Source organism: Bacteroidales bacterium, from assembly GCA_013314715.1.
Lineage (GTDB): Bacteria > Bacteroidota > Bacteroidia > Bacteroidales > GWA2-32-17 > Ch61.
Genome location: JABUFC010000021.1, coordinates 1 through 55,952 on the forward strand (window position 1 = coordinate 1; position 55,952 = coordinate 55,952).

General features: G+C 33.7%; 41 protein-coding genes, 1 pseudogene and 1 CRISPR repeat array. Of the genes and pseudogenes, 20 read left to right on the plus strand and 22 right to left on the minus strand.

Annotated elements, in window-relative coordinates; all coding sequences use genetic code 11:
• The 3 genes and pseudogenes from HPY79_06365 to HPY79_06375 form a co-directional block, all read right to left on the minus strand.
• Window positions 1-259 (minus strand): hypothetical protein (locus HPY79_06365; protein NSW45418.1); only part of this gene is annotated, 259 nt, incomplete at its 3' end.
• 3 nt (window positions 260-262) lie between these two features.
• A pseudogene (locus HPY79_06370) lies at window positions 263-1,477 on the minus strand (sigma-54-dependent Fis family transcriptional regulator).
• A 45-nt stretch (window positions 1,478-1,522) separates the two neighbouring features.
• Window positions 1,523-2,374: a sulfite exporter TauE/SafE family protein gene (locus HPY79_06375; GenBank protein NSW45419.1), complete on the minus strand. Its 852-nt coding sequence runs from the start codon at window positions 2,372-2,374 to the stop codon at window positions 1,523-1,525.
• Between the two features lie 188 nt (window positions 2,375-2,562).
• Here HPY79_06375 and HPY79_06380 point away from each other — a divergent pair, with 188 nt between their 5' ends.
• The 8 genes from HPY79_06380 to HPY79_06415 all read left to right on the plus strand — a co-directional run bounded on the left by HPY79_06380 (window position 2,563) and on the right by HPY79_06415 (window position 11,922).
• Window positions 2,563-4,935, plus strand: coding sequence for a TonB-dependent receptor (locus HPY79_06380; protein ID NSW45420.1), 2,373 nt, complete (start codon window positions 2,563-2,565; stop codon window positions 4,933-4,935).
• 142 nt (window positions 4,936-5,077) lie between these two features.
• On the plus strand, window positions 5,078-5,920 hold the full coding sequence (locus HPY79_06385) for a DUF4249 domain-containing protein (protein NSW45421.1): 843 nt from the start codon (window positions 5,078-5,080) through the stop codon (window positions 5,918-5,920).
• A 387-nt stretch (window positions 5,921-6,307) separates the two neighbouring features.
• Window positions 6,308-7,765 carry an NADP-dependent malic enzyme gene (locus tag HPY79_06390; protein NSW45422.1) on the plus strand — a complete coding sequence of 486 codons (1,458 nt, stop codon included), beginning with the start codon at window positions 6,308-6,310 and terminating at the stop codon, window positions 7,763-7,765.
• Window positions 7,762-8,202, plus strand: a complete 441-nt coding sequence (locus tag HPY79_06395; GenBank protein ID NSW45423.1) for a hypothetical protein — start codon at window positions 7,762-7,764, stop codon at window positions 8,200-8,202. Before HPY79_06390 ends, HPY79_06395 begins: the two co-directional genes overlap by 4 nt.
• Window positions 8,203-8,223: 21 nt before the next feature.
• Window positions 8,224-9,969: an agmatine deiminase family protein gene (locus HPY79_06400; GenBank protein NSW45424.1), complete on the plus strand. Its 1,746-nt coding sequence runs from the start codon at window positions 8,224-8,226 to the stop codon at window positions 9,967-9,969.
• 65 nt (window positions 9,970-10,034) lie between these two features.
• Window positions 10,035-10,580: a rhomboid family intramembrane serine protease gene (locus HPY79_06405; protein NSW45425.1), complete on the plus strand. Its 546-nt coding sequence runs from the start codon at window positions 10,035-10,037 to the stop codon at window positions 10,578-10,580.
• A complete protein-coding gene (locus HPY79_06410) occupies window positions 10,577-11,065 on the plus strand; it encodes an HAD family hydrolase (protein NSW45426.1) in 489 nt (162 codons plus the stop codon). The genes HPY79_06405 and HPY79_06410 overlap by 4 nt, the downstream gene beginning before the upstream one ends.
• Window positions 11,065-11,922, plus strand: a complete 858-nt coding sequence (locus HPY79_06415) for an aminotransferase class IV (GenBank protein NSW45427.1) — start codon at window positions 11,065-11,067, stop codon at window positions 11,920-11,922. The genes HPY79_06410 and HPY79_06415 overlap by 1 nt, the downstream gene beginning before the upstream one ends.
• A 15-nt stretch (window positions 11,923-11,937) precedes the next feature.
• Here the strand turns inward: HPY79_06415 and HPY79_06420 are convergent, their stop codons facing one another.
• The 3 genes from HPY79_06420 to HPY79_06430 all read right to left on the minus strand — a co-directional run bounded on the left by HPY79_06420 (window position 11,938) and on the right by HPY79_06430 (window position 16,755).
• Window positions 11,938-13,530: a PD40 domain-containing protein gene (locus tag HPY79_06420; protein NSW45428.1), complete on the minus strand. Its 1,593-nt coding sequence runs from the start codon at window positions 13,528-13,530 to the stop codon at window positions 11,938-11,940.
• A 42-nt stretch (window positions 13,531-13,572) separates the two neighbouring features.
• A complete protein-coding gene (locus HPY79_06425) occupies window positions 13,573-15,963 on the minus strand; it encodes a PD40 domain-containing protein (protein NSW45429.1) in 2,391 nt (796 codons plus the stop codon).
• 108 nt (window positions 15,964-16,071) lie between these two features.
• On the minus strand, window positions 16,072-16,755 hold the full coding sequence (locus tag HPY79_06430; protein NSW45430.1) for an OmpA family protein: 684 nt from the start codon (window positions 16,753-16,755) through the stop codon (window positions 16,072-16,074).
• A 51-nt stretch (window positions 16,756-16,806) separates the two neighbouring features.
• Between HPY79_06430 and HPY79_06435 the strand changes: the two genes are divergently transcribed.
• From HPY79_06435 to HPY79_06445, 3 genes are read left to right on the plus strand one after another with little or no spacing between them, the layout of a single operon-like run.
• Window positions 16,807-18,798, plus strand: coding sequence for a hypothetical protein (locus HPY79_06435; protein ID NSW45431.1), 1,992 nt, complete (start codon window positions 16,807-16,809; stop codon window positions 18,796-18,798).
• On the plus strand, window positions 18,799-19,839 hold the full coding sequence (mtnA, locus tag HPY79_06440; GenBank protein ID NSW45432.1) for an S-methyl-5-thioribose-1-phosphate isomerase: 1,041 nt from the start codon (window positions 18,799-18,801) through the stop codon (window positions 19,837-19,839).
• A complete protein-coding gene (locus HPY79_06445; protein ID NSW45433.1) occupies window positions 19,836-20,459 on the plus strand; it encodes a class II aldolase/adducin family protein in 624 nt (207 codons plus the stop codon). The genes mtnA and HPY79_06445 overlap by 4 nt, the downstream gene beginning before the upstream one ends.
• Window positions 20,460-20,637: 178 nt before the next feature.
• Window positions 20,638-22,148: a CRISPR direct-repeat array (repeat unit 47 nt; unit sequence GTTGTGATTTGCTTACATTTTTGTATCTTTGATAGGTTCTTTTCAGC).
• 1,057 nt (window positions 22,149-23,205) lie between these two features.
• On the opposite strand, the gene cas9 is transcribed toward HPY79_06445, so the two are convergent.
• The 3 genes from cas9 to cas1 all read right to left on the minus strand — a co-directional run bounded on the left by cas9 (window position 23,206) and on the right by cas1 (window position 28,432).
• Window positions 23,206-26,931, minus strand: a complete 3,726-nt coding sequence (cas9, locus tag HPY79_06450; GenBank protein ID NSW45434.1) for a type II CRISPR RNA-guided endonuclease Cas9 — start codon at window positions 26,929-26,931, stop codon at window positions 23,206-23,208.
• 206 nt (window positions 26,932-27,137) lie between these two features.
• Complete coding sequence (gene cas2, locus HPY79_06455; GenBank protein NSW45435.1) at window positions 27,138-27,473, minus strand: CRISPR-associated endonuclease Cas2; 336 nt, start codon at window positions 27,471-27,473, stop codon at window positions 27,138-27,140.
• A 20-nt stretch (window positions 27,474-27,493) separates the two neighbouring features.
• Window positions 27,494-28,432, minus strand: a complete 939-nt coding sequence (gene cas1, locus HPY79_06460) for a type II CRISPR-associated endonuclease Cas1 (GenBank protein NSW45436.1) — start codon at window positions 28,430-28,432, stop codon at window positions 27,494-27,496.
• Window positions 28,433-28,642: 210 nt separating this feature from the next.
• On the opposite strand from cas1, the gene HPY79_06465 reads away from it, so the two are divergent.
• Window positions 28,643-30,091 carry a sodium:solute symporter gene (locus HPY79_06465; protein ID NSW45437.1) on the plus strand — a complete coding sequence of 483 codons (1,449 nt, stop codon included), beginning with the start codon at window positions 28,643-28,645 and terminating at the stop codon, window positions 30,089-30,091.
• Between the two features lie 53 nt (window positions 30,092-30,144).
• On the opposite strand, the gene HPY79_06470 is transcribed toward HPY79_06465, so the two are convergent.
• Entirely contained in the window at window positions 30,145-31,338 is a 1,194-nt protein-coding gene (locus HPY79_06470) for a pyridoxal phosphate-dependent aminotransferase (GenBank protein ID NSW45438.1), read from the minus strand.
• 131 nt (window positions 31,339-31,469) lie between these two features.
• Between HPY79_06470 and HPY79_06475 the strand changes: the two genes are divergently transcribed.
• The 6 genes from HPY79_06475 (at window position 31,470) to pyk (ending at window position 38,445) form a co-directional block, all read left to right on the plus strand.
• Window positions 31,470-31,991 carry a hypothetical protein gene (locus HPY79_06475; GenBank protein ID NSW45439.1) on the plus strand — a complete coding sequence of 174 codons (522 nt, stop codon included), beginning with the start codon at window positions 31,470-31,472 and terminating at the stop codon, window positions 31,989-31,991.
• 100 nt (window positions 31,992-32,091) lie between these two features.
• Window positions 32,092-33,180 carry a hypothetical protein gene (locus HPY79_06480; GenBank protein NSW45440.1) on the plus strand — a complete coding sequence of 363 codons (1,089 nt, stop codon included), beginning with the start codon at window positions 32,092-32,094 and terminating at the stop codon, window positions 33,178-33,180.
• Between the two features lie 15 nt (window positions 33,181-33,195).
• Window positions 33,196-34,479 carry a hypothetical protein gene (locus HPY79_06485; GenBank protein NSW45441.1) on the plus strand — a complete coding sequence of 428 codons (1,284 nt, stop codon included), beginning with the start codon at window positions 33,196-33,198 and terminating at the stop codon, window positions 34,477-34,479.
• 6 nt (window positions 34,480-34,485) lie between these two features.
• The gene (locus HPY79_06490) at window positions 34,486-35,463 is read left to right on the plus strand and encodes a DUF4476 domain-containing protein (protein ID NSW45442.1); all 978 of its coding nucleotides are present in this window, start codon (window positions 34,486-34,488) and stop codon (window positions 35,461-35,463) included.
• Between the two features lie 97 nt (window positions 35,464-35,560).
• A complete protein-coding gene (locus tag HPY79_06495) occupies window positions 35,561-37,015 on the plus strand; it encodes a sodium/proline symporter (GenBank protein ID NSW45443.1) in 1,455 nt (484 codons plus the stop codon).
• Window positions 37,012-38,445: a pyruvate kinase gene (gene pyk, locus HPY79_06500; GenBank protein NSW45444.1), complete on the plus strand. Its 1,434-nt coding sequence runs from the start codon at window positions 37,012-37,014 to the stop codon at window positions 38,443-38,445. The genes HPY79_06495 and pyk overlap by 4 nt, the downstream gene beginning before the upstream one ends.
• Window positions 38,446-38,480: 35 nt before the next feature.
• Here pyk and HPY79_06505 read toward each other — a convergent pair whose 3' ends face one another.
• The 6 genes from HPY79_06505 to gatE form a co-directional block, all read right to left on the minus strand.
• Window positions 38,481-40,124: an Ig-like domain-containing protein gene (locus HPY79_06505; protein NSW45445.1), complete on the minus strand. Its 1,644-nt coding sequence runs from the start codon at window positions 40,122-40,124 to the stop codon at window positions 38,481-38,483.
• Window positions 40,125-40,204: 80 nt separating this feature from the next.
• Window positions 40,205-41,065, minus strand: a complete 861-nt coding sequence (locus HPY79_06510; GenBank protein NSW45446.1) for a hypothetical protein — start codon at window positions 41,063-41,065, stop codon at window positions 40,205-40,207.
• A gap of 139 nt (window positions 41,066-41,204) precedes the next feature.
• Entirely contained in the window at window positions 41,205-42,608 is a 1,404-nt protein-coding gene (gene rlmD, locus HPY79_06515) for a 23S rRNA (uracil(1939)-C(5))-methyltransferase RlmD (protein NSW45447.1), read from the minus strand.
• The gene (locus tag HPY79_06520) at window positions 42,574-43,233 is read right to left on the minus strand and encodes a CoA pyrophosphatase (GenBank protein NSW45448.1); all 660 of its coding nucleotides are present in this window, start codon (window positions 43,231-43,233) and stop codon (window positions 42,574-42,576) included. The genes rlmD and HPY79_06520 overlap by 35 nt, the downstream gene beginning before the upstream one ends.
• A complete protein-coding gene (gene gatD / locus HPY79_06525) occupies window positions 43,233-44,621 on the minus strand; it encodes a Glu-tRNA(Gln) amidotransferase subunit GatD (protein NSW45449.1) in 1,389 nt (462 codons plus the stop codon). Before gatD ends, HPY79_06520 begins: the two co-directional genes overlap by 1 nt.
• Before the next feature lie 4 nt (window positions 44,622-44,625).
• Window positions 44,626-46,587, minus strand: coding sequence for a Glu-tRNA(Gln) amidotransferase subunit GatE (gene gatE / locus HPY79_06530; GenBank protein NSW45450.1), 1,962 nt, complete (start codon window positions 46,585-46,587; stop codon window positions 44,626-44,628).
• Window positions 46,588-48,218: 1,631 nt separating this feature from the next.
• Between gatE and HPY79_06535 the strand changes: the two genes are divergently transcribed.
• Window positions 48,219-48,965 (plus strand): nitroreductase family protein, encoded by a 747-nt coding sequence (locus tag HPY79_06535; GenBank protein ID NSW45451.1) that lies wholly within the window; start codon window positions 48,219-48,221, stop codon window positions 48,963-48,965.
• Window positions 48,962-50,626 carry a hypothetical protein gene (locus HPY79_06540; protein ID NSW45452.1) on the plus strand — a complete coding sequence of 555 codons (1,665 nt, stop codon included), beginning with the start codon at window positions 48,962-48,964 and terminating at the stop codon, window positions 50,624-50,626. The genes HPY79_06535 and HPY79_06540 overlap by 4 nt, the downstream gene beginning before the upstream one ends.
• A gap of 27 nt (window positions 50,627-50,653) precedes the next feature.
• Here the strand turns inward: HPY79_06540 and HPY79_06545 are convergent, their stop codons facing one another.
• The 6 genes from HPY79_06545 to HPY79_06570 form a co-directional block, all read right to left on the minus strand.
• Window positions 50,654-51,553, minus strand: a complete 900-nt coding sequence (locus HPY79_06545; GenBank protein ID NSW45453.1) for a DUF2279 domain-containing protein — start codon at window positions 51,551-51,553, stop codon at window positions 50,654-50,656.
• Window positions 51,540-51,746: a hypothetical protein gene (locus tag HPY79_06550; GenBank protein NSW45454.1), complete on the minus strand. Its 207-nt coding sequence runs from the start codon at window positions 51,744-51,746 to the stop codon at window positions 51,540-51,542. Before HPY79_06550 ends, HPY79_06545 begins: the two co-directional genes overlap by 14 nt.
• An 11-nt stretch (window positions 51,747-51,757) precedes the next feature.
• Window positions 51,758-52,741: an ABC transporter ATP-binding protein gene (locus HPY79_06555; GenBank protein NSW45455.1), complete on the minus strand. Its 984-nt coding sequence runs from the start codon at window positions 52,739-52,741 to the stop codon at window positions 51,758-51,760.
• Window positions 52,732-53,757, minus strand: a complete 1,026-nt coding sequence (locus tag HPY79_06560) for an iron ABC transporter permease (protein NSW45456.1) — start codon at window positions 53,755-53,757, stop codon at window positions 52,732-52,734. Before HPY79_06560 ends, HPY79_06555 begins: the two co-directional genes overlap by 10 nt.
• Window positions 53,757-54,848, minus strand: a complete 1,092-nt coding sequence (locus HPY79_06565; GenBank protein NSW45457.1) for an ABC transporter substrate-binding protein — start codon at window positions 54,846-54,848, stop codon at window positions 53,757-53,759. The genes HPY79_06560 and HPY79_06565 overlap by 1 nt, the downstream gene beginning before the upstream one ends.
• A gap of 1 nt (window position 54,849) precedes the next feature.
• Window positions 54,850-55,952: hypothetical protein (locus tag HPY79_06570; protein ID NSW45458.1), on the minus strand; the 1,103-nt coding region annotated here is incomplete at its 5' end.

The following is a 55,952-nucleotide window of genomic DNA, read 5'->3' on the forward strand; positions in this document are numbered from 1 at the left end:
TAGCACCTTCGTATTGAATATCACCGTTTTGTTGAACTAATTTTAACTTAGTTTGAGCATTTATTTTGTCTTTTAGAGCTTCAGTAAATACATTACTTAACGAAGGATTGACAAGGGTTGCTTGATTCTGAAAAAAATCAACACTAAATGTTTGTGTATCAGCAGAATATGATGCACCTGAAAAAGTATAATTTATCTTACAAGAAGAGAATCCCACCAAACAAGCAATAATAAAAATCAAATATGTTTTAGTATTCATAAACTACAATTCGTATTCTTTAATTTTTCTGTAAAGTGTTCGTTCGCTAATGCCCAATTCTTGAGCGGCTAATTTTCGTTTTCCGTTATGCTTTTGGAGTGCCTTTTTAATCATTTCTTTTTCTTTTTCTTGTAGCGATAATGTTTCGTCTTCGAGAATTTCAGTATCTTGAATATTTTCGTCAATAGGTATTTTTGTTAAATCAGAATTGGTTATAACATTTACATTCTCTTTATAAATAGGCGCAATATGAGCATTGGCTGTGTGCCCTAATGCACTTTCGTGCATTAACTCGTGAACTTGCTTTTTTAACTCAGCCATATCTTTTCGCATATCGAACAAGATTTGGAATAAAATTTCGCGTTCGGTATTAAAAGTTTTTTGGTCAACAAAATCATTGCTAACAAGTGCGGGCAATTTCGAATTAAAAGCATCGGGTAAATATTTTTTTAAGGTGGACGCGTCTATTTCTCGTTCTTGTTCAATAATAGATATTTGTTCGACAATATTTTTCATTTGACGTACATTACCGGGCCACGAATAGTTGAGCAAAACTTGTTGCGCATCGGGTAAAAAACGCAAAGCCGGCATGCGATATTTTTCAGCAAAATCAGCAGCAAACTTACGAGCTAAGAGCAAAATATCGTCTCCACGTTCGCGTAATGGTGGAATTGTTATTGGAATAGTGCTCAAACGATAGAACAAATCTTCACGAAAACGACCTGTTTGAATAGCTCGATGTAAATCGACATTGGTGGCAGCAACAACTCTCACGTTTGTTTTCTGAGGTGTACTGCTTCCTACTTTAAAAAATTCACCTGTTTCGAGTACTCGCAACAAACGAGCTTGAGTTGCTAAAGGCATTTCGGCAACCTCATCTAAAAAAATCGTTCCTTTATCGGCGACTTCAAAATAACCTTTACGTTTATCGGTAGCACCTGTAAACGAACCTTTTTCGTGACCAAACAGTTCAGAATCGATGGTTCCTTCAGGTATTGCACCACAGTTTACCGCAATATATACATTGTGTTTACGAGGACTAAATTGATGTATAATTTGTGGAAATACTTCTTTACCGGTTCCACTTTCACCGGTTATTAATACACTCAACTCCGTTGAGGCGACTTGTACAGCAACTTCAATTGCCCTATTTAAAGCAGGCGCATTACCTATAATACCAAAACGGTTTTTTATGGTTTGTAATTCCATTCAATCTATTTTAAAACTGACAAAATTACAAATTATTGACAAAAAAGCATGTTTTTAAAGTAAAATTTTTAGCAAAGTCCGAATGCTTAATCCAATAATAATCACCCCCACTAAATACATTGCCCAACGACTATTTATTTTATGACAAAGAAAGGCAGCTAAAGGAGCAGCCAAAATTCCGCCTAAAAGCAAACCTAAAATAATAGTCCAATGCTTAATACCAATTATCATCGTAAAAATGCTTGATGATGCAATGGTAACTAAAAACTCAGCTGCATTCACCGTACCTATGGTAATTTTTGGATCTTTACCTGTTCCTACTAAGGTGGTGGTAACTACAGGTCCCCATCCCCCACCACCCGATGCATCAACAAAACCACCAATTAAACCTAAAATCGAATATTTTTTAAACTTTTTTGAGTCGATGTTAATCTTTTTATAAGCTTTGTATATTATTCTAACTCCCATTAAAAACAAGTAAATAGTAATGTATGGCTTTAACAAATTGCCATCGAAAGATGACAAAAAATACGCACCCAAAATAGCTCCTATTACACCCGGTAAAGCTAATTGCAGAAACAACTGTTTATCAACATTTTTAAACTTCCAATGCGATAAACCAGAAATACCCGAAGTAAAAATTTCGGCTGTATGAACGCTTGCACTTGATATTATTGGCGAGACTCCAGTTGAGATTAGAAAACTTGTAGAGCTTACACCATAAGCCATTCCTAATGTCCCATCAATAAGCTGTGCAAAAAAGCCAACCAAAATATAGAGGTAGATATGAGTAGAAAAATTTTGTGCTAAAAACATTTTAAAATCCACATAGCTTATCACACCAAACACATATATCAATAAAAAAACAGAGATCGCTAACAAAGCGAACAAAATACCGGTCAACATAGCATACCATTGCCATAATGATTTTAATGTAATATTTTTTTCGGTCATTTTTTTTTGCAAATATACACCATTTCTCTATATATTATATAGACTTTTAATAAAATTATTAAGGCATTTAGTAATGAATCATTTTTTCATTTGTAATAAAACTTTTACCTTTACCATTGAGAACTTTTATGTATCTATAAATGAAAACTATTGGTATTTTAACATTATTTCTTTTTACTACCATGCTTGCTGTATCACAACGCTACACTATTAGTGGTTACATTAGCGATGTAAAAACCGGCGAAAAACTTATAGCAGCTTCCGTTTATGATACCATTAGTAAAAAAGGAGCAATTACCAATAATTATGGTTTTTATAGCCTAACGCTTCCCGAAGGCAAGGTAGCACTTATTGTTTCGTATGTAGGCTATTCGCTAAAAACTGATGTATTTGAACTTAAGAGTAATATTGTAAAAAACATAATGCTCAATCCAACAATTGAATTAAAAGAGGTTGAAATAGTTGCCGAACGAGCAAAACATGTAGAATCGAGCCAAATGAGCATGACACAAATCCCTATTCAAACCATAAAATCGTTGCCTGTATTTTTCAGCGAAGCCGATATACTAAAAACCATTCAGCTATTGCCCGGTGTACAATCGGGAGGCGAAGGAACATCAGGGTTATACGTACGCGGAGGAGGACCTGACCAAAATTTAATCCTGCTCGATGGAGTGCCGGTTTATAATTGCGATCATCTTTTTGGCTTTTTCTCTGTATTTAATTCCGATGCTATTCAAAATGTTACCTTAATCAAGGGTGGATTCCCTGCCCGCTACGGAGGTCGTTTATCGTCAGTGCTCGATATTCGAATGAAAGAAGGTAACCTAAACGAATATCATGGCACATTCTCCATTGGCTTAATATCTTCTAAATTTATGATGGAAGGACCGTTGATCAAGAAAAAATCTTCGTTTGTAGTATCGGCACGCAGAACCTACATCGACATTTTGGCACAACCCATTATCCGTTCTGCCGGTGATGGAACTTCCGGAGGATATTACTTCTACGATGTTAATACTAAGCTCAACTATATTTTTAGCGACACCAACCGTTTATTTTTAAGTATATATTTAGGAAATGATAAAGCTTATTCAAAAATAAAAGACCAATACAACGATAATGGAATTAATTATGAAAACAAAGAAAAAGCTTCGTTGAGTTGGGGCAATATAATAACCGCTCTTCGTTGGAACCATTTGTTCACACCTAAGCTTTTTAGCAATGTTACTGCAACTTTTAGTCGCTATCGTTTTCAGGTAGGCATGGAAAGTAATACTCAACAAAACAACAATGGAAGCATTTCAAAATCGTCGTTTGCATATAAATATTTTTCGGGAATATATGATTTTGCTGGTAAGATAGACTTCGATTACCATCCATCGCCCAACCACAATATTATTTTTGGAGCATCGGAAATCTATCACACCTTTTCGCCCGGTGTAAATGTATTTAAAGGGGAAGAAAACAACGACCCCACTACAAAAATTGATACCAGCTTTGGCAATTCCAATATTTTTGCACACGAAATTGCCTTATTTATAGAAGATGATATCACCATTAACGCCCTTTTAAAGGCTAATATTGGAATTCATCAAAGCATGTTTTTGGTGCGCAATAAATTTTATTCTAACACCCAACCGCGTCTATCGCTCCGCTATTTGATGCACGAAAAATGGTCGCTCAAAGCTGCGTATTCGCAAATGAATCAATACATCAACCTGCTAAGCAATAGCGGCATTGGTTTGCCAACCGACTTATGGCTACCCTCTACCAACCGCATTAAACCTCAAGCCTCTCAGCAATGGGCATTAGGAATATTTAATGTCCCAGCCAAGGGATTTGAAGCTAGCATCGAAGGCTATTACAAAACAATGAAGAATCTTATAGAATACAAAGAGGGTGCAACCTTTTTCTCCGAAGGCGAATCGTGGGAAGATAAAATCGAAATGGGCAATGGTTGGGCATACGGAGCAGAGTTTTTTTTTAAAAAAAACAAAGGAAAAACAACAGGATGGATTGGCTACACCCTTGCATGGTCGTGGCGTAAATTCGAAAAACTTAATTTTGGCAAATCATTCCCCTACCGATACGACCGCAGACACGACATTAGTATAGCCATAACTCATTTCATTAACGAAAAAATCGACATCGGGGTTGTTTGGGTTTATGGCACGGGAAATGCCGTATCATTGCCCATTGAGCAATATCCAATGCTTGAATTTCCATCTATGCCACAAAATGGATATTATTATGAACCAAATATGGTCGAATATTATGATGGCAGAAACGGATTCAGAATGCCGCCTTATCATCGCCTCGACCTTAGCTTTAATATGCACAAAAAACTAAAAAGAGCCGAACGCACGTGGAGTATTGGCATTTACAACGTTTATAATCGCAAAAATCCCTATTATCTATACTTTAGTTACGACGAACAAGGCAATAAACGATTAACACAAATAAGCTTGTTCCCAATTATTCCATCATTTTCGTATAATTTAACATTTTAATATAAAAAGCCATGAGAACCAATGCTAACCAACCGAAAAAGACATTATCACTCACCAATAAGCCTTGCTCTTCATTCGAATGGCGTATTATATCTCTTCATAATGACATGAACCTTAATTTTAGAAATAAAAATAATTGCAGATGAAAACAACACTTATGAAAATTATAACATTATTGACCATTTTGCCATTTTTTATGGCATGCAAAAAATACCTCGATATGGATATTATCGATAAAGGCCGTAAACCGGTTGTAAATGCATTGTTTATAGTCGATTCAGTACCTTCAGCAACTGTATTTCAAAGTACTCATATTTTAGATCCGGCGGAAAGCAATAATATTACAAATGCAAAATTTATAGCTATATACAATCATCAAGTTTTTGATACATTATACTTTTCAAACACTTTAAATCAATATATAAGTTACAATCACATTATTCAAAGTAATGAAAAAATAAAAATACAGGTTGAAACAAATGTAGGAACCGTCGAATCAGAAATAACCACCCCTACCAAAATCCAATTTAATTCAGCTGACACCTTCCCTTATTATGGAAACTCAAGTACACGACAAGGTACCGAAATAAAATTAAGCTTTAACGATCCTTCGGCTACAAAAGATTATTACATTATTTATACTCTTATGGGCAATTATATTAACGCAACAGGGTATAATGGTAACGACCCTTCTATTGAAGAATTAAATAATCACCTTTTTATAGAAGACCTAACATTTAACGGCAAGCAAAAAAATATTTCGCTTATTTTTTACAACAATTTTGATGAATACATGTCAAATACACTTTGTATTTATTTGATGCATGTAGATGAACATTATTACAAATATGCATATTCGGCATATAAACAACAGAATACAGGAATTTCACCTTTTTCAGAACCTGTTATGGTTTATAATAATATAAAAAACGGATATGGAATTTTTGGAACAGCAGCCATTAGCGTCATAAACATTAATTTTTAAATTGGTACTTTCTATTTATCATTATAAGTCATTGATTGAATAAATTTATTTGATTATTGACGCCTTTAAAACTTTTCGATATGTGAGCTAACTAAATTTTATAAAGAACTCATTAAATATTAAAATTATCAAACAAATAGTGGACAAAAAAACGAGTACTGAACTCTTTTTTTTTTCATAAATAAATCATCGATATAAAACTTGAAAAAATAACAACTTCTCATATTCAATTCATTTATAAATCGTATGTTTTCGATATTAGTTTACAAACAAATATGAGCTTTAAAATAGAATCTTAAGCTTAACAATTGAATTAAAATTTACATAAAACTATTTTTAAATTTTCAAATTAAAACATACCTTTGCTATTATAAAAACAGAATAATTATGGGAAAAATAAATATGAATTTAGACAATCTTGATGCCGTTTTGTCTGAAAAATTAAACGAAGCTCAAAAAGCCAAAGCAAAAACCATATTTTTAAAAAAATTAGCAGAATTATCGCATAAATATTATAAAGGTAAAATAGTAACGATGCCAAAAGCCCCAGTTCCGGGTTTTAATTGGTTTAATGTTTGGTACACACCGGGCGTTTCAGTAGTGTCAACCAGCATTCGTGACAATAACGATGCTTCATTCGATTTAACTAACCGTGGCAATTTAGTTGCCGTAGTTAGCGATTCAACCCGCGTATTAGGCGATGGCGATTGTACACCCTCAGGCGGCTTAGGCGTTATGGAAGGCAAAGCTTTTTTAATGAAATATTTAGGCGGAGTGGATGGTATAGCCTTATGTATCAATAGCAAAGACGCCAATGGCAACCCCGATGCACAAAAAATCATAGATTTTGTTAAAATGCTTGAACCAAGCGTAGGAGCTGTTAATTTAGAAGATATATCGCAACCCAATTGTTTTAAGGTATTAGATGAATTACGCGAAGAATGCGAAATACCCGTTTGGCACGATGATGCTCAGGGAACTGCCAGCGTTACTCTAGCGGGTGTTATTAATGCACTAAAACTTACTAATCGCAATATAAACGACACTAAATTTGTTTTGTTTGGTGCAGGAGCATCAAATACAACAATAGCTCGTTTGTTGATAGCCGACGGTGCCGACCCCAACAAAATGATAATATTCGACTCCAAAGGTGGTTTGCATCGTAGTCGCAAAGATATTGAAGCCGATACCCGTTATTATCGCAAATGGGAACTTTGCCTACAAACCAATCCCCAGCAAATCGATAAAATTGAAGATGCCATGAAAGGGGCAGATGTGCTAATTTCACTCTCTACGCCAGGACCCGATACAGTAAAGCAAGATTGGATTCGTTCTATGAATTCAAAATCAATTGTTTTTACATGTGCTAACCCTATTCCCGAAATTTATCCCTATGCTGCAAAAGAAGCAGGAGCCTATATTGTTGCTACCGGTAGAGGCGACTTCCCCAATCAAGTCAATAATTCACTTGGTTTTCCCGGTATTTTAAAAGGTGCTTTATTGGTTCGTGCACGTAAGATTACCGATAATATGGCAATTGCAGCGGCTCACTCATTGGCTAATTATGCCGAAAAGAATGGCATGCACCCCGACAAAATAGTTCCTACTATGGACGAAGCAGATGTTTTTCCTGTAGAGGCTGCCGACGTTGCTATTCAAGCCATTAAAGATGGAGTTGCTCGCATTCAAATGACTTGGGACGAAGCTTACACGATAGCCAAAAACGATATTGCTCATGCACGTAAAACCATACATCATTTAAGCGAACAAGGTTTTATCGAAATGCCACCACAACATTTAATTGACGAAGCATTAGAATTCACTTTTAATTCATTTAAAAAATGAAAAATTTCAAACTGTTTAAAGTTAAAACCATCGAAAATTCATGGTTAATAGGAGTTAAAGGTAAACTATTCGATACTAAAGGCTTTTTTATCATCGATACCGGTGCACAGGTTAGTATGATAAATCGCTCGTATTGTAAAACCGAAAAAAACATAGATATTCAAGAGGTTGAAGTCATGGGAATATCGACTAATACTTTAGAAAACGTTGAACTTGCTAAACGTATTCCTATAAAATTAACCCAACATAACTATACATTAAAAAAAGCACTTATTATGGACATTAACCATGTAACCGAAAAGTTTAAAAGCAATTACACCATTCTGGGGTTAATTGGCAATGATTTTTTACACGAAAACATAGCAACACTCGATTATTATTACATGGAAATGAATCTTAGACTTGATGATGATAATAAAGTAGGCTATATTATTTAGAAATTGATTAAAAATATATTTATGAAGAAGATTATTAGTTTTATTTCCGCGTTTATTTTGGTAAATAGTTTATTGTTTAGCCAAGAAATGGGATTGCCTCATTATTTAAGCAACAAAGAGGCATCTGAGTTACCAAATTACAACCCTCCCACTCCCAAAGGAATAACTCATCCGCCGGTTTCTCCTATTCGCAATGCTGCAGAATGGGAAGAAATGCAAGGTGTGTTAATCTCATGGAAATCGGGATATGAGAGCTTTTTAAGTCAAATTATTAAGTATGCACGCGAAGAAGCCAAAGTGTATGTTTATTGTTCCGATTCTACAACAGTAAAAAACTATTTAATCAACAACAACATTCCTACTACTAATATTCGATATCTCATTTCATCGCTCAATAGTGTTTGGATTCGCGATTTCGGTCCAAATAATATTTATACCAACGAAGTTGATTCATTGTATTTGGTCGATTGGGTATATAATCGCCCACGCCCACAAGACGATGCTTCGCCGCAACAGTTTGCAACCCTTATGCAATTGCCATTATACCAATGTACTCAACCCCCTACCGATTTAGTGGCTACCGGTGGAAACTGGGTAAGCGATGGTTTTGGAACTGCTTTTAGTAGTAAGCTCATATTAGACGAAAACGCAACAACAAGCAGTTATAATCAAACTCCCAAAACAGAAGCCGACATAAACAATATCGTTCGCGATTATTTAGGCATCGACCGCTATATTAAAATGGATGTACTACCTTACGATGGTATTCATCATATTGATATGCACTTTAAATTGTTAGACGAAGAAACCTTGTTAGTAGGTCAATATCCCAATGGTATTTCCGATGGTCCTCAAATTGAAGCCAATTTGAATTATATTTTAAATAACTTCAATTCGGTTTTTGGTACACCTTACAAAGTAGTTCGTATTCCCATGCCTCCCAGTACCAGTGGCACTTGGCCCAGTGATGGTGCTTACTATAGAACTTACACAAACTCACTTATAATCAACAAAACCATTCTTGTTCCTACTTACTATGCTCAATACGATACAATTGCTCTTCGAATTTATCGTCAAGCGATGCCAGGTTACAGAGTTGTAGGCATCAATGCTAGTTCTATTATTTCGCAAAGCGGTGCTATTCATTGCACTACTCACGAAATTGGTGCAGTTAATCCATTACTTATTTCGCATCAGGCATTGCCCAATACCGATAACATATGGACCAATTATCAAGTAAATGCTTATATTCATCATAAAACAGGTATTCAAGAAGCTCGTATTTATTACAGAACCGATACAACACAACCGTATGTATGGGTTCCTATGCAATTAACCAATAACACTAATCACACTTGGACAGGCGAAATCCCCGTTCAACCATCGGGCACCTATGTTTATTATTACATTTGGGCAAGAGCGAACTCTGGTAAAGAACAAGTACGCCCTATGCCAGCACCTGCTGGATATTGGAAATTTCGAGTTTATAATCCAACTGCCGTTCAAGAATTAACTGCCGATAATTTTATATGTAGAGCTCATTATATGGCAGAACAATTAACCATAAATATCTTTTCAAGCACTGAAACCACTGCTAATATTACTCTATTTAATAATGTTGGACAACCCGTCGAAGTATTGTACAAAGGGAAATTATTGCAAGGGGCACAAGAATTAACCAACAACATCCATTTAGCAAAAGGCTTATATTTTATTAATATAGAAACCAATAAAGGCAAAAAGGTTGTTAAATTAGCCATTTATTAATGTTCACTCTTTTTATTATTTTCATTGTTGGCATAACAAGCTTTTTGGCGTTTCAAAATCGTACCATGTTTGCCAAGGGTGCCTTTATACCATACGACATTGCACGATTCAATCAGCATTATCGATTTTTGTCGCACATTTTTTTGCACGTATCATGGGAACATTTAATTTTTAATATGCTGACACTCTACTTTTTTGGTATGCTGGTTGAATCGGGCTTTGCTTATTATTTTGGCAAGTGGGGAAAATCGATTTATTTAATAGAATTTTTTATCGCTGGCATTATAGCCACTATTCCATCGTATTTTAAACACAAAAATAACCCATCTTATATTGCCGTTGGAGCATCTGGAGCCGTTTCGGCCATATTGTTTAGTTCTATTTTACTCGATCCTATCAATAAAATTTACATTATGTTTATTCCCATTGGCATTCCTGCTTATGTTTTTGGTCCTGTTTACCTTTTATATTGTATGTACATGGCAAAACGTAATATCGACCATGTAGCTCACGATGTCCACTTTTGGGGTGCCATTTTTGGTTTTGTGTTTCCTATCGTGTTGAAGTTTGAGATTTTAAAAGTGTTTATTGAAATAATTGTAAGCTCATGAAACGAAAAGTAGTTTTTTTCGACCGCGATGGAGTAATCAACAACAATGGACTTTACTATACCTATAAATGGGAAGATTTCTCATTTAATACAGGAGTGATAGAAACATTAACTTTGCTCCAACAAAAAGGTTTTGAATTTATTGTTGTAAGCAATCAAAGCGGTATTGCCAAAGGTTTATATACCATACTCGATGTAGAGCAACTACATAAACAACTAAGCCAATACTTACAAAAGAATAATATTCATATATTAGAATATTATTATTGCACTCATCATCCCGATTTTGGAAATTGTCTCTGTCGAAAACCATCGTCATTGTTGTTTGAGAAGGCAATTGCTCGTTTTAATATTGACACAACCCAATCGTGGATGATTGGCGACCAAGCACGCGATATAGAAGCATCTGAAAAAGTTGGCATTAAAGGCATTTTGATTGAACCCAATAGTGACTTAAGACAGATTTTAAATGTAATTCTAAAATAATGAATACACTCGGCACGTTTGTAATTGTTAATGATAAATTGACTCGCCGAAATGAGGTTGTATTTGGTCTTGAATCGAGAGCTGTACGCTTTAGCGATGGTTTTTTCGAAAGCATGCGTGCATTTGGATTAGATGTCCCTCTTTTGGCTTTCCATTACGAACGAATTAAAAAAGCATGGTGTATATATCGCTTCGATTCCGAAATACCCTCCATAAAAACCTTATCCGATGCTATTGAACGGCTACTAAAGTCGAACAAACATTTTGGCAGTGCACGTATTCGGTTAACCTTCTACAGGTCAGGAGAAGGGCTTTACTTACCCACAAAAAATCAAGCCGATTGGTATTTAGAAACCTTTGCATCGGACGACAAAGAATTTACACTCAACACCAAGGGTAAGCAAATAGGTATTTATAGCGATTTTTATAAACCATCGCATCCTTTTTTTAACATAAAAACCAATCAAGCGTTGATTTATACACAAGCCGCTTGGTGGGCTCAGATAAACAACCTCGACGATGCCATTTTACTAAATAAACAACAATGCCTTATAGAAGCCACTTCGTCTAATATTTTTGTCTGTATAGGAAACATTGTTTATACTCCTCCTTTAACCGATGGTTGCGTTAATGGAGTCATGCGACGTTTTTTAATACAAGAATTATTTCCAAGTTTGGATATCGAATATAAAGAAGTATCGCTAACAAAACAATTTTTATTAGATGCCGATGAAGTTTTTCTTTCCAACGCAGTACAAGGAATCCAATGGGTAGTGGGTTTTCAAAACAGAAGGTACTTTAACAGCCTCGCTAAAAAAATAACACAAAAACTGAACGACTTTCGTTTACAGAGTTGAAAATAGGGAATAAAATTACTTCACAATGCCAATCTCATCCATCTCAAGAGGTCTTTGCAATAAATAAAACGACGAATTATCGGGCACCTCTAATTGATTCTTTTCAAAAACTACTGAGTTCTCTTTAGAGCTAATCGTATAATGTTGTTTTGCCTTTGGAAGCACAAGGGTATATTTTCCTGTTGTTTTATTTGGTTTAAAATCGCCTATTAAGTTATTACTTGCATCATACACCGAAAGTATAATGTCTTTCATAACTTCGCCATGGGTATTTTTGATAAAACCCGTAACAACAACAACAGAACGTTCGGGCACTGAAAGTAAATCAACTAAGTAAATATCTCTTCCTCCACAAGCTCCTTCTTGAACAGTTGAATAATATCCGCGTTTTCCATCGGCCGATATAACATAAAAAGCATCGTTATCGATAGAATTTATAGGATATCCCATATTATCGGGTTTTGTAAATGTACCATCTTCTTTCAATACACTGTAAAAAAGATCATAGCCTCCCATTGAGTTGTGTCCTTTGCTCGAAAAATAGAGGGTTGTTCCATCGGGATGTATAAATGGTCCATTTTCATCTTTATCGGTATTAATAGTAGCACCTGCATTGGTAGCTAAACTCCATTCGCCATTGGGCAGTTTGTGGCTAATATAAATATCATAACCGCCAAAACCACCTGGACGATTACTACTAAAATAAAGTGTATTCCCATCTGCAGAAATTGACGCATGGCTTTCGTCATAAGTTGAATTTATATTCGATGATAATAAAACAGGCTTGGTCCATTCGGTGCCATTAAAAGTACTAATGTATAAATTACCATCGCCTACATCGTCTTTATATATAATAAGTTCATTACCATCGGCACTTAAAGCAACCGAAGCTTCGTGCTCCATAGTATTTATATGTTCGCTGATTTTTAATGGCGTTTGCCATTGGTCGTCAATTTTGTGGCTAATATAAATATCTTCAAAATATTGGCCGTCGGTAGTTTTGAAGTTGCCCGTACTCCCTTTACGCTTAGATGTAAAAATCATTGTTTTTTCGTCGATACTAAAAACTGGGCTATGATCATCGTAATTGGAGTTAACATTACAGCCCAAATTAATAATATTTATTTTAACCGGATGATTAACCAATTCTATCGAATTTTGAATGTATTTTTTTAAATCAATGGCCTCGTCTTTATTTGTTGGATTCGATTGTATATATTCTTCTATAATAGATAAAGCTTGATTAAATTTATAATTTTTATAATAGGCTTTTGCTAACATAAAAAGGGCTTCGGTGGGAGCATTACGTTCTTTGGGGTCTGCATCTTGATATGTTTTGCTAATAGGTTTGGCTTTCTCTAAATATGGTATGGCTTTTTTTAAGCTTACATCACTTAAAAAGTAAGCTTTACCTAATAAATAATTGATATTTCCATTGGTGCTATCTTTTGAAAAACACCATGTTAATTTATCAATAGCTTGCTGATATTCTTTAAGTTGAATATGCTTTGAAGCATCGATAATATATTGTTTTAACGATGGTTTTTGACCCCATACTATATTAAAACAAAAAAGAAGCGATATAAATAAAATGATTTGTGTTTTCATATAGAGTATGTTTATATTTATTTTCATTGTTATTACATAATTTTATTTAGGCGATGAAAATATTTCAGGTTTGTTTAAAAATTCGATATCTGCATTTTTTATATTCGATATTTTAAACTCTACTCGTCGGTTAAGTTGGCGTCCTTCGGCAGTTTCATTCGATGCAACAGGATTTTTCTTACCCATAGGAATGGTAGTAAGTCGTTTAGCTTCTATTCCAAGCTCAATAAGTTGTTTTTTAACAAATTCGGCACGACGTTTACTAAGTTTCATGTTATAATCGTCGCTTCCCATATTGTCAGTATGCCCTATTATTTGAAGCTTTGCTTTTTTATTATTTTTTAACCAAATGGCTAGCTTATGAAGATTTTCTTCGTTGGCTTGGCATATAAATTTGTCGAAAGTAAAATAAATAGGGAAAATAACAAGTTTTGTCGATTTATCTTTTATTTCCGGTTCTTTAATAGGCTCATTCTTCATTTGAATATTGGTCTGGGCGGTTAATTTATTTAAAGAGGGGGCGCTATCGTTAGCAAATATAAATAAATTTATAACATTAGGGTTCGACGATGGAGTATTTTCGACATGAATTCGTGTTAGCGGAATGCCTTTATCTGTTAAATTTTCGGTGAGAATATCGGCTCGAATTTCGTTTAATTCGGGTTGTTGGTTTTCTTTAGGTAATACAATTCGAGCACTAAATTCGGGCAAATAATTTAGTATTTTAGCTATTTTTATAAACGACATCCCTTCTTCGGATGATAGTTCGGTTTGATTCGATTTGAAATGATATTCAAATTTTCGCTGTACATTGTTAATGTTAATGGGTTCAAGCATTATAGGACGTTCAATTTTTTGATAAGAAGTACTATCACTAACGTCTATTACTTCTGTATAAGGCAAAAACACATCACTTTCGACCGATATTAAATAACGTCTTCCCGATTTTAATATAAATAAATATTTTCCCGTTTTTGAATTAGGTGTATAAGTGCCAATCAATTTTTTGGTTTGCTCGTCGGTAACGGTTATACTAACATTTTCTGGTAATTTGCCATTACCCATAGTAATATAACCACTCATAACAGTTAAGAGCTTTTCTTCGCTTTGTGGCAAAGTAATTAAATAAATATCGTTACGCCCTATTCCTCCTGTTTGTTGCGAAGCATAATAAGCTCTGGCACCATCGGGGGTTGGTACATAAAAAGCATCGTCGTTAGGGGTATTAATGGGATAACCCAAATTGGTAGGCGTATTCCATTCTAAACTATCGTCGCGAATAGCAAAAAAGATATCGAAGCCACCCATCGAATTATGTCCTTTGCTACTAAAGAATAATGTAACTCCATCAGGATGGATATAAGGACTTATTTCGTCTTTTGCTGTATTAACTTTTGGACCAGCATTTTGGGGTATCGACCACTCACCATTGGGCAATCGTTTGGCTATATAAATATCCAATCCACCATAACCACCCGGTCTGTCGCTGGTAAAAAATAATTCTTGACCATCGGCAGATATACTTGCATGATTTTCGTTGTATTTGGTATTCACATTTAATTTTAATGGAGTTGTCCACACATCGCCGACTAAATTACTTACATAAATGTTTCCATCGCGAGGATTGAGCATGGTTGACTCATCTTTGTATATATATAATTCTTGTCCATCGGGCGAAAGACCAATAGAAGCCTCGTGTGTAGCACTATTTATATTGGAGCTAATTGGAACAGGAATTTCCCATTGACCATCAGATAACTTTTTGCTGATGTATATATCTTCGTAGTATTGCCCATCTTCGGTTAAAGCTGGGTGTATTTCCGATTTGCGTTTGGAAGTAAAAATAAGCACTTGTTCGTCGGCGGTAAAAACTGGACTATGTTCATCGAATTCCGTGTTTATGACACCTCCTAAATTTGTAATTTGCATTTTAATGGGGTATTTCATTAAAACTTGTCCATTTTTACAATATTGTTCAAGTTCATCAACATTTTCGGTAAAGTCTTTTTTATAATTTGGCAAAATTATTTTTAACGAATCTATTATCTTCAAGGCTCTATTAAACTGATAATCATGATGATATGCTTTTGCAAGAAAAAATAATGCTTCGGGAGGAGCTGCCAATTCGTCGGGATCGTCAATATCGGCATTGGGATTTATATCTTGAACTGCTTTTTCGAGGTATTCTATTGCTTTTGACTTCTCGAGCACAGTACTTAAATAACAAAAGCCGGTTTTAAAATTTAAGTTAGCGTTATCGGGTTCTTCGGCAAGTAGCTCTTTGTAAACTACTAAAGCCGAAGGAAAATCGCCCTTTTCAATTAATTGCTCACCTCTTAAAAACTTTTGCTCAAATGCTTCGCTATGCCGCTGTGCTGTTAAATTATTTACAAGCACAAAAAAAATGATAAATATTATAAATCTTATCATCATAAAAACAATGTTAGTCTATAAAAAATATATATTGATAAATAACCAACACAAAATAAATAACTTATTTGTATAAATGCAAATTTATTTTGAAAAACAGGCATTTTTTGTTTATTCTTTAATAATTCGCACTTCAGTACGACGGTTTTTAGCCCTCCCCTCTTCGGTATTATTCGAAGCAATAGGTTGAGTATCGGCATAACCCTTAGCTACTATACGTACATCGCTAATGCCTTTGCTTACTAAGTATTTTTTTACGCTATTAGCCCGTTCTTGCGAAAGTTTTAAATTATGTTCGAATGTTCCTATATTATCGGTATGACCAGCTATTTCAATAACTAAATTGGGCTTAGCCTTGAGGGCTTCGTACAAATTATTCAAAGCGGCATACGAGTCGTTGGTTAAAGTAGCACTCCCTGTTTCGAAATGAACATTTTTTAATGTGTAAGTTTTTGCCGGCTCAAATTTTATTGCTAAATCGTAAGTATATGCACCGGGCTGATTGGGAATTTCTATCGAAGAATATTCTTGTTGCTCCATAAAATCGCGATATTGAATATCGTAGGTATGCCCTTCGGGTAATAAAATCCTTGCCGTTCCATCTTTGGCTGTTTGTGTTTGATATTGTTTTTTATCTTTCTTACTTATAAAAATAACCATTTCTCCGGCTAATGGCTTTTGACTAAAATTGGTAACTTTTAAATTTAATAAAGCTTTATCTTCGGTTGGACTTAAATTTTGAGGGCGAACATGTATAAATGAAAGTATAAATAATGCAAAAAAAATGGTTTTCATATCATTAAAAAGTTGTTTCTTATACGTATTTTTGTCAAAAAATGTTCCTTTATGAGATGGCTCTTGTTTTTTATCATGATTCTTTTTACTTTATTAATGGTAAAATGTCAACCCAACATTTCTGATATTTTTATCAAAAACATAAAAATTGGTTATAATTTACCGGCTAAAAATAGAGTTTTTACAATAAACACCGAAGACGTAATTACTCAAGGCATAGTATTCCCTTATAATTTAAAAAACAATGAAACTAAAACAATCGAAAACACTATTAAATTTAGTTTCACTGTAAATAATAGAAAAAAATATTATTACAAAATTTATTATCAAAACGAGTCGTATAAATGGGACGAAACACACGAATGGAGTAGCGAAAATTTCTATGGTTCATGGAACGATACTACTATTGGTTTCAAAGAAATAAAAGAGACAACGGTTATTGATTCGTTTAAAATAGTTGGAAATCCTCGTTTTGAAAAGAAATACTTCGGTGCTCCATTCGACGATTTTTTTATTGATGAAAACAAAATTCAATCGGTAATACAAGCCATCCAAAACTCGCCCGATTGGAAAGCCGATGTATTAAAAAAGGCAAAGCAAAATCATTATACATTCGAAGAACAAGCTACCATGGACGCACTTTGGGTTTTAAAAGATAATAGAAACAAAGGAAATGTAAATCACCCATGGAAACGAAACCCACGTATGGGGAAATACAGTGACAGTGCATTAATAGTTGTTTGTACTGAGGAAGCTTTAAAAAACATTCCCGAATATATTCAATTTATTCATAAAAAAAACGAAAAAGGCGAATATGTCAATCCTTATCGCTATTTTTTACACGACAATACAAATAGAAATGATATTTCGGTTTACTTAGATTCTTGCATTTTTAGTCTTTCTGCATGCATTAAACCTGGCAATGGTATATTTGTCGATAAAACCAAACTTCCATACAAAAACTTAAATTTTAAAGACGACACCCTTTGTGGATCATCGATTGAATTTTTTAATAAAGCTTTATTTGAACAGTTTTTTAGCCATGAAAACAAAAATTTTAAAATTAATACCATTCCTGTTTTAGCCGATTGGGAAAAAGATGAATATACTCCCGAAACTTATATCACCAATAAAAACAAATATCTCCACGACACCCTTCATCGCGTGCACTCATGGATTCGAAATGTTGAATGCCCATGCAAAGAAGTATATGACCGTAAAGAATATATCGAAATCTTCAACCCCGAAAACAAAAATCTCGAGAATGCCGCCAAATTAAATGTTGGAGTTATGACTAGGGTTGGTTTTACCTATGGAAAAATTACTGCAAAAGTTAAATTACCTCATTTGCTCAACAAACATCATGTTTGGAATGGGGTTACCAATGCTATTTGGCTTATTACACAAGACTTAAGCGAATGGAACAACCGAAGATACAGCCATACGGGTTATACACCTAAAGGGAACCCCGATGGCGAAAGAATCCATACCACAGCTTATTCTGAAATTGATTTTGAAATTATTAAGGCTAGCCCATATTGGCCTTATCAATACTATAAAAACAGCACTTTAAAAGAAAAATCGAAACTTTACAATGGCAAATACAACGATACCATTATTGTAGCAGCTACTAACTGGGATTTAGCCAGCCAAGACCCGCCCAAGTTCGATTATCCTATTCAATACCTAAACCATGGCGATAAAGAATATGAAGCCATGCGTTGGAACGAAAAATACCAAGCACTAACCATTAGAACTCCTGCCTTAGATAATGAATTGTTTGGGAAAGAATTCTATTATTTTCAGATTGAATGGCGACCCGACGAAATCATTTGGCGGATAGGTCCGTCAAAAGATAAAATGTACGAAGTGGCTTATATGAGCGAAAAACAAACAAGCATACCCAACAACCAAATGGTCATGATTATCAATCAGGAATTTCATTTAGCCGAATGGTGGCCTGTTCCGGTTTACGAACAAGATTATATCCCTTTCCTAAAAAACAGGAATATTGGGAAAATATACGAAATAACCATAGAATAAATGAAAGTTAATAACAAACACTATCGTTCCGTTTGGGCCGAAAAAAATGCGGTAATTATTATCAATCAACAAAAATTACCGTTTGAGTTTGAATTGCTACGGCTAACAACTTTAGACGAAGTTATCGAAGCCATTAAAACACTCAAAGTACGAGGTGCACCAGCTATTGGTATAACAGCTGCATGGGCTATGTGGCTCGAGTTTATTAATAATGGCACCATCGACAAAACAGCCTATCAGAAATTAATTCAATGCCGACCAACCGCAGTAAATATAAAACGAGGGGCCGACGCCGTATATCATACATTTTTAAACCAAACACAACAAGCAAAACAATTGTGGCAAGCCGCTCAACAATTTGCCGATAGCGAAATAGAAGCTTGTAAACTTATTGGACAGCATGGATATAAGCTACTTCAACAATTATATAAAGAAAAACAAAAAACCTTAAATATACTCACCCACTGCAATGCTGGCTGGTTAGCATGTGGCGATTATGGTACCGCCCTCGCTCCAATATTTGAAGCACATAGCAATGGCTTGCCCGTACACGTATGGGTTGACGAAACTCGCCCGCTTAACCAAGGAGCACGACTCACAGCTTGGGAACTCGCCAACGAACAAATTCCATTCGATATTATCAGCGATAACTCCGGAGCACTCCTTATGATGCTTAATAAAGTAGATGCCGTAATGGTGGGAGCCGACAGAATTGTAAAAAATGGCGATTTTGCCAATAAAATTGGTACCTACCAAAAAGCTCTGGCAGCTCGCGAACACCATGTGCCATTTTGGGTTGCTGCACCCCATACCACATTCGATTTATCAATCGACAATGGATTGCAAATTCCCATTGAACAACGACACGGTAACGAACTACAATTTATTAGCGGTATGTATCAACAGCAACGTATTGAAATTGCTTTATTCCCCAATTCGTTCTCTTCGGTCAACCATGCTTTCGATATCACACCCGCATCGTTGGTCAATGCCTATATAACCGAAAAAGGCATATTTGAAAACATAAAATCATGGTTATGAATCATCAAGCTTATTGCAGCGAAGTTGCTTATTTTATGCAACGATTATACCGGCAAAAGCTTACCACAAGCTTAGGAGGTAATATAAGTTTACGCGTAGAAAATTTTGTTTATATCACACCCTCGCAAGTTGATAAAGATAGACTCAGTGCCAATGATATCATCATAATGGATTTACACCGTCATGTACTTAAAGCCATTCATAAATCGAGTATGGAAACTAGTATGCATTTATCGGTTTACCATACACGACCAGATATTAAAGCCATTGTGCATGCACATTCATTTTGGGCCTCGCTGCTTGCCCTATCCAACTTGCAATTAGTGAATGATATAAGCGACGAAGCATATTATGCCATTAAGCGATTGGCTTTTTGCAATTACCAGACTATGGGAACAAGCGAGTTGGCAAACGAAGTCGCCTGTAAAGTTAAAAATGCCGATACGCTTATACTTAAAAATCATGGTATATTAACCACGGGCAAAACATTGGTCGAAGCTCTTGAACGTCTCGAAGTACTCGAAAACATAGCACACTATAGTTACTTAGCCAATAAAAATATTGGTTTACAATCGATATCAGCAGAAGCTAAAAAAAGAATTGACGAATTGTATTTATAAATGCACGTTTATATTTTAAATTTTACGTACTAATAAAGCTATTTAAATTCAAGTACAACCCATGGTTATGGTGATTTGCTTTACTCACTCCGCTCGTGCGATTGCTTCGCTAAGATCATTTTTGTATCTTTGATCGGTTCTTTTCAGCACGGTCATTTGTGCACGTACGTCTCCCATAGTTGTGATTTGCTTACATTTTTGTATCTTTGATAGGTTCTTTTCAGCTAGAAGGAGAAGCAATAGATATAGATAGCTGTTGTGATTTGCTTACATTTTTGTATCTTTGATAGGTTCTTTTCAGCAATTGACTACGTTGAAAGCATAAGAAATTCGTTGTGATTTGCTTACATTTTTGTATCTTTGATAGGTTCTTTTCAGCGTTTTGTTTGCGTGGAAATGTTTGAAGATAGTTGTGATTTGCTTACATTTTTGTATCTTTGATAGGTTCTTTTCAGCGACAAGAACCCTTTCGATACCTATAAGATGGTTGTGATTTGCTTACATTTTTGTATCTTTGATAGGTTCTTTTCAGCCTGCGTTGCGGTTGGCATCTGCTGCTGTATGTTGTGATTTGCTTACATTTTTGTATCTTTGATAGGTTCTTTTCAGCTTAAACGTGTTGTGTTGCCTAACGAACAAATGTTGTGATTTGCTTACATTTTTGTATCTTTGATAGGTTCTTTTCAGCTTTGGTGCGTGAACATAACTACTTAACCATGTTGTGATTTGCTTACATTTTTGTATCTTTGATAGGTTCTTTTCAGCTAACATACTGGAAGATCCCCCAAGTGATGAGTTGTGATTTGCTTACATTTTTGTATCTTTGATAGGTTCTTTTCAGCTAACATACTGGAAGATCCCCCAAGTGATGAGTTGTGATTTGCTTACATTTTTGTATCTTTGATAGGTTCTTTTCAGCTGAGATTGGCACAAGTTCGATTTCGGTATCGTTGTGATTTGCTTACATTTTTGTATCTTTGATAGGTTCTTTTCAGCTGAAAATAATGATTTAATAAAACTTATTATGTTGTGATTTGCTTACATTTTTGTATCTTTGATAGGTTCTTTTCAGCATTACGTCGCCCTTTTCATCGATTGCAATGGTTGTGATTTGCTTACATTTTTGTATCTTTGATAGGTTCTTTTCAGCACATTAACATTAACAAAAGCAAGAACGATAGTTGTGATTTGCTTACATTTTTGTATCTTTGATAGGTTCTTTTCAGCTATTTATATTTTTATTTTAAAAATTTATTAGTTGTGATTTGCTTACATTTTTGTATCTTTGATAGGTTCTTTTCAGCTTTGTATCCTGAACACAGACATAATCCAATGTTGTGATTTGCTTACATTTTTGTATCTTTGATAGGTTCTTTTCAGCTTTATTTATCATTCAATTAACTTCATACCTGTTGTGATTTGCTTACATTTTTGTATCTTTGATAGGTTCTTTTCAGCTAAATTATTTAAAAATGTTTCTGCTTCAAAGTTGTGATTTGCTTACATTTTTGTATCTTTGATAGGTTCTTTTCAGCTTTCAAACCGCTGCAAATAATACCGTCTAAGTTGTGATTTGCTTACATTTTTGTATCTTTGATAGGTTCTTTTCAGCATACACCACTTTCTGCTGTACTGCCTTTTGGTTGTGATTTGCTTACATTTTTGTATCTTTGATAGGTTCTTTTCAGCAAATACAGCTAAAATTAGCACCAGTGGCTGAAAATATGTAAAAAACAGAAAGAAAAAAAACTGAAAAAGAACCAAAAAATCCCGCGATTGCGGGATTTTTTTATTTCTGTTTTTAACCCAGATTACACATTAGAAATGCGTAAACGATAAAGTTCTTGTAATCAATTCCATAAATTGGAATTGAAACAATCACTAAATCGAGATTTCGCAAACTAAATCAGGTAGTTCGTCTTGTCTCGTTATTTAATAACGAGACGAAACTCCTATTGATTAATTTGGATTTAAACTATTTGTTTTATATAACTGGTTAGTGTTCTAAAATATAATCTTCTGTATGGTAAAGGCTATCTAAATGAGCTATTTTCAATGTTTCGATAGTATCGAAGTAGTTAAATATGAGTTTTTTGGATATAAAGCTTTCTTCTTCAAGAACATAAGCGTTATATGACGAAAAATTCCATTCATCGGGCTTTTTTACAAATCCATGCTTTACAGGATTGTTTTGGATATAAATACCTGATTAAGATATTCTTCCGAAGTAATTTCTTTACGTTTATAATTAGAAACAAATAAATTTCCACGACGGTTATAGACTTTATTGAATGATTTTGTATAAGAGTTAAAAAGGTTGCTAAATCATTGCGAAATATAACTATCGAAAATTACCCTATCCCTCTCTCCTGATAAACTCTCAAGGTTTTGCCAGGCTTTGTACCAGTTAAACCTTGAGAATTTTCAATCACCTTCCTCAACTCTTCTTAATCTTTAATTTTTATTAAAAAATGAAAATGATTGGGCATTAAACAATGTGCAAACGTTTTGGCAATAGGCAAAATATAAAATTGATATTTTTCTAAAAAGAAGCGAAAATTTCGTTCTTCTATAAAGATGTTTTCAAACCCATTGGCATGGTTGTATATGTGGTAATATTTTAAAGGACGCATTACATTTGAAAATAAATATTCAATTTATTTTTTATAATATGCCACTATTTCATCGCTTTACATTACTTATATTGTTATATTTAAACATGTTAGATTAATTATTGGTTTATGCTTTAAATATTGTCTAAAAAATAAATTTGACCTAATAAATCAATTTTAACTTTAATCGGGTTTAAATCATATAATGCGTTAATACTTTGTATTAAATAAAAACGTTTGCTAAGTTTAGCTTCGGCACTGTCGTTTATTTGTGTCTCTAGATGATGTCGAAACATATAATTTTTTTGAGCTATTTTTTGCACTCTATATAAATGTTCGCTAAGCTTAGAGTAGTTCTGTGTGTCGATGCATTGTTTAATATCTTCGTTTTTTAAACCCAATAAAAACATTTCGTTTAGCTGCATACTAAACAATAGTGTCCATTGGTCGTTGGGTAGTTTTTCAATAAAACTTTGTGGAAAAGAATGGTTTTGATTTAATATTTTATTCCACACCTCTTGTGTATCATAAATAATAATAGGTATTCCGTATTTTTTTCGTTCAACTGCATGCCAAAAAGTGCAAACGTGTTCGTATTTATTACCATTTTGATCGGTGTAAATTGCAATGTGATGGTTATTGCCGGGTTTTACAAAGCCAATGTCGTTACCATTTTCGTCTTTTTTAATAGGCTCAACTTTTGTAAGCCCAGTAAAACATCGAACGGTTTTTATGGGGATTGTTTTTTTATCATCTAAATATAAAGGATCTTTAAATGCTTCTTTTTCTTTATCTTTATATTGTTCTAATCGTTGTGTAACAAGCTCTCTAATTTTTTTATCAACAATAGAATTGGCATCTTTGGGTTTAATTGTTTGTAGAGGATATTTAATAACGTATTCTTCTTTGTAGCAATGAGCTTTCTCGAGTTTAACTTTTTTATCGGGATCGAGGTATATGGGTGCATTTTTAAGCGATGCTAAGGCTTTTTTAGAATTGAATTGATAAAATTGTAAACGTTCCAAAACAAGTTGTTTTACATGCTGATTTATAATAAGTTCGTAATTTTCGAATAAATATTTTACATCTTTATCTTTTTCAATAATTTTAATTTTTCCGTAAATGCTTTCTTCGCTTAAAGGTCCGCGTGGTGTAATAATTTTTTGTTGAACTATAACTTTTTTTCCATTCTGGTTTATTTTGCGTACACTATAAGTAGCAACTTTTTTACCTGCTTTATAAGAAACAAGAATATTAGCTACCTTTTCTTTAACCTGTTGTGTAGTAAATGGTCTTTTTGAAATAAGATATTTATCGAGTAAACTTAATTTCTTTTTATATGTTTCGGTTTGGTTTTCAAGTTCTGCTAACATTTCGGTTTTGGTCGTTTGCGATGCTAAAGTGTTTATACGTTGAACAAATCCTTGCTGTGTACAAGCAATAACCAGAGCATCGATGGCATGGTGTCGCTGATCGTCGCGTTTTGTCCAACCTTTAATAACTTCTTTTTGGTGAATTTGTCCATCTATTTCTATTTCTATAATTTCAGTAAGACCCACTGCTCTATATTTAGGCAGTTGCAATTCCATTAAAACATCGTCCCATCCCCAAATTCTCCGCAAATGTTCTGTAATACTCCCGCTTGTACTACAAACATTGTAACAAATAGCACCAAGTATTTGTTTAGCTTTACGAGCAATATATTGCGATTCTCTTAGCTGACGACTGATAAAATCTTTGGGTATTTTACTAGCAGGCATTAAAAGCTTATCGCGTTTAGATTTGGTAATGAGTTTATCTTTAAAAAGTTTATCAACTCGTTCGATGTATTCGTTAAATTTATCATCGCCTAAGCTTTTCATATAATCATAGGCTGTATTTTGCCCTTTTGCTGCATTGCAATGCCGATGCGACAATGTTTTATTGTTTTGTGAATCGTCGAATAATAGCGATTTAGGAATAATATGTTCTATATCAATGTTATTTCCAGTTAATGCATCGCTAAATCCAAATGGTTGTCCGCAATAAATACAAATAGCATTAATACGCGCCTCCTGTTCATTTGTTATTTCATGAAATAAACGCCATTTAATAATATTGTTACGTGTAGGTTTTAATCCGTATTCTTTTTCGAGTCGTTCTGCAATTATTTTATTTTGTTTTTCACGTTCGCGTTGCAACTTAAATGCTTCGTTACGTTCTTCTTTGCTCGATGTGAGTTCTCGAGCAAGTTCAACTCGTATCTCAAAATTGTTGCTAATACGGTCTTGTCGTGTAACCCAACCCCTATTTTCGTCGATAATTTCGTTTACCAAATTGATAAGTTGATTTAATATTTTTTCAACAATAGGTTGCCTCAAACTGTTTTTGGGCAAAAGTTCGAGTTTGTCTTTTAATTGATTTTGTAACAATTCTTCTTTCGTCAGACTAAATGAATGATTATATCCAGCCAAAGAACAAGCATTGCTGTAATTGTAGCCATCCATAAGATATGGCAATATTTTACGCATCGCTTTTACCGATTTGTTGCCATAACCCGAAGTTTTAAAATCGATATTGGCTAATTTTTCGGCTAGCTGTTCAGAAAGATTAAATTTTTTAATAAGTGCCTGTTTACATTCTTGTGTGCCATCAATAGAATAAATGGTGTGCCAAAGTTGGTAAAATGGCTCTTGTTCAATATTATGTAAAACTACTTTTTTGTTAGTAGTAATATATTCGCCTGTTTTAGTGTCAACTAAACTAACTTCCTCATGGAACTCATTTATTTCAATATTAAATTGTAAAATATGGGCATCAAATTCTTGCCCTTCCAGAGCTTTAAGTATTTTTACTTTTGTAATATTGCCTTGAATACCGTTATTGATTTGTTTATTGCCATACCATCCATCTTCTTTTTTTATTTCAAGAATCTTAAATAGTTCGTTAGTTGTTAATTTTTCGTTTTTATCTAAATATTCAAAAATAGCTCTTTTTTTATCAATAGGGATATTAATTTGTTCTCCATTTTTATTTTTAAGTTTAAGGTTATTGATAGTTTCCCAAATTTTGGTAATTTGAAAAATGGGCGAACTTTTGGGTGCCACTTTTGGACCCACAAAAATTTCTTTACCGTTGATAATAATCCTTCTTCCTTCGAATTCGCATACACAAACTAAACCTTTTTGCGATTTTAACGGTCGTTGATAATAAATAATTTCGTTTTTAATTTTATTGACAAGCTCTTCGGTTAAAACATGTGGATAATATTTTTTTTGACATTCAATAATCTTATCGAATTCTTCGATATATGCCTCCCTAGGAAAAACTTGTTCTTTAGTTCTATAATATGGATTTTGTTTTAACTCTTCGTAAAATTTTTGCCCAATGGTTAGGTTTTGCTCTTTAATGAGTTGATATCTATTTTTTACTTCTTGAACATATTCGGTTTCTTTTTTTTCGAGCGAACTAGCTTTTGTAGGACTTTTATAGCCTCTTTTTTGATTCAAATGATACAATATGCGACCTAATTCGGTAAGACTTATTTTTTCATTAACCGCTTTTGCCCTAAGCCCCCACAATTCAAGTTGTTTTAAATTGAAAAGATTCGGATCGAACATATTATTCTTAAGAAGCACTTCCGTTAATGCTTTTCTTCTTAGTTGGTATCGATCGTAACCTTTACGCTGTGTACGTTTTTCAGTTCTTTTTTGATTTTTTGATATAGCATTTCCTTGCATAAACTCATCTTTATCATCTGGGTTCAAGGGTATAATTCGCGACCCCATAGCAATGATTTTACTGTTATTTTCAGTTTCTTCTATTAATGCCCATCCAATAGAATTTGCACCTAAATCGAGTCCTAAAATTTTTTTTGCCATATTTTTTGTATTTTAATATTTTTCTTTATATCTTTGCATTAAATGTAAGCAAATCACAATAAGGATTATTCCGTTGTGAAAACATTTAAGGTGGTTCTTAGAAAAAAGAATCGCCTTTTTTGTTTTACTTATCATTATATGCCTTATTTTTTTGCTAAGTTATGAAAAAAAACAACAACTTTTAACTAATTTTTTATTTTTTATTATTAAAATAGTTCGAGTTGTAAAGGTGTTTCAGGAGGTCGTTTGGCTTTTTTCCCGTAATAAATTTCCATTTTTTCAAATTGTTTGTCTGTAATTTCTAAAACACCCACCACACCTTCATCAGGCACAATACTTCTAAGTCTTCGTTTTTGTACATCGGCTGTTTCACTACTAGGACAATGTCTTAAATAAACAGAAAACTGAAACATATTAAAGCCAAAACTCATAATGGTTTTACGAAATTGAGCATACCGCTTTCGTTGCTGTTGGGTTTCAGTAGGTAAATCAAACATTACCATAAGCCACATAATTCTATAAGCATTTAAACGGTTTAACATATAAATTAATTTTTATAATATTATGTAAATTCAGGTAAAGATAATTTTCGTTGCTTACCTTCAAAGCATTTTTGAAGCGATCGAGCTGTTTTAAGAGCTGCAATATGCAATGGACTAATTTCACCATTCATTTTACAATCGACATAATTAATTGACATGAGCTCTTTTTTAACATCTTTATGGAGTTCATTAACTACACCAAATTTAACAATTGTTTTATAAACTAAATAATCTACCCATGGTCGATAAGGCTCCATAAGATCGTCGGCTAAACAATAAGCATTATAACGATTATGATGATGAATACCTAATGTGGGCAAAAGTCCAGCCTCAACTATACATCGTGCTAAGGTTGCTCTTAAAATAGCATAACCATAATTTAGCATATTATTAGGCGGAAGACCGTCTCTATTTCTAGTAAAATTATCGATAAAAGAAAATATTTTCGACCAATAAACCGAAGCTGCAACTGCCTCGCGATTGTCACTATCTCCACTTTTTACACTTTTACTTAACTTTAATAAATAATCTATATCATTTTTTTCGTTTATTTTTTTGAGTACTTGCGATTGATTCCAAATTTTTTGCTGAATAATTTGTGCCCATAGTTGCTTTTTTAATGGTTCTGATGCTTCCAATTGTTCTTTATAACGCTCACTTTGTAACGTATTTGAATGTAAGGCTAATAACAAACCATGAGGATGATGAGTTTCATTGCAACTAACAATAGCAACATTACAACTTATAAGTTTTGAAATAAGAGCATGTGAAATTGTAATTTGTGGATGATCTAAAATAATCATGCCTAGATCTTCTATCGGAAAAGTAATTTCGCCTTTATTTTCGACTATTTTCTTAATCTCACTATTTTTCTCAATTTCAGGAAATCTTAATAAAAGCTGTTCATTTTTAAGACTAAGAATGCTTGGATTACCAAAATATAAAGTTCTTTTTATCATAATTTATTTTTTATAACTTAATTAAGCTCATATAACTAACTCATTTTATTAAACCTGAGTTTTTTTACATCTCAATCTAGCTATATTCCGTAATCAAAATTATAAAAATTTTGAAAAAAAGCAAATACTTCAGCCATTTTTGTTTTTATTTTTTAATTTTTTACATCGTATTACCAGCTTTTTTCGTCATCTTTGCAAAAAAAACTGCTCATGAATGCTTGGGAGTTATTTATCATTTTCTTATTGTATTTTTCTGTAATAATGCTCATAGCGTGGTTAACTTCGCGTGGGGCAACTTCGCATACTTTTTTTAATGCCAATCGACGCAGTCAATGGTATTGGGTTGCTTTTGGAATGGTGGGCACTTCGTTGTCGGGAATTACCTTTATGTCGGTACCAGGATGGGTTGGCACTACTCAATTTTCGTATATGGCTATGGTTATGGGTTATATTGCAGGATATTTTCTTATTGCTTTTATATTATTGCCCTTATACTATAAACTCAACTTACCTTCTATATATTCTTACCTAAATCAGCGTTTTGGCGTTGCTTCGTACAAAACAGGAGCAGCTTTTTTTATTTTATCGCGAAGCCTTGGGGCTGCATTTAGAATGTATATCGTTATAAACGTATTACAAATTTTTGTATTCGATGCATGGAACATCCCTTTTAGTATAACAGCCCTTATGTTTTTATTTTTGATGCTACTCTACACTTATAAAGGTGGAGTAAAAACCTTGGTTTATACCGATACGTTACAAACATTAGGCATGTTAATAGCTGTTAGTTTTACCATATATTACATTGCACAAGCATTAAACAGCCCTATTGCGGATTTAATTTCTCAGGTTAAACAATCGCACATGTCTGATTGGTTTTTCTGGGGCGACTGGTCTGATAAGCGTCATTTTCTGAAACAATTTCTAGCAGGTATGTTTATAACGTTGACCATGACCGGTTTAGACCAAGAAATGATGCAAAAAAACCTGAGTTGCAAATCGGTTGGCGATGCTCAAAAAAACATGATCAGTTATAGTTTAGTTATAGCCATTGTAAATTTAATGTTTCTCTTTTTAGGTGCTTTGCTATATATCTATGCCGAAAACCAAGGTATTGCAATTCCAAATAAAACCGACGATTTATTTCCTATCATAGCCCTACAACATATAGGTGGTATAACAGCTATCATCTTTTTAATTGGTGTTGTGTCGGCAGCCTTTCCGAGTGCCGATGGAGCACTCACTTCGCTAACCACTATTTTTAGCATCGATATACTCGGTTTAACCCGAAAAAATCTTCCCGAAGCAAACATAAAAAAAACAAGAATAAAAGTTCATATTGCTTTTGCAGCCTTGTTATACATTATAGTAGTAGTTTTTAGCTTTATCAACAACGAAGCTGTAATTAGCGAATTGTTCACGGTTGCAGGTTATACGTATGGTCCTTTATTAGGATTATATGCATTTGGCTTGCTTACACGTCGTATCGTAATCGATCGTCTAGTGCCTTATATTGCTATTTTATCGCCGATTATATGTTATTTATTAAATCGTTATTCAACCTCGCTTTTTGGAAATTATAAATTTGGTTTTGAGCTTATATTGGTAAATGGTTGTATCACTTTTTTATTGCTATTGATTTTTTCTAAAAAGAAATAAAAAAGAGGCACCTTGACTAGTGCCTCCATAAAATAATGGTTGAGCTTGTTTTATTAAAATAGTTTTGCAAGCGAAGCTTTAATACGTTTTACAGCTTCAATAATTTTTTCGTCAGAAGTAGCATACGAAAATCGGATATATCCGGGTGTTCCAAATGCCGATCCTCCAACCAATGCGACATTCGCATCGTTGAGAAGATACATACATAAATCGTTATCGTCATTGATTGTAACTTCGCCATTCGTACGTCCCATATAATTATTAACATCGGCAAAAACATAAAATGCACCTTCGGGCACATTGGTTTTCATATCGGGAACCTCTTTCAATAAAGACAATATTAAATCGCGACGGTGTTTAAAAACATCACGCATAGCATAAATAGTACTATTATCGTGCGTCAAAGCTCCTAGTGCAGCCATCTGAGCAATTGATGATGGCGAAGACGTCATTTGTCCCTGAATTTTGATAACAGCTTTGGCCAACCAAGTGGGAGCTACCATATAACCAATACGATATCCGGGCATAGCATAGCCCTTCGACACACCATTAATAACCACAACCTGATCGCGTACTTCTTCGAATTGAGCAATACTTTCGTGTTTACCAACAAAATTGATATGTTCGTAAATCTCATCCGAAACAATCATCACATGTTTATGACGTGCAAATACTTGTGCAAATGCCTTAAGTTCATCTTTGGTATATAACGAACCTGTTGGATTCGATGGCGAACTATATAAAAATATTTTTGTTTTATCGGTAATAGCATTTTCGATTTGCTCCGGTGTAACTTTAAAATCATTTTCGATAAACGACTCAATAACGACTGCCTTACCTCTTGCCAAACGAACCATTTCGATATAGCTCACCCAATAAGGAGCAGGAATAATAACCTCATCGCCAGCATTTACCAAGCTAAGTATAACATTCATAATAGAATGCTTAGCACCATTCGAAACAACAATCTGTTCAGGCTTAAACTCAAGATTATTATCGCGTTTAAATTTATCGACAATTGCTTTTCGTAAATCGTCGTACCCAGCAACAGGTGGATAATACGAATAATTATCATCAATAGCTTTTTTAGCAGCTTCTTTTATGTGCTGTGGAACTGTAAAATCAGGTTCACCAATACTAAGATTGATAACATCTACTCCCTTTGCTTTTAACTCACGACTTTTTTGAGTCATGGCTAAAGTTTGCGATTCAGAAAGGGCTTTTACACGGTCGGCTATTAAATCCATTGGATTGATTTTAAAACTTATTTCTGTATCCATTAAATAAATATACTAAAATGATTTAGATACGGCAAAGGTATGAAATTATTTGCGAAATTTTGTGTAAACTTGCGAAATTTTTTAACAACTTATCAACTATGAATGAATGGGCTACGGTAATTTTAATGGTAATGGTTGGAGCAATACTGTTTGCTACTGCTTACTATTTATTAAAACTATTTTTTGACAACGAACGCAATAAACGCACATGGGAATTTAAAGCCGAACACATGAAAGTTACCATACCCCTTCGCCTTCAAGCATACGAGCGTATGATTTTATTTCTAGAACGCATGTCGCCCAATTCGTTAATAGTTCGCCTACAAACACCCCAAATGAACGCTCGTCAACTGCAAATGGATATGCTAAGTCTTATTAGAGCAGAATTTGAACATAATTTAGCTCAACAATTATACATGTCAAAACCAGCATGGGATGTAATTGTGAATGCAAAAGAAAATGTTATTAAAATTATTAATCTTGCTGCCGAAGAAGTAGATGCTAATGCTCCTCACATGGAATTAAGCCAAAAAATTATGGCTCATTGGCTATTATTAAACCCTACACCCATTAGAACTGCTATTGATTTTTTAAAAGACGAAGCAAATCAACTCTTTTAATTTTTTGAAATTCGATAAATTATATTACCTTTGTCAAAATTCTTATTTTCATGGCATAAATTTTGAAAAAGCACCGTTTGTTAAACTAAAAATAATTTTTATGAAAACTTTTATTTTGTTACTAGTTAGCTTATTGCTTGTTTTACCAGAAATTTCTGAAGCTCAAAACAAAAAAAACAAGAAAAAAAATAAGAAAGAAAAAACCGAACAAGTAAACTCGCAAACTCAAAAAGAAGCAAGTCCATCGCTGCAAACTCAACCCATAAATACCCAACCAACCGAAGCCAAACCCGTTGAATCGAAACCAGCAGAAGCCCAACCCGAAAGTGCCGTTTCAAAACCGATAGAACCAGAAAAACCTCAAACAGCCGCTCCCATTGATGCCAAACCTATAAATATAGAACAATTAATTGCACAATCGAAACCCATTATCCAAGAAAAACCCAATGGTTCAATTAACTGGACAGAACAATACATTGAAGCCAAAGGTGCCTCCGTTATCGATAATGAACGTTTTAAAAATGCTGCGCAAGCCAAGCTTATGGCAAAAAGAGGCGCTATAGTTGATGCTCAACGCAATTTGCTTGAAATTATTAAAGGCGTTAATGTTACAAGCGAAACTACTGTAAACGATATGATAACCACCCGCGACTACATTTACACCCGTATCGACGGTGTTATCAAAGGTGCTCAACTCGTAGGCGAACCCATTGAAAAAGATGGCACGATTGAAGTAAGAATGCGTGTAAAACTATACGAACAAAACGGAATTGCTCCAGCTATCTATAGCGATATTCCAACTCTAAAAAAGACCGCTAACATCAGCGACGTTGTTAATCAAGTACCACCCGAAATAAAAGATCAAGTATTGCAAGGCTTAGCTTTCAATATGAATGGTAAAAAATTCGACCCCAGTATGTTCCCCGTTATAGTTGACGAAAACAATAACCTTGTGTTAGATATGACTAAACTTTACGACCCAAAAACAGGCAAGTTTCCTCAATTACTCAATACTACCGAACAACTTATGAAAGAAATCGGATTCAAAAAAGGAGTAGAAGTGTTAAACGTCATCAAAGCCGAATCGGGCAAATTGGTTATCGATAACAAAAGCTTGAAAAAAGTAAACTGGCAAAAAATTGGTCAAGTCGCCGGTAAAATTGGTAAGTTCTTAATGATGTTAATCTAAAAATATTTTGCTATTATGAAACGTTTAATATTTCTGACATTTATTGTGTCAATCATAGCTTTTAACCCTGTAGAAGCTCAAAAAAAGAAATCCAAAAAATCAAAATCAACCAGTACCGAAACAACTCAACCTAACGCTACTCAACCTGTTCAATCAACTCAACCAAGTTCAGTTACCATGAATGCATCGCTAGCAAATGATAACAGCTTAAAAGAAGTTGAAGCCAAAGGCGTAGGTTTAAAACGCGACGATGCATTACAAGATGCTCTCCGAAATGCAGTAAGCCAAGCTGCAGGCGTAGCCATAAGCTCCGAAACAAGCATGGAAAATTTTATGGTTGTTCGCGATGCTGTTTCTGCCAAAACCGAGGGTTACGTAGCTTCATACAACGTTATTAAAGAAACACCCTTCCCCGATCGATATGAAATTATCATTCAAGCAAAAGTAAGCTTAAATCCTTTAAAAGCCGATATGCAACTCTTATCGAAAGCAATTGGCGGAGTTCGCTTTTTGGTTATGTACGATGCCCGCAAAGTAAAACCCGAAGAAAAACCATATTACGACTATGCTGTAGAACGTATCAATGAATTTCTTGCCGAACGCAAATATCGTTATATCGAAAAAGAACGTGCCTCACAATTGTTAAAAGAAGCCGAAGGTATTTATCAAAACAGTGAAACCAATCAGGAATCTTATGTTCAACACATTGGTATGAAAGCCGATGCACAATTTATTATTCTTATCAGCAATATATCTACCTCTTCAAGAAGCGAAGCATTCGATACGCGTACTGCTACTAAAGTTATTATTGAAGCTAAAGCTTATGACAATTGTACTGCCGAGGGCTTAGGAACTATAGCCTTAGAAAGCGACTGGAAAAGCGGAATGGATGCTAAATCGACAATGTACGAAAATATTAAAGAAGGCGTAAATAAAGGCATTACCAAATTATTATATTTGTTTAATTCATATATTGGCGGCTGGGTAAACAACGGCACTCCATTCGAATTGCGTTTTTATTCTATAGGCACTTTCCGCGATTTCAGAGAGCTTAGAAACAAAATGCTCTCCGATTCGCGTTTCGGAGGACAAATAGAAATCGTAAGCTTTGATAATTATACCAAACTTAATCTAACTTATAAAGACCGCCCTGATGAATTGGCATATAAAATCCTCGATTTTGCCGATGCTATTCCAGAATTTAAACAAAAAGTTTTAGATGTAAAATTAATATACGGGCGTCAAATAAATTTTGCTCCACAAAAAGTTAAAGTTCAAGAATTAGAAATAAAAAAATAATTGAATATGAGAACCATTGTATTATTTGCTTTAGTAGTATTATATAGCTTTGCTAACGCTCAAAGCGGTTATTTATCGTTTTACAGCCAAGATGGCGATAAATTTTGGGTTGTAATTGACGGTAAAAAAATAAATAAAGAACCTCAATATAATGTCGAAAAATTCCCCGTTGAAATGAAATGGGGTAAAGCCAAAATTATTTTCGAAGACCCAAAACTAGGTACTATTGACCATAAATTTCAAGTTGTAGATGTCAATGGCAATAGTTGTTACGTTAAGTATATGATACGCAAAAATAATAAAGGTAAATACGAAATTCGCAACAGAGATGCTACTTGGGAAGTTCTTTCTTCGTCTAATATTGCAAATTCGCCTACCCAACCCGCCACTCAGCCAACTGAAACCACCGTACAAACACAACCTACCAACACGCAAACAGTCCAACAAACCACCACCATTACCAACCCTACCACTAATACCAACGTTAATATGGGTGTGGGTGTAAATGTTACCGAAACTCAAGATGGCGTTAACATGAATATACATATGCCAGGCATTCAAACGAATACCCAAACTTCGGCTGTAACTACAACTACCACAACAACCACTACTGTAAGTCAACCAGTTCAACAAGAACAAACAACCATTAAACCCAAACCACAAGTTCAAGCTCAACCAATCGGTGGTTGTGCTAATCCTATGAGCGATGTCGATTTTCAATCAGCGAAAAAATCAATAGCTTCTAAATCGTTCGAAGACTCAAAACTTACTACAGCCAAACAAATAGTAAGCTCCAACTGCATGTTAAGCTCACAGGTAAAAGAAATCATGGATGTTTTTGGGTTTGAAAGCTCTCGCCTCGAGTTTGCTAAATATGCATATAAATATACCTACGATAAAAACAATTATTTTAAAGTTAACGAAGGATTTAAGTTTGAATCGTCAATCGACGAATTAAACGAATTTCTTCAAGGAGTAAATTAAATTGTCTGCAAAAGATAAAAGTAATAAAAGAGGCTGCATTAAAAGGACAGCCTTTTTTTGTATTTGAAAATTTCATATCTTCACACAAAAAATAAATATGACCTCAGAAGTTCAATACATCATTGTACTGGTAGTTTATTTTGTTGCTATTTTATTGTTTGGTTTATATCAAGGTCGAAAAGTCAAAAACCAGAGCGATTTTTCTATTGCTGGTCGTTCTTTGCCGGGTTGGGTTGCTGCTCTATCGGAGCGCTCGGCAGGTGAATCCTCGTGGGCATTACTGGGATTACCTGGTTATGCTTATGCGGTAGGACTTTCGAGCATATGGACAGCCGTTGGCTGTGTTTTAGGTATCGTAACCTCATGGTGGTTACTTGCATGGCGTTTACGCAACGAAGCCGAAAAATATCAGGCCGAAACCTACACCGATTATCTTGCCAAACGCTTTGGACACCATGCAAAATTACTACGCTTAGTTGCCAGTATGGTCATTGTATTTTTCTTCTTTTTTTATGTAGGAGCTCAATTTTTAGGCGGAGGCAAAACATTCAACACCTTATTTAGCATTGATGCTTCACTGGGAATGGTATTAATAGCCCTAATAATTGTTCCTTACGCTGTTTACGGTGGATTTAAAAGTGTAGTTTATGCCGATGTCGTTCAGTCGCTCATTATGATTTCAATTTTAATTTTTGCACCTATAGCAGGATTGATTCAATTGACCCACAATCCGAATTCTTATGCTGTTTCAATTACCGAAGCACTTCAAAAGGCGGGTCCTTCTTATTTATCATGGTTTGGCGACACCGGCAATGGCATGGCTTTGGGAACATTTTTGGGTGGCATTTCGTGGTTCTTTGGATATTTAGGAGGACAACCTCAACTTAGCATGCGTTTTATGGCTATTAAAGATCATAAAAATGCAAAAATTGCTCGAAATGTAGGCATTTTTTGGACGATTATTGCATATATGGGCGCATTAACCATTGGTTGGCTTGGCATAGCCTTTTTTGGTCCTGTAGGCAGTGGCTTGGCCGATGCCGAAAAAGTAATGCCACAATTATTACTTTATTTGTTTCCACCCACTGTTGCAGCTATTTTAATTACAGGTGTTATTGCAGCAATTATGAGCACAGCCGATTCATTATTGATATTATCAGCTACAGAACTTTCAGAATCGCTTATAAAGCCATACTTTCTAAAAAAACATTCTTACTCAATGTTTATCTCTAGGTTGGTTCTCGTAATTATTGCAGCATTAGCTTTACTAGCAGCTTTTTTGGCACCTACGAATTTAATTTACACTTTAGTTGGCTATGTTTGGGCTGGCATTGGAGGAACCTTTTCAGTAATTATTTTACTAGCACTTTTCTGGAAACGCTTTCATGCATTAGCAGCTGTAATAACCATTATTATAGGAATCAGCTTTACCATTATTTGGATATCTACAGGAATGGAAGAAGCGATTACATCACGAATTTTAACTTTCTTTGTAGCTGCTTTTACAGCCGTTTTATCGACTTATATCGTTAAAGTAAAACCATCAATATGAAACCTACATCATCTAAAACAAAAATCGTAGCCACCATAGGTCCGGCCACTTCATCGAAAGATAAATTAAAAGAACTTATTTTAGCCGGTGTAGATGTATGTCGGTTAAATTTTTCGCATGGTAGTTACAACGATCATGCTAAAGTTATTCAAACAGTTCGAGAATTAAACAAAGAACTTAATACCGAAGTAGCTTTACTTGTAGATTTGCAAGGTCCTAAATTGCGCATTGGCGATATAGAAAACAATCAAATCTTTTTAAAAGATGGAGAAGAGTTTTGCATTGTAACAACTCCCTGTATAGGCAACGAAAAACGAGCCTATTTAACTTATGAGCAGTTTCCTCAAGACGTAAACGAAGGCGAAGAAATATTAATTGACGATGGTAAAATTCGCCTAAGAGTACTTTCAACCAACCGCAAAGATAGTGTTGTAACAAAAATTATAAACGGAGGTATATTATCATCGCATAAAGGCGTAAACCTTCCCGATACTGCCGTTTCACTTCCTTGTTTAACAGAAAAAGACATTGAAGACTTAGAATTTGCTTTATCGCAAAATATTGATTGGATAGGACTATCGTTTGTTCGCCGTGCAACGGATATTATTGAATTAAAAGAACGCATAAAAAAAGCGAAAGCCCATTCGTTTGTTGTTGCAAAAATTGAAAAACCAGAAGCCTTGAAAGAACTCGATAATATTATAGATTTGAGCGATGGAATAATGGTAGCCCGAGGCGATTTAGGGGTCGAAATATCATTCGATAAAGTACCATTGATACAAAAACAAATCGTAAAAAAATGTTTGTTGCAAGCGAAACCGGTAATTATTGCCACTCAGATGTTAGAAAGTATGATTTCTACTTTTCGACCCACGCGAGCCGAAGCAACCGACATTGCCAACGCTGTGCTTGACGGCGCCGATGCACTTATGCTTAGTGGTGAAACATCGGTAGGAAAGTTTCCTATCGAAGCCGTAAGAGCTATGCAAAGTATTATTAATTTTACTGAAGAAACAGCTTATAATTATTACAAATATCATCCTACAAAAGAAAACGACCGTACATTTTTATCGGACAATATCTGTGTTACAGCATGTAAATTAGCACAACAAGCATGTGCTAAAGCTATTGTTGTTTTTAGTCATTCGGGTTATACTGCCTATCAGGTAGCTTCGTATCGCCCTAAAGCTGATATTTATATTTTTACTAACAACGACAAATTATTACCCAAATTGTCGTTACTTTGGGGGGCTAAATTGTACTATGCACCAACTTTTAATTCTATTGACGATGCAGTAGAAGAAGCTACCAAAAAATTAATTGAACAAGGTTTAGTAAAAAACGACGATGTGGTAGTATTTGTTGGTAGCACTCCCATTCAAGCCAAAGGACGTACCAATATGGTAAAACTTACTAAGATCATGATTTAATTGTGAAAACAACCATAAAGTTAAATAAAACTTATCTATTTTTCTATTTTCCAGTTTAACTCTAAATCCCAATTGGCTCTGAGTTGAAAAGTTTGAGGATATATATATACTTTTTCAGGTTGTTTTTTCAAAATGTAGTAACCATTATCCCACTTACCATTTTGGTTCTCATCGATAAAACAACGTAAATTATATTTACCAGGTTCTAAATGTTGAATGTTAATGGTTTGATTTTCGGTTATTGTATATGTTCGTAATCTTTGATTTTTATCGTTTAAAAGCTCTATAACCAAATATTTATTTTTAAAAGGAATAGTCATATTCAGTTTTAAGTTTGCAAAATCTTCGGGTTGCAATGTTTGTATAATTAACGTATCGCTCAATAATTTATGTTGATATGGAGAAGTAATGTTATTGGCATTTAATACAAATCGATACTTTTGACCAGAGAGCAATGATGTTTGAATATTCCATCTGAGGGTATTTTTATTGTCTTTTTGTACTAAAGTTGAAATTTTTTTAAAAGTGGAATCCGCTAACATTTGCTCTATAATAATTGCATTTTCTACATTTAAAACCGGTTCACTAAACTCTATGTGCAGAGGTTCGCTGGCAGGTATCTTAAAGTTTTTTACCGACCACTGAAATGTTAAAGAACCAGAAGATATTTTTTTGTCAGCATTATATGGCAATTCAACATATTCAGTTTTATATACTTTATTTAATAAGCTATCAAAATAAGCATATGTAATATTAAAGCGAATTGTATCGTTTGCATATTGAGACGAATCAGCAAAAAAAATAAAAATAGAGTCGTTATTATGGCTCACGTATGTATCTAACAATTTAGCTGTTGATTGTAATACCTTAGGTGGTTCGGGTGATGGTGCATTAAAATATAATTCTGCTTTAAATCGATACTTTCGATCTTTCTTTTTTATGTATTGCTTTGTACGGTCTTCATCAAAACTATATAGTTTAAGCGTATCTATATATTTATCTAAATTAATTGGCTGGCTAGCGAAGGCAATTTTTTCGCTACCAGCATCAAACAAATAATTGTTATTCTTATCGCTTATAGCAACTAATTTGTAATAACCTTTTTGCAGATGATTAAATTGAAAAATACCATCGGCATTAGTTTTTGTTAGATAATTTGGTTTCTCTTTGAATGGCACGCTATCGGTAGTATCGCTATAGAGTAATACCAAAAAGTTTTTTTCGGGCTTTAATGTTAATGCATCAACAATGCTACCTCCTAATTTAATAGAGTCAATAATTTCTCCTGTTGAAAACACTAAATTAAAATCGTTCAATACATTGTTTTCGTTTAAATCTTGAATGGCATCGGCAAAATAAAAATTATAGGTTGTATTTTTTTTAAGTGTATCTTTTATAATAAGGCTAAATCCTTTTGCACGTAATTTCAACTCAGGTGTATATTTTAACGGAGGTGAAACCAATAGTTTCTGATTTATTGATTTTACTTGGATAAATTCATCAAATTCAAAATCGAGTTGTTGAGATTGTACATTTATTTCAGCATTTTGAGGCACTGATTTAATAAGTTTTGGTGGATTATTATCACGAGGCCCCCCTCCCAATGGCGCTTGGCTTGCACAGCTATATAGAAAAAAGCTGAGAATAGAATAATAAAATATTTTTATCGCCAAATTCATTGCACAAATATAATGAACAAAAATAAAAAAAGGCTATTCCTCAAACGAAGAACAGCCTATTTTTATGTTAAATAGTAGATTTAGAAATGGAACATCATATAGATGCAACCGCCAAAATTATCGGTATCAAATCCCATATAACCGCCACCACCAGTTTTGGTTTCAGTTGTTTTAACCGTACTATTAGCAAAATCCCATGCTTCTGTGGTAAGTTTGCCATCGCCTTGAGTAGCTATAGTTAAGCCCCAACCAAACTCACCGCCAACAGAAAATTTAGGTGCAATAAAATATTCAACGCCAGCAAAAGCACGAACACCTAAACCAATAGTAGAACCACTTTTTGATTTTGTAATTCTGGCACTTGCACCTAATACATTAGGATCAGCAGCATCAAAATTGGTCATGGTTGGAGTAGTATTGCTTGAAGAGAAGGCATTTCCATAAGTATATTTTTTACTACTGCCAGCAAATAAAATTTGAGCTTCAGCACCATAGAAACCTTGTAAACGGCTAACGCCACGACGTTTTTCCATTCCAAGTCCTAAAATAATATTAGTATTTCCTATTTTTGCTTTATCTTCAACAGTAACTAATGGGTCTGATTGACCATCTTGCATCACGTATTCTTTATCAGTAGTTGAAGTTAAACCAATACGAATATTGGCTCGATAAGCAGTTTTAGCATCAACAAAATACTTCGCAAAAATAGCATTATTAGTATTAACAAAATTCCAAGAACTTGGATCGTTAAAAGCTACAGCACTGTTAATTTTCACAAAGTTTCCAAAGAAATTGAAAACAGGAGTTGCATCAATACCTAAAGCATAATCACCCGCAGCTGGTAAAATAGGAACACCTTGTTTGTTTTTTAATTCTTCTTGTGCATTAGTTATAAATGCAACAAAAAGCATTACACTTAATAAAACGGTTACTTTTTTCATAGGCAAAAATTTAATTGGTTAATCAAGACAAAGGTAAATCATTTTTTATTGTAGGGTAATGATATTGCTTCAAACAAAGAAAATGTATGTTAATAACTTTACTTAATACGTTAATTATCAATCTTTTAAAAGCTTGTGCTTAATCCTGTATTGTTGATAAAATTTCTAATAGTACGATATTTTCTACATGGCTAGTATGTGGAAACATATCAACCGGTTGAGAATAAACAATTTTATAATGATTTTTTAGTAAAGCTAAATCGCGGGCTTGAGTTGCAGCATTACAGCTAACGTAAATAATTCGCTTAGAAGCTATTTCGACCAAGCTTTGAATAACATCGGGATGAACTCCCGAACGTGGAGGATCAAGCACTATTAAATCGGGTTTACCATATCTTTTAATATGATCTTTAATTATAATATCTTTTACATCGCCTGCCTCAAAATATATATTATGAATATTATTTTTTTGCGCATTAGAATAAGCATTATCTATTGCCTCTTTAACATATTCGATACCAATTACAAAACGGGCTTGTTGTGCTAATAAAAGCGAAATAGTTCCTGTACCACAGAATAAATCATATACTAATTCATCGCCTTTTAAAGCAGCCCATTCTTTTACTTTAGTATAAAGTTTTTCGGTTTGATATAAATTGGTCTGAAAAAACGATACGGGATGTATATCAAATTCAAGGTTAAGCAACGATTCTTTGATTAGCTCCTGACCATATAAAAGTTTAAGTGGAACATTCTCTAACGAATCATTCAATTTATTGTTTAGAGCTATATAAAACGATTTTACCTCAGGTACATTCTTACGTATAAGCTCTTTTATGCTATCAATCCATTCGTGTTGCTCATATGCAACCGAAAGTATAAGCATAAATTCTCCCTTACGATTATTGCGTATAATTAAATTACGCAAAAAGCCCTCGTGATTTTTTAAATTATAAAAAGGAATATGCGCCTCATATGCAAACTGGCGTATAAGATTTCTTATTTTATTGGATGGTTCGGGTTGAAAAAAACAATGTTCTATATTGAGTACTTTGTCGTAGCGTCCAGGAATATGAAAACCCAATACAGGACGTATAACATCATTCGTATTTATTAACCATGGATTTGTAGAAAAAGTAAAATCGAGTTTATTGCGATAATATTGTATTGGATTACAAGCTAGAATAGGATATTTGGTTTCAATTTGCAATTTGCCAATTCGCTCAAGCTGATCATAAACCTGTTTTTCTTTATACTTTAACTGAGCATTATAGCTCATATGTTGCCATTTACATCCCCCACATAATCCAAAATGTTGACAAAATGGTTTTGTTCTATCGTCTGAAGAACTTAATATTTCGACTGTTTGCGCTTCGTAATAACGTCTTTTTTTGGCGATAACACGAATTAATAATTTATCGCCCGGCACTCCATTATCGACAAAAAATATTTTATCGTCTAATTTAGCCACCCCTTTACCCTCAACAGTGGTATCAATAATTTCTACTTCAAATAGTTGTCCGTGTAATTTGGTTCTGCTCATTAAATATTTGTTTTAATATGCTTAAGCATTCATTCCATATCATGGATGTTGCACCCCATATTATGTTATCGTTTAGCAAAAAGCAAGGCACATGGTATTCTTTTTGGTTATAATAAATGGTAGAAGTAGATAAAACATCTGAATTCAAAAAATCTTTTACTGAAAAAATAAGTATCTTTTCAACTTCAGCTTTATTAATATTTAATACTGGGAGATGTTCGCAAAAAAACACAAATGGGTAAACCAAAAATTTGCTTACTGGTATATAAAGTGAACTTAAAGATGCAATAAAAGTTAAATCTTGTTTTTTTACACCGATTTCTTCTTCTATTTCGCGATAAGCTGCATCTAAATGGGTTTCATTAATTTCTTTAGCACCACCGGGAAACGCAATTTGTCCGCTATGAGGTCCAGGATCGGGTGTGCGTTTTATAAATAAAACTGAAAGTTCATTGTTTTTAATAAATAAAATAATTCCAACAGCTGCTTCATATTGATGTTGAGTATTTTTTTGTAGCTGTTCGTTGCGAAAAGTAGGCGAAAACAAATGTTGGGCATTCCATCCCGGAAGATCAACATTTGTAAATAAAGCCTTAAGTGTTTGTATATTAATTTTAGCTGACATTATTTATGGAATTTCCTTAAAAATTCTTCTACTTCGGGAACTCCTCCTTGATAAACTAAATATCCATTATAGGGCTCACGTTTGGTAATCTCATCATTAATAGGAGTTAGCATTAAACGTTTAACTTCTTCGGGGTCGTTGGTTTGGCCTAATACCCAGCCTAATTTAATATAAGCTGTTTCTGGTAACATATTTTCGGCGGGAATAATTCCTTTTGCCATTAAATCGCGTCCCGTGTCATATACATACATATGACAAAAGCCATAAAGTGTCTGTACGGTCATAAATATATGTACACCTTTTTTAGTAGCTCTTTCAATAGCTGGATATAGTGGTTTATTAATATGTCCTAAACCTGTCCCAGCAATAACAATCCCTTTATATCCATTATCAACTAATGAATCTATAATATCGGGCTGCATATTAGGATAATAATAAACGAGGCTTACTTTCTCTTCGAAATAAGGTTTAATAATAACATTTTTATCCTTTCGGCGATGATTATAAACTTCTTTAATAGGTTTAACTCCATCTTTGCGAGATACGGTAGCTAAAGGTGTATCGCTCAATGTTCTAAAAGTAGAACGATACGATGAATGCATTTTACGTACACGTGTTCCACGATGTAAAAAGCCATATTCATCGCTTGTAGGGCCAAACATACAAACCATAACTTCGGCAATATCGCCATGACCAGCTGTAATAGCTGCATGAATAAGATTAAGGGCAGCATCAGATGATGGTCGGTCGCTTGAGCGTTGTGAACCGACTAATACTATGGGCACGGGTGGATTTTGAACCATAAAAGTTAATGCAGCAGCAGTATGACTCAATGTATCCGTGCCATGTCCGATAATAATACCATCGATGCCTTTTTCTATTTCTTTACCAATAGATATGGCAAGTTTTTTATATTGTTCGGGACCCATATTTTCGCTAAAAACTGCAAATAATTTTTCGGTCGAGATATTGCAAATATCGGCCAACTCGGGCACTGCACCATAAAGCTCACCGGGCGAAAAAGCGGGTATAACAGCACCTGTTCTATAATCGAGACGAGAAGCAATGGTTCCTCCCGTTCCAAACAACTTTACATTGGGATTTTTGGGGTTTACTGGAAATTCTTTTTCTGGAATTTTATAATGTGCTTCTTTATAGCCTAATTCCTGCATACTTTGAATGGTAGTAACATCAATGCCAATGTTGTATCCAGTTGCAACCTTTACAACAATGTGCATATCGTCGTCGTTTTCTGCTCTAGGAAGTACTGTTCCATTAAATTCACCACGCGAAGTAACTATGCGGGCTTGTCCCCATACTCTAACATTAAATTGCTGAAGTAAAGCTAGAGCTCTACCTTTATATCCTTTAAATACATCGTCTGCCATAACGTTATAATTCTATAAGTTTATATACTTCGTTTAATTCTACATTCCCAATTGCTTGTGGTCGAATTACACCCATTATCCAATTGCTCATGAGTGTTTTTTTCTTTTCTTTCTTAGGTGTAAATTTATTTTTTAATAATTGTGCTGCATTCATAATTTCTTCCTTTGTTTTGGGCTGAAATTTTATGCTGTGCAGTATACTTTGAAAGTCCATTTCGGGGTGTAAATAAATTTCTTTTAAAAGTGGGTAAGCTAATTGAGTTGTATATTGGTTCTGTTTTATAAATGCTAATAGGTCGTAAACTTGTTCAAAACGGAATTGAGATTTATTTTTTGCTTTTCCTTGTAAGTGTTTTAGGCGGTGAGCCAATAAGGTAGCAACAAAAATTGGGTTAAATCCCAATTCAATATTTATTTTCTCAATGAGCGGGACAAGATTATTACGTAATAAATAGGTATAAGTATCTTTTGGTACTTTCCATTCAACTAATTGTTGAAAACGCTTGTTAATTGGCACAGGAAGTTTTTCTGCAATTTTTTCAAGATATTCATTGGCTAAGGGTATCGGTGCCGAATCAGTGTCGGGATACATACGATCAGCGCCAGGCAATACGCGTTCAAAAATTGTGATTCCACTGGGCAGCGATTTTCGGGTTTCTTTAGGCACTCCCTTAAAAGCCATTTGACAACGTTCCTGAATGACTTCAAGAGCAGTAGGAATATCATCAACTGGCGACCAGAAAAGTAATACTGCATCGTTTTCGCTTACATTTAAAAGTTTGTATGTTTTTTCAAAAATATCATCACTTACATTTTTTTCCCAATCTTCGTCGTGGGTCATATTGGGCTGTTCGATACAAGCAATAACTTTTAATCTTTCGCTAATTTCGTGAGCAAAACAACGTCCAGGTTGAGTAAAATGCGACATAGCACCTCTAAAATAGGGCAACTTAACGGCTATAAGCTTATGACCTTGTGCTATCGCATTTTTTAAGGGTGTATAATTAAAATCAAAAAATTGTGGATTTATTTCTAACGATTCAATTTTCCAATTGTTAATATCAGGAACTTTTTTTAACAATTCATCACGTAGGTGTAATAAAGCCCATTGACGGAAGGCTTCATTATGAGTAAGTTCAGGTATCCATTTATTATGCGAAACTCCCTTTATTTCGACACGAGTTCCGCCTTTACAACTTACATTTACATCTTGACGCCCAGCCCCAATTCCAATACGAACCTTACCCGTGCTTCTATTTAAAAAACGAATATAATCGGCAACTTCTTTGACTTCATCAGGGTACTGCATATCGGGATAAGTAACCGTTTCAATGAGTGGCATGCCTAAACGGTCGGTCATATATACTCTTCTGTGCCCAACATCACTAACTTCGCGGCAAGAATCTTCTTCGATACTAAGTTGAATAAGTCTTATTTTTTTGTGTGGCATATCCAATTCGCCTTCAACTCCAAGTATGGCTGTACGCTGAAAGCCTGTAGGAATACTACCATCTAAATATTGTTTTCGAGTAATATGTACTTCGCCAACAATATTAAGTTTGCAAAGCATAGCTATTTCAAGAGCTATTTCAAGGGCTTCACGGTCAATTTTAAAGGGGGGAGTGTCGTCTATTTCGTAAGTACATGCAGTTTGATGTTTGATTTGATATACAATTTCTTTTCGTGTTTTAAATTCCATCAAAGCAGTGCCATCGTATTCGCCAAGTTCACTCAGTGTTGGCCTCATATGACGAATAATTTCAGCATCGTAATCATGAGGCTTTTGATAAATCCCTGCAGGACAATGACAAAAAAGTTTTTCTTTCGTTTTTAATTGTTGATGAACTTCTAATCCCGACATGAAACCTATTCGTTTATAATCATCGAGAGTAGCTTTTTTTCTTGGAATATATCCAATGGCTTGTTCTGTTTTTTTGTAATTTTCTAAAGCATCAAATTTTATCATAATTTATGTAAATTTTTAATTTTTCCTCCCTACCTATTAAACGAAGCATATTTTCGTTTTTAACGGGGAGTTTTATCCAGATTTCTTTTGTAATTGATAAACGTTTACTCACACTATTGTAGATGATAATCCTGATTTATGAATGCTACAAACTTACATAAAATTTAATAAAATATAATCAATTGATAATAAATTTTTAAAAGTACTTAAGCGTAAAATATTTGTTGTCTTTAAATAAGTATTGAGACCTTTGCAAAACTTTTTTTTCTTATGTAATTGAAAAAAAATTGAAAATAAAAGACATTTGCAAAACTCCTTTTTCGTCATGGCGATCCCGAAAAATCGGGATCACAACACAATACCAAACCTTCATTTGCAATGACAGGAAGGAATTGTTGAGATAAAAGAGTTTTGCAAAGATCTTGTATCGTATGCGAGTGTTAGGAAAGGATGTCTCACCACAAATTATACGTCAATCGTTGTTAAGTGTACAACTAAGTATTTTACGTGATAAAAAACGAATAAACGCTATGTTATTCCGTCAAATATAACTCAACAAGCAAAAGAAATTTATCAATCCGTAGGATTAAAAATATCAAATATGCCATTTATGATCGTATAATGAATTGACATATAATTACTTAGGTCTAATAAGTGGCGAAGTCGTGGGAAGATCCCGCAACAAGTTCGGGATGACGAATGGTGTGGTGAGTATTGCCTATTTCAAAAGACCATCATACTAGCCTCCAAGCGTCATACTGAATTTGTTTCAGTATCTCCTCAAACTACAACACTACCTCCCGACCGTCATACTGAACTCGTTTCAGTATCCAATCAAACACATCATTTCCTTCATACTATCCCTTATACGTCATGCTGAACTTGTTTCAGTATCTCTACCAAAACCCAACACTCACCCAAAAACCATCATACTGAATTTATTTCAGCATCCAATCAAAAATATTATTCACATCATGAGACATTTGCAAAACTCCTTTTTCGTCATGGCGATCCCGAGAAATCGGGATCACAACACAATACCAACCCTTCATTTGCAATGACAGGAAGGAATTGTTGAGATAAAAGAGTTTTGAAAAGGTCTTGTATTACAAATATCGATTTAGCGAATTGATTATTTTTTGTATTTATTAAAAAACTTTTAGTTTTGTAATTATAGTATAAACTAAATCCAATTGATTGACTAACTAAGAAAACTTATTGACTGGAATTGTATTTATAAATTAGGTAACAATCTTAAATATAATTAAAAGCTAAATGCTTTTAGCTAAAAATCTATAAAAGTAAAACTAAAATTAACGAACACCCGCGTAAAAGATTAAGCTTTATCTACCTGTTGACTTTGACTAACTTCACCGTATGCTGGGCAATGTTCGCTACTTTTGCAGGATTGAAAAAATACTGCTAACGTAAATAGAGCAACTATAATTACAACGACTTTTTTCATTATACAAGCTTTTTAACATTTGCAAATATACAACTTTTTCGAAAAAAGAATAAAGATATTCAAAAAAATTTTTCAACATATATATTTATTTATATACAATAGCTAATAGACCTTAAATTTTTGCTTATTAATAAAGAAACTTGTATGTTTGCATAAAAAAATTAAAATGGAAGCAATATTTAATCATCGTTCAATTCGTAAATATAAAGACACTCCCTTATCAGATGAAACCTTAAATAAAATTCTTTTAGCTGCAAGCAGGGCTTCTACCACAGGAAATATGCAAGTTTACAGCATCGTTGTTACCCGCGATTCTAACCTTAAACAACAACTTTGGGAAGCTCATTTTAAACAAAATATGGTTTTGCAAGCTCCCGTTATTTTAACATTTTGTGCAGATTTTAATCGTTTTAATAAATGGTGCATACAACGAAAAGCCGTTCCTGGTTATGATAATTTTCTTTCATTTTTTACAGCAGCAATCGATGCCTTATTAGCCGCCCAAAATGCAGCACTCGAAGCAGAGCATTTAGGCTTAGGGATTTGTTACTTAGGAACAACTACCTATATGGCTAAACGAATTATCGAAATATTACAATTACCCAAAGGTGTAGTTCCAGTTACCACCCTTGTAGTGGGTTATGCCGACGAAAATCCCCCCCTCACAGACCGTTTACCATTAGATGGAATTGTTCATTACGAAAAATATAACGATTATAACCCTGAAGACATTGATCGTATTTATGCAGAAAAAGAAGCGTTACCGCTAACCAAACAATTACTCGAAATAAACAAAACTGAAACCCTTGCTCAAATATTTACCGAAAAACGATATACCCAAAAAGATAATGTTACCTTTTCAAAAGCTTTATTGCAAGTATTACACGAACAAGGATTTATGAACAACGAATGAAGTTGTTCGTTATCATAGTGCTTCTGTGGTTAATCCATTGTACCCTTCAGGCACAAGATAAAGTATTTATTTCTTATATCAATCGTACCGAATACAAAAAACTTGCTTTTAGACGCGATAGCATCGTTAATGAGGCTAATGAAATAAAACATTACCAAGAGTATGTTATGCAAAAAATACCGTTTTTTTTACAACTCGATTCTATTACTAAAAACAATAATGAAATAGCTTTTTACTGGTCAAAACCTATTGAACAAAAATTATATTTTCAATTATTAGACACACAAAAAAAATTTATCGAAAAAAAAAGTTGGAACAAACATGCAGCAGTATTACTCAAAAAAAGATTAGACAATCATCTTAAAATACTCGAAAATAATGGGTTCCCATTTGCAGAAATAACATTAGACACTTTATATATTCTTGATAAAAATAAATTATTTTTATCATATTGCATTGCTTTTAATCAACGTATCACATTCGATAGTTTGGATGTAATTGGAAAACCTATCTTATCCAAGTCTTTTTTATCTGCCTATACTGGTATTATTCCAAATTCAACTTACCAAGAAAAAAAAATTAAAAATGTTAATCATTTAATAAACGAACTACCATTTGTACAAACAACACATTCGCCCGATTTGTTTTTTATTAACCAAAAAGCAAAACTACGCATATATTTAGCCAAAAAAAATGCCAATAGCTTTAGTGGCTTACTTGGAGTTGGTAATGGAGATAACAATAAAGTAAAAGTAACAGGTAACTTAACAATTGCTTTAAAAAACATTTTTAAACACGCTGACGACTTGAATGTTATGTGGAAGACAATCGGTACAAAATCGCAACAGCTTGATTTTTCGTTTTCGTATCCCTATATACTCCATTTGCCTGTTGGGTTTACAGGTAAACTTCACATTTATAAGCAAGACAGTTCGTATGTTAACACGCAATATAAAATTGGAATTATGTTTTATACTCACGGATTCAATGGTATTTTAGCATATTACGAACAAAAACAAAGTAGCATTTACCAAATACAATCTATCAACAACCCAAATATTACATCATTGAATGGAATTTATGGGGGCGTTAAAGCGGTTTTTTCTCAACAAAATGAACAATTATTACCCACGCAAGGCTATTATTTCACGATTGATGCAGCTTATGGGAATCGAACTATTTTCAAAAGCCCTTCTATGAGTGATTCTGTTTATAATTCAATACATAAAAACGCTGAACAATGGAAAGTGTATTTATACTCAGTCAAAATATTTCCATTATTTAACCCATTCTTTTTAAAAATTAAATTGGATGCCGGATACTTAAGTAAAGCCCAATTCAAAAATGAATTATATAGATTAGGTGGAAGTCAATCTTTACGTGGTTTTGACGAAGAAAGTCTGTTTGCATATTCATATTTTTTACCGTCTGCCGAATGGCGTTGGATACTTGATAAAAATACTCAAATTTTTGCTTTTTATGACCAGTTGTTTTATAAATCGATACAACAACATGATAATCCTTGGGGTTTAGGCGTGGGAACCGAAATAAATACTAGTGCAGGTTTGTTTTTTATATCGTATGCATTAGGCAGTCAAAATAACGAACCGATTATTTTCAGAAATGCAAAAATTCATTTTGGATATAAAAACAAATTTTAGTTTCTTATGAACAAGTTCTACTACAATTTAAAAATATATACCATGCCCCTTTAGTTTATTTTTTGAAAATTCTAAAGCTGGGAGAGGAAATTTAATAATATCAAAAGATTTTAAAATCGTTTTCAACAACTTATTGTTGGTTTTAATACCTCTAGGGTTTATATCGAGAGATAGAAAATATTGACGATAAGCTTTGTCTTCATTTGATAAGGCCTTATTATCAGTACCATTCAACATATTATAACCCGAATAACCGATTGCTATATTCAACCATGATGGCATGGGCTTGATTCCAGCATCATGCATATTTATGCTTAACCAATAGGTTTGCCCATTATAGTCTTTTAAAATTTCTTCGTACCAATATTCACCTAAAGCATCAGGACGCTTATCCGCTAAAGAAGTTGGATGATATGAAAATTTAACAGTAAACATGGGTTCGTCTAAGAAATAATGTTGTCCCAAAAAGATTATTGTCCCAGTGGCATTAGCCAATATATCAGAGTACGATGCTCCCCATTTGATAGAAAAAGCATCAAATGCTTCAATACTTGTTATCGTAGCAAACGAAACAATGCTGCTATACAATACTGCTTGTTTTGGATTGTAACCCGCCCAACAAAAACCTTTATAGCTTGCTTTTGAAAGTTGATAAGAACTAAATAAATGTCCTGCTTTATCCATTTGTAGCCATTCTTTACTATCGTCGAACCAATGAAATGAACTGCGAGGATAATGACTATACCAACTTTGATACAACCAAGTCATTCCAATCGTATAGCCCAAACCATAACCCGACCAAAAAATAATTTTTCGCCTACCAAAAAGGCTATCAACTTTCTGCCCAACAGTTGCCGTAGGATTCGTTATGTATAACCCTACTAAGCTCAAAATAAGTAAATAACGTTTGATATTATTTCTTATCACTATCTTTTATAATCACCGAAAATATAAACAACACAACAACCGAAGCTACAAAAACAATAAAAATTGAAGAAAGTACTTTTCGCATTACTTCCTGTACATCAATTATATCCCAAATTGCTAAAAGACCAATAATCGTCGAAAAAACAATTAAAGATATTAAAACATAAGCTGTAATTTTTTTAATTGCATTCATAATTTTATTTTTTAGTTTGTAAATAAATATTCTATTAACTGATATAAATTGTCAAATTCTTTTAATATCATATTATCTTTTTTTAATAACCAAACGGTTTTCGAAAAAGAATGTTGTTTTATTATAACGGAAAAATGACAATTATGGTTACATTCTGTATTAATTCCATACCGATGAAGAGCATATTGAGTATATTTAAGCGGCAAACCATCGCCTACTAAACGAATATATATTTGACTTCGACTATGATGCCTCTTTAAGGGATGCATTTCAAACAATAGTTCATTTTTTTTCAATTCATCATCAATTATTATTTGTTCAGGTATTTTTTCAATAAAAGAATGATTTCCAAGCAACCATATTTTATGTGCATAATTCATTGCTTCACTTATAGTATGAGTAGAAAAAATTACAGTTTTATTTTTTTGATGGCATAAGCTGTAAAATAATTCTAAAGTTAAATGCTGATGTTTTGGATCGAGGTGCGAAGTTGCTTCATCGAAGAGCATAATAGGCGTATTTTGAACTAAAACACGTGCGATGGCCGCCCTTTGCATTTCGCCATCGCTCAACTGATTTAAAAAATAATTTTTTTTATGATAAATGTCGGCTTGTTGCATTGCATCGTCAATTATTATACTGGCGTTTTGAGGCTTTGAATATGGAAATAAACCCATGGCAACGTAATCTTTTACCTGTATATATTGTATTTTTGAATTAAATGCTGGTAAAAAAGATATATAACATGCACGTTGATTTATTTTAATTTTATTAATAGGTTTTTCATTGATATAAATGCTTCCTTTTAACGGTTTTTGCAATCCTGCTAATGTTTTTAATAATGTTGATTTTCCAACACCATTTCTTCCAATTACTGCAATCAACATTGGTTTGTTAATACTAATATTTAATTCATAAGAAGGAAAAGCTATCTCTTTGGATGTTTCTTTATATCCACAAATTAAGTTATGTGTTGTTAAGGTAGTTACATCCATAATTCTCTCTTTTTAAAGAACAGAAAAAGCAATAATGGCAATGACAATAACGATGTAATGGTATTTAAAGGGACAAAAACACCTTCGAAAAATTGAGCAAAAATTTGTAGAATGATATCAGAAATTAAAACCATTTGTACCCCTATTAATGAAGTAGCAACAAAAATTGTTTTATGTAGGTTTGTAGAAAAAATAATTCGTGCGATATGTGGGCTAATTAACCCAATAAAAGCAATAGGGCCATAAAAGGCTGTTGAAAAACCGATCAATATACTTGTTAATCCAAAAGTTAATAACATAAACGTAGTTTTTCGAACACCTAACGAAGCAGCTTGTTCTTCACCAATCAACCAAATATCGAATTTCGTAGCATTTCCCCATAGTATAATAAGTGAAATAATACCAACAGCTAAAATAATACTCGAAATATAAGATGGTGTGTTATTAATATTCCCCATATTCCATAAGACAAATGATTTTAGCTCTATACTACCTGCACTATATTGTAATAAAGTAGTAATAGCATTAGCAAATGTGCCTAACAACAAGCCTGCTATTAAAACCGTTAATGATTGTTGAATACGTAGAGAAATAAGAAATATTATTAACATAAAACTCAACGAGCTAAGTACAGCAAAGCCGCTTATTCCAATCGATATAAGATTTTCATTTAAAAACATTTGCAATAAAGGATATGCCAATATAAAAAGCGCAACTCCAAGCGTAGCTCCCGAACTAATACCCAATACATAAGGTCCAGCCAAAGGATTTTTAAAAAACGTCTGCATAAGCAAACCACTTAGCGATAAACATATTCCGGCTGCCATTGCCGCTAATACTCTTGGTAAACGCAATAAATCGAGAACTACATATTGTGAATCTACATTTGAAAGCTGAAAGCTTAGATATTGCATGACTTTAGATAACGAAACAGAACTTGTTCCTAATGAAAAATCAATTAAAAATAATAGCACTAGCGTAAGTGAAAGCAACAAAAATTTGATTTTTGAATTCATTATAATACCTTTTGATAATAATGAAATTGAAAATTGCTGTCGTTATTAAAAATATGTATTAAATCCTCTAGAATTAAATGAGGTTTAACAACACCACTTTCCCAAAAATCATTGCCTCCTTGTAATGTTATTCGTTTGGTATGATTATATATAGCATTGGTTTTAAATGCCTTAAAAAGCTCATATCGCTTATCTGCTTTCAATAATTCTTTTTTTGACTGATAAATACCCGGGTTTAACCAAATATCGGCATTTTGAGCATGCAACAAAACTTTTTCAAAATCAAATTTAAGTATAACAGCTTTTTGCTGATTGCAAAAAATATAATTCCCTCCTGCATCTTTTGTCAATTGAGCAAAATACGAATTACCATTGGGCATATACCAAACTTCTTGATACGGAATATTGAAAAATACCGTAGGTCGATGACTTAGATGAATATTATTTTTTATCGTTTTATAACAATTTTCTATTTGCTCAAAAATACTATCAGCAAGCTGCTTTTTTTGAAAGAAAACACTAAAAAACTTAATCCATTCAGCTCTTCCTAAAGGATTTTCTTCCATAAACTCTGCAACATAAACAACAGGTATATGAAGCATCAGAAGTTTGTTTACATAAGGCATATTTTCCTTTCCTACTGAATAAATAAAAACCACATCGGGATGCAATGATAAAATTTGTTCAAAATTGATATTATTTTCGTAACCAACTTCTAAAATATGATTTTGTTCTATTTCATTTCTCAATTTGGAGTTGTAAACCATCGAAGTACCAGATATCGCTTTTATTGCTTTTAATTCGTTTAGAGCTTCAAAATAACCAATGTAAGTAGTACTAAACAAAACGGCTCGTTGAATAGGGATATGAATGCTATTAGGTTTTGAATAAGCAGATAAATAATAAGTAAATGTGTCATTTTCTGAACCTTGATAAGGATTAATAACTTTTAATATGTATGAAGAATCCTGAAGCACTTTTATTAAAAAATGATTGGCATAACGATTCGTAACTATATTGTTTAACTGTTTATTATTCGATTGACAAGCCCATAAAAAGAATAGTATAGACAAAAGAAAAAGAAAACGCATATTATTTTTTTGTTTCAATTAAAAAGAGATTTTTAGAAATGGATTGACCGTTTTTAAAGAAAAATTCCCCTCCCCAACTATGTGTTACTTGTCTGTATTCATTAGCAACGCCTTCTCTGTTTACAATGATGCGTTTAATTTTCTTCGATTTGTCTTCATAATTTTCTTCTGTTACACCTTCGGGATAAGTTTTAGCTAATTCAGATAAGTACTTTTGTACTTCTTCTTTGTCATTGAAATTTATTTCTTCTAATTTTTTTAGTTTTGCTTGTTGCTCATCAATCTGTTTTTGTCTTTCTTCAGCCAAACGACGTTGCTCTTCTTCGTTACGCTTTTTTAGTAAGTCTTGACATTCTGCTATTTTTTGTTTTGGATAAGATTCATTAGGCTTTTGCTTTAGAGCAGTCTGATAATAGGTAATGGCATTCGTATATTCTTTTAGTGCAAATGCTTTATCCGCTTTTGTTATTGCATCGTTATAAGATTGTTCCTTTTGATTTATTTCTTGTTCTTTCTTTTGTTTTTGAGCTAAAATATTTTCTATTTCTGTAATTTTATTTTTTGAATATGAATCATCCGGTTTTATTTTTAAAGCTTCTAAATATGCTTGCTTTGATTCTGTTAATTGCATTTTTTCAAACGCTGCATCGCCTTTCGCAACGGCTGACTTGTATTGCTCTTCTTTGGCTTTGGCTTCAGCTTCCGCTTTTTCTTTAGCGGCTTTGTCGGCTAAGAGTTTGTCGATTTCAGATAGTTTTGTCTTGGGATAAGTTTCATTCGGTTTGATGCTCAAGGCTTGATTGTAAGCTGTTTTGGCTTCGTCGAACAATTGTTTCGATAACGCTGCATCGCCTTTCGCAACCGCTGACTTGTATTGCTCTTCTTTGGCTTTGGCTTCGGCTTCCGCCTTTTCTTTAGCGGCTTTGTCGGCTAAGAGTTTATCGATTTCAGCCAGTTTTGTCTTGGGGTAAGTTTCGTTCGGTTTGATGCTCAAGGCTTGATTGTAAGCTGTTTTGGCTTCGTCGAACAATTGTTTCGATAACGCTGCATCGCCTTTCGCAACCGCTGACTTGTATTGCTCTTCTTTGGCTTTGGCTTCGGCTT

Bases quoted from the DNA above. Each gene is read 5' to 3' on its own strand.
- HPY79_06400 (NSW45424.1), top strand. From the start codon at position 8,224: ATGAAGAAGATTATTAGTTTTATTTCCGCGTTTATTTTGGTAAATAGT.
- cas1 (NSW45436.1), bottom strand. From the start codon at position 28,432: ATGATAAAAAGAACTTTATATTTTGGTAATCCAAGCATTCTTAGTCTT.
- HPY79_06510 (NSW45446.1), bottom strand. From the start codon at position 41,065: ATGAAAAAAGTAACCGTTTTATTAAGTGTAATGCTTTTTGTTGCATTT.
- HPY79_06555 (NSW45455.1), bottom strand. From the start codon at position 52,741: ATGGATGTAACTACCTTAACAACACATAACTTAATTTGTGGATATAAA.
- HPY79_06410 (NSW45426.1), top strand. From the start codon at position 10,577: ATGAAACGAAAAGTAGTTTTTTTCGACCGCGATGGAGTAATCAACAAC.
- HPY79_06540 (NSW45452.1), top strand. From the start codon at position 48,962: ATGAAGTTGTTCGTTATCATAGTGCTTCTGTGGTTAATCCATTGTACC.
- HPY79_06395 (NSW45423.1), top strand. From the start codon at position 7,762: ATGAAAAATTTCAAACTGTTTAAAGTTAAAACCATCGAAAATTCATGG.
- cas9 (NSW45434.1), bottom strand. From the start codon at position 26,931: ATGGCAAAAAAAATTTTAGGACTCGATTTAGGTGCAAATTCTATTGGA.
- HPY79_06375 (NSW45419.1), bottom strand. From the start codon at position 2,374: ATGTTGACCGGTATTTTGTTCGCTTTGTTAGCGATCTCTGTTTTTTTA.
- HPY79_06445 (NSW45433.1), top strand. From the start codon at position 19,836: ATGAATCATCAAGCTTATTGCAGCGAAGTTGCTTATTTTATGCAACGA.
- HPY79_06465 (NSW45437.1), top strand. From the start codon at position 28,643: ATGAATGCTTGGGAGTTATTTATCATTTTCTTATTGTATTTTTCTGTA.
- HPY79_06420 (NSW45428.1), bottom strand. From the start codon at position 13,530: ATGAAAACACAAATCATTTTATTTATATCGCTTCTTTTTTGTTTTAAT.
- HPY79_06430 (NSW45430.1), bottom strand. From the start codon at position 16,755: ATGAAAACCATTTTTTTTGCATTATTTATACTTTCATTTATACATGTT.
- HPY79_06505 (NSW45445.1), bottom strand. From the start codon at position 40,124: ATGAATTTGGCGATAAAAATATTTTATTATTCTATTCTCAGCTTTTTT.
- HPY79_06520 (NSW45448.1), bottom strand. From the start codon at position 43,233: ATGTCAGCTAAAATTAATATACAAACACTTAAGGCTTTATTTACAAAT.
- HPY79_06560 (NSW45456.1), bottom strand. From the start codon at position 53,757: ATGAATTCAAAAATCAAATTTTTGTTGCTTTCACTTACGCTAGTGCTA.
- HPY79_06495 (NSW45443.1), top strand. From the start codon at position 35,561: ATGACCTCAGAAGTTCAATACATCATTGTACTGGTAGTTTATTTTGTT.
- mtnA (NSW45432.1), top strand. From the start codon at position 18,799: ATGAAAGTTAATAACAAACACTATCGTTCCGTTTGGGCCGAAAAAAAT.
- HPY79_06390 (NSW45422.1), top strand. From the start codon at position 6,308: ATGGGAAAAATAAATATGAATTTAGACAATCTTGATGCCGTTTTGTCT.
- gatE (NSW45450.1), bottom strand. From the start codon at position 46,587: ATGATAAAATTTGATGCTTTAGAAAATTACAAAAAAACAGAACAAGCC.
- HPY79_06415 (NSW45427.1), top strand. From the start codon at position 11,065: ATGAATACACTCGGCACGTTTGTAATTGTTAATGATAAATTGACTCGC.
- HPY79_06485 (NSW45441.1), top strand. From the start codon at position 33,196: ATGAAACGTTTAATATTTCTGACATTTATTGTGTCAATCATAGCTTTT.
- HPY79_06470 (NSW45438.1), bottom strand. From the start codon at position 31,338: ATGGATTTAATAGCCGACCGTGTAAAAGCCCTTTCTGAATCGCAAACT.
- HPY79_06380 (NSW45420.1), top strand. From the start codon at position 2,563: ATGAAAACTATTGGTATTTTAACATTATTTCTTTTTACTACCATGCTT.
- HPY79_06405 (NSW45425.1), top strand. From the start codon at position 10,035: ATGTTTGCCAAGGGTGCCTTTATACCATACGACATTGCACGATTCAAT.
- HPY79_06565 (NSW45457.1), bottom strand. From the start codon at position 54,848: ATGCGTTTTCTTTTTCTTTTGTCTATACTATTCTTTTTATGGGCTTGT.
- rlmD (NSW45447.1), bottom strand. From the start codon at position 42,608: ATGAGCAGAACCAAATTACACGGACAACTATTTGAAGTAGAAATTATT.
- pyk (NSW45444.1), top strand. From the start codon at position 37,012: ATGAAACCTACATCATCTAAAACAAAAATCGTAGCCACCATAGGTCCG.
- HPY79_06385 (NSW45421.1), top strand. From the start codon at position 5,078: ATGAAAACAACACTTATGAAAATTATAACATTATTGACCATTTTGCCA.
- gatD (NSW45449.1), bottom strand. From the start codon at position 44,621: ATGGCAGACGATGTATTTAAAGGATATAAAGGTAGAGCTCTAGCTTTA.
- HPY79_06550 (NSW45454.1), bottom strand. From the start codon at position 51,746: ATGAATGCAATTAAAAAAATTACAGCTTATGTTTTAATATCTTTAATT.
- HPY79_06435 (NSW45431.1), top strand. From the start codon at position 16,807: ATGAGATGGCTCTTGTTTTTTATCATGATTCTTTTTACTTTATTAATG.
- HPY79_06475 (NSW45439.1), top strand. From the start codon at position 31,470: ATGAATGAATGGGCTACGGTAATTTTAATGGTAATGGTTGGAGCAATA.
- HPY79_06490 (NSW45442.1), top strand. From the start codon at position 34,486: ATGAGAACCATTGTATTATTTGCTTTAGTAGTATTATATAGCTTTGCT.
- HPY79_06425 (NSW45429.1), bottom strand. From the start codon at position 15,963: ATGATGATAAGATTTATAATATTTATCATTTTTTTTGTGCTTGTAAAT.
- HPY79_06535 (NSW45451.1), top strand. From the start codon at position 48,219: ATGGAAGCAATATTTAATCATCGTTCAATTCGTAAATATAAAGACACT.
- cas2 (NSW45435.1), bottom strand. From the start codon at position 27,473: ATGTTAAACCGTTTAAATGCTTATAGAATTATGTGGCTTATGGTAATG.
- HPY79_06480 (NSW45440.1), top strand. From the start codon at position 32,092: ATGAAAACTTTTATTTTGTTACTAGTTAGCTTATTGCTTGTTTTACCA.